Raw genomic sequence first — 55,592 nt, forward strand, 5'->3', positions numbered from 1 at the left:
GCAGAGAGGTCACACCCGTTCCCATACCGAACACGGAAGTTAAGCTCTCTAGCGCCGATGGTAGTTGGGACCTTGTCCCTGTGAGAGTAGGACGTCGCCAAGCAACTAAAACACGAGTCAAATGACTCGTGTTTTTTCGTGTTTTATTTTATAATCCATAGTAATAAAAAATGTGTTTAAAGTATTTATATTTTGATTAAATACAGGGGAATGTGGCTAGGATAGTGAATAAGCAAAAGAGTTGCAAATTTTATTAATACGTATATAATTAAAGTCAAAGATAGTCAAAGTCAATAAAGGTGGCGGATAAATGAGAAATATATCTGATATCATTGAGCAATATCTAAAGCAAGTTATTGACTTAAGTAATAATAATGTGATTGAAATCAAGAGAAATGAGATTGCGGATCGATTCGAGTGCGTACCATCTCAAATCAATTATGTAATCAATACCCGTTTTACGTTAGAAAGAGGATTTGTAGTAGAAAGTAAACGTGGTGGAGGAGGTTACATTCGCATTATAAAAGTCAAGCTGCATGATGATATAGACATTATTGATCAAATGCTTCATATGATTGATCATAGCGTTGCGCAAGGGAATGCAGAAAGTATGATTATACGTTTAATAGAAGAGGGAATCATAACAAATCGTGAAGCGAAACTGATGTTAAGTGTAATAGACCGTTCTGTATTATCAATGGATGTTCCTTCTCGAGATGAACTTAGGGCTCGAATATTATGCGCAATGTTAAGAACACTGAAATATAAATAAATATAACTTTTGTAAAAGATTGATAACTAAGATAAAGCAGTTAAATATTGTAGAAGTTTTGAAAAAGAACATGCACTTTTATTTAAACGGATTCAGGAAAGCGAACAATCTAGTAATGTATGAAAAGTACCATGAGATAGAGCGTTTCTGTTGTAAAGGTGGGGATAGTGATGACTTGTCAAAACTGTAACATAAGACCAGCAACTTTACATTATACAAAAGTAATTAACGAGAAGAAGGCGGAAGTTCATCTTTGTGAGCAATGTGCAGAGCAAAGTGGCTATACGTCTTTCTTTCAATCATCGCAGTCTAACTTTTCATTTCATGATTTATTTGCTGGTTTATTACACGGTGAATCAACAATGTTTGAAGAAGGAAAAAATGGATTTTCAAATGCAGATATAGTAAGGTGTCCAGATTGTAAGATGACATATGAACAATTTACAAAAGTTGGACGTTTTGGCTGTTCTTCTTGTTACGATACATTTAAGGAGCATTTAAAGCCATTATTAAAACGCCTTCACGGTGGGCATACAGATCATTGTGGAAAAATTCCGGAGCGTATAGAAGGAAATATCCACTTAAAGAAAGAATTAGATGAACTAAAACTCATTCTGAAACAATACGTACAGAAAGAGGAATTTGAGAAAGCTGCAGAGGTAAGAGATAAGATTCGAGGTCTTGAAATACAGCTTAGTGAGCATAGAGAGGGGGAATAGTTCTATGTCACTGGACAAAATTATGAACGAAGCAATTAGTCCATGGATGAAGGGGGATGGCCCTGATTCTGATATTGTTTTAAGTAGTCGAATTCGTTTGGCTCGTAATTTTAAACAATATCAATTTTCCACTATGCAAAACGAAGAAGAAGCTAAACAGATTCATGAATTATTTAAAAAGAAATTTATAAATAAAGCAGTAGGATCCTTTGGGGAGTTTGGACTATTAAAGATGAATGAATTAACCCCTCTTCAAAGGAGAGTTTTAGTCGAAAAGCATTTAATTAGTCCAAATCTTGCAGGGACAGAATATGGAGCATGTCTACTATCAGAAAGTGAGCATATTAGTGTTATGCTTAATGAAGAAGACCATATTCGGATTCAGTGCCTATTTTCAGGATTACAGTTATCGGAGGCGCTTAAAAGTGCCAATCAAATAGATAATTGGATTGAGAAAGAAGTTGAATACGCTTTTGATGAATCACTTGGATATATTACGAGTTGTCCTACTAATGTTGGCACAGGGTTGAGAGCTTCTGTGATGATTCATTTACCGGGACTGGTTTTAACAAAAAGAATTAGCCGTATTATACAAGTAATTCAAAAATTAGGGTTAGTAGTAAGAGGAATATACGGTGAAGGTAGCGAAGCGTTAGGTAATATATTTCAAGTTTCAAATCAAATGACGCTAGGAAAGTCTGAAGAAGATATTATTGCAGATTTAAAGAGTGTCATTCAACAGATTATACAGCAAGAAAAAATGGCTAGAGAATTAATTGTACAAAATTCAAGTATTGAACTTGAAGATAAGGTTTATCGTTCTTACGGCATACTAGCAAACAGTCGTTTAATTCAATCTGCAGAAGCAGCTAATTGCTTATCGGATGTACGACTTGGTATTGATCTAGGATATATAAAAGGTATATCGAGAAATATTTTGACGGAGCTAATGGTTCTTACGCAACCAGGTATTTTACAACAATACGCAGGTGGACCTTTAGGGCCAGAAGAAAGAGATTATCGAAGAGCAACCTTAATCCGTGAGCGATTACGTATTGAAAAAAACTAAGCGCAAGTAGGAGGCGATTTCTATGATGTTTGGAAGATTTACAGAAAGAGCACAGAAAGTATTAGCTTTATCTCAAGAGGAAGCAATTCGTATTGGGCATAATAATATTGGAACAGAACATATTTTACTTGGGCTTGTACGCGAAGGTGAAGGAATTGCAGCAAAAGCATTAATTGCTCTTGGATTAAGTCCAGAGAAAGTTCAAAAAGAAGTAGAAGCGTTAATTGGGCGTGGAACAGAAGCTTCTCAAACTGTACATTATACACCTCGTGCTAAAAAGGTTATTGAATTATCTATGGATGAAGCGCGTAAGCTAGGCCATTCTTACGTTGGAACAGAACACATTTTACTCGGTTTAATCCGTGAAGGTGAAGGTGTAGCCGCACGTGTTTTAAATAATTTAGGTGTAAGTCTAAATAAAGCAAGACAGCAAGTTTTACAACTTCTTGGAAGTAATGAAGCTAGTTCAGGTCATCAAGGTGGTTCAGCAGCAAATGCAAATACACCGACACTTGACAGTTTAGCAAGGGACTTAACAGTTGTTGCGCGTGAAAATCGCTTAGACCCTGTTATTGGACGTGGTAAAGAAATTCAACGTGTAATTGAGGTATTAAGCCGTAGAACGAAAAACAACCCAGTATTAATTGGTGAGCCTGGTGTAGGTAAAACGGCAATTGCAGAAGGATTAGCACAGCAAATTGTAAATAATGAAGTTCCTGAAACTTTAAGAGATAAGCGTGTTATGACACTAGATATGGGTACAGTGGTAGCTGGAACGAAATATCGCGGTGAATTTGAAGATCGTTTAAAGAAAGTGATGGATGAAATTCGCCAAGCAGGTAATATTATTCTATTTATTGATGAGCTTCATACATTAATTGGTGCAGGTGGAGCAGAAGGTGCAATCGATGCATCGAATATTTTAAAACCATCTTTAGCACGAGGAGAGTTACAATGTATTGGGGCAACAACTTTAGATGAGTATCGTAAATATATTGAAAAAGACGCGGCTTTAGAAAGACGTTTTCAACCAATTCATGTTGATGAGCCAAGTTTAGAAGAATCGATTCAAATCTTGAAAGGTTTACGTGATCGTTATGAGGCGCATCACCGTGTATCTATTACAGATGACGCTATTGATGCAGCTGTAAAACTTTCAGATCGTTATATTACAGATCGCTTTTTACCGGATAAAGCAATTGATTTAATTGATGAAGCTGCTTCAAAAGTTCGCTTACGTTCTTATACAACACCACCAAACTTAAAAGAGCTTGAAGTGAAGCTTGAGGAGATTCGAAAAGAAAAAGATGCAGCTGTACAAAGTCAAGAATTTGAAAAGGCTGCATCCTTACGTGATATGGAGCAACGCTTACGTGAGAAGTTAGAAGATACAAAACGTCAATGGAAAGAGCAACAAGGAAAAGAAAATTCAGAGGTTACGGTAGAAGATATTGCAAATGTCGTTTCTACATGGACGCGTATCCCAGTTTCTAAACTTGCACAAACAGAGACTGATAAATTATTAAATTTAGAATCCATTCTTCATGATCGTTTGATTGGTCAAGATGAAGCAGTAGTAGCTGTAGCAAAAGCTGTTCGTCGTGCAAGAGCAGGATTAAAAGATCCGAAGCGCCCAATTGGTTCATTTATATTCTTAGGGCCAACAGGTGTAGGTAAAACAGAACTTGCAAGAGCACTGGCAGAATCTATGTTCGGTGATGAAGATGCAATGATTCGCATCGATATGTCAGAGTACATGGAGAAGCATTCTACTTCCCGTTTAGTTGGTTCTCCTCCAGGATACGTTGGATATGAAGAAGGTGGACAATTAACAGAGAAAGTTCGTCGCAAGCCATATTCAGTTGTCTTATTAGATGAGGTAGAGAAAGCTCATCCGGATGTGTTTAATATTTTACTACAAGTATTAGAAGATGGTCGTTTAACAGATTCTAAAGGACGTACAGTTGATTTCCGTAATACGATTGTTATTATGACGTCTAACGTTGGTGCCGAGGCGTTAAAACGTAACAAACATCTTGGATTTAATGTACAAGATGAAAGCCGTGATTATTCGGATATGAAAGGTAAAGTAATGGATGAGCTGAAAAAGGCATTTCGTCCAGAATTCTTAAACCGTATTGATGAAATTATCGTATTCCATATGCTTGAGAAAAAACATATTCAAGAGATTGTAACTCTTATGGTAAATCAGTTAGTGAATCGCTTAAAAGAACAAGAAATCGAGTTGCACTTAACAGAAGGGGCAATTTCAGCTATTGCTGATAAAGGATTTGATCGTGAGTACGGTGCTCGTCCGCTTCGTAGAGCAATTCAGAAACATGTAGAAGATAGACTATCAGAAGAACTTTTAAAAGGTGCTATTGAGAAAGGACAAAAAGTTATCTTTGATGTAGAAGGAGAATCATTTGTCATTCATAGTGCAGAAAAGGTAAAATAAGTATAGACAAACAAAGAGGGCTACGCGATAGCCCTCTTTCTTGTACGAGAAGGATAAACGTTTATAGACGAAAGTGAAGTGAACTATAAAAAGGTATGGCTAAAAAGAAAACGAAATTTATATGTCAAGAATGTGGTTATCAGTCACCAAAATATATGGGTAAATGTCCTGGATGTGGTCAATGGAATACACTTGTTGAAGAAATGGAGCCAGTTGTATCATCCAGGCGCCTTAATTACGCGAATGCAATTCAAACGGAAGTAACAAAACCAAGACGTCTTACCGAAGTAGAAACAAAGTCTGAGGCACGTATTGAAACGGAATTTCAAGAGTTTAACCGTGTGCTTGGTGGCGGAATTGTAGATGGGTCCTTAGTACTTATTGGTGGAGACCCTGGGATTGGAAAATCAACATTACTATTACAGATTTCATCGCAATTAGCAGATTCTTCATATGATGTATTATACATATCGGGTGAGGAGTCCGCAAAGCAGATTAAACTTCGTGCAGATCGTTTGCATGTAAAGGGTAGCAATCTATTTGTTGTAGCAGAGACAGACCTGCAGCGTATTGCAGCACATATTGAAGAGATGAATCCAGCTTTTGTTGTTATTGATTCTATTCAAACGATACATTTACCTGAAGTGACGTCGGCCCCAGGAAGTGTGGCACAAGTACGTGAATGCACAGCAGAATTAATGAAACTTGCAAAAACAAAAGGAATCCCTATTTTCATTGTTGGGCATGTGACAAAAGAAGGAGCAATTGCAGGACCTCGTATGTTAGAACATATGGTCGATGCAGTTCTTTATTTTGAAGGAGACCGACACCATACGTATCGTATTTTACGAGCTGTGAAGAACCGTTTTGGTTCCACGAATGAAATGGGTATCTTTGAAATGAAAGAGCTTGGTCTTGCGGAAGTTTTAAATCCTTCTGAAATCTTCCTTGAGGAAAGGCCGGTTGGTGTTGCAGGATCAACAGTAGTTGCTTCAATGGAAGGAACAAGACCGGTTTTAGTAGAAATACAAGCATTAATCTCCCCTACTAGTTTTGGAAATCCTCGAAGAATGGCGACAGGAATTGATCATAACCGTGTTTCGCTTATTATGGCAGTATTAGAAAAAAGAACAGGTTTACTATTGCAAAATCAAGATGCATATTTAAAAGTAGCTGGTGGTTTGAAATTAGACGAACCGGCAATTGATTTAGCGGTGGCTTTAAGTATAGCCTCAAGTTTTAGGGATAAATCTACGGCACCAGCTGATGCAGTAATAGGAGAAGTAGGATTAACTGGAGAAATAAGAAGAGTATCAAGAATTGAACAACGTGTACAAGAAGCAGCTAAATTAGGATTTCAACGTGTAATTATTCCTAGAAAAAACTTAGGAGGATGGACAATTCCGGATGGGATTGAGGTTGTAGGTGTTTCTAATTTAGGGGAAGCGCTTCGTTTGACATTAGGAGGCTAGGCTATGGAAGAAAATAAGCAACGTGTCAAAAGTATGATTAATATTTTACAGCTCGTGGCCCCAGGAACACCATTGCGCGAAGGGATAGATAATGTACTTCGCGCGCAAACAGGGGGACTAATTGTTCTTGGATATAATGAGCAGATTAAAAGTATTGTTGATGGTGGTTTTCACATTAATTGTGCATTCTCTCCTGCTAGTTTATATGAATTAGCAAAAATGGACGGGGCACTTATTTTAAATGAAACGGGAAGTAAAATTTTAATAGCGAATGCACAGTTAGTTCCAGAGGCATCTATTGATTCTATTGAAACAGGTATGCGTCACCGAACAGCAGAACGTGTAGCGAAGCAGACTGGAAGCCTTGTTGTGGCCATTTCACAAAGACGTAACGTAATTACGCTATATCAAGGGAACTTACGTTATACACTAAAAGATATAGGTGTTATTTTAACAAAGGCAAATCAAGCTATTCAAACGTTAGAAAAATATAAGGCTGTATGGAATGATGGTATTACGAATTTGGGCATTCTAGAATTTGAAGAGGTCGTTACAATGTCCGAGGTAGTTCACGTTTTACATAGTGTTGAAATGGTACTGCGTATTAAAAATGAAATATTGAGCTATATTCATGAGCTAGGAACAGAAGGTAGGTTAATCCGTTTACAACTTACAGAATTACTAGCTGATTTAGAGGCAGAGGCAGCATTGTTAATTAAAGATTACCATCAGGAGAAAACACAAGACCATCATCAAATTTTGAAAAGGTTACAGGACCTTGCAAATACACAACTTTTAGAGGATAGTGATTTAGTTAAATTACTTGGCTACCCAGGGCAAACCAGTTTAGAAGAAAGTGTGACGCCAAGGGGATATCGAATTACAAGCAAAATCTCTCGTGTTCCGCCACTTATTATTGAAAATTTAATTAATCGATTCAAAACGTTGCAAGGAGTTTGTCGTGCGACTATTCATGAATTGGATGATGTGGAAGGAATTGGAGAAGTAAGGGCGAAGAAAATACGAGAAGGCCTAAAAAGAATTCAAGAGCATCTCTATATGAGTAGACACAATTAAGAATATTACATTGATTCTATAATATAACGACACTAGAACATTTTTGGTATATGATATGATATATTGGTAAATAAAACTATTTATAAAAAAACACGTCCGCTTTTGCATTCGGCGTTTTGATTAGCGAAACAATGGTTAATAATGAGTAGGAGGTGGTTGGATGTTAAAACGGATCGTACAGCTCTTCTTTCTAGTAATCGGGGGAGCGTTAGGGATTTACTTAATCCCAAAAGTTATTAATGTATTAGACATCGGTGCGGTTCCTTTATTGGAAGGATCGTATGTTCGTGCAATTATTGGTGCAATTATTTTATTTTTAACAACATTTTGGCTTGTAGATTATATTGTTCAACTTATTAAGCATATTGAAGAGGCTCTTGTAAAGGCGCCTGTAGCAGATGTTTTATTTGGTACATTAGGGTTGATCTCTGGTCTTATTGTTGCATATTTAATTTTAATACCAATTCGTGAATTTACAATTCCAGTTATTAGCACGGTGTTGCAAGTGTTCTTTACTCTTTTACTTGGATATTTAGGATTCCAAGTAGGATTTAAAAAGAGGAATGAATTGCTAGGATTATTTACATTACCCCAACGTGGAGGTAAGAAGAAAAACAATAGTGAGAACGAAGAGATAGAGGTAGAAAAATCTACGGCTCATTGGAAAATTCTCGATACGAGTGTAATTATTGATGGACGTATTGCTGATATTTGCCAAACGAAGTTTTTAGAAGGAACAATTGTGATTCCACAATTCGTATTAGAAGAGCTTCAGCATATTGCCGATTCTTCCGATGCTTTAAAGCGTAATCGTGGTCGCAGAGGGCTAGATATTTTAAATCGTATTCAAAAAGAGATGCCGATTCCGGTAGAAATTTATGAAGGCGATTTCGAGGATATCCAAGAGGTGGATAGCAAACTTGTAAAGTTAGCAAAAATCACCGGTGGAACTGTAGTAACGAATGATTTCAACTTAAATAAAGTTTCTGAATTACAAGGAGTAACGGTGTTAAACATTAATGATTTAGCTAATGCAATTAAACCAGTTGTACTCCCTGGCGAAGAATTAAATGTTTATGTTGTGAAAGATGGTAAAGAGCAAAACCAAGGTGTTGCGTACTTAGATGATGGTACGATGATTGTAGTAGAAGATGGTAGAGAGTATGTAGGTTCGCAACTTAATGTGCTGGTTACTAGCGTATTACAAACATCGGCTGGTCGTATGATTTTCGCGAAACGTAAATTATTAGAAAAAGCATTATAGGTAGAGGATTATTAATATGTATACATTAATTATTCCGGCAGCCGGCCAAGGAAAGCGGATGGGTGCTGGCAAAAATAAGTTGTTCTTACTTATAAATGAAGTACCGATTATCGTGCATACATTACGTGCTTTTGAAGGAGATAAAGCGTGCAAAAGTATTGTTATGGCAATTAACGAAGAGGAACGCCCGTATTTTGAAGAATTAATGCAGAAGTATCCAATTGAAAAACAGGTACAATTTATTCAGGGTGGAGCCGAAAGACAAGATAGTGTATATAATGCGATTCAGCATGCGAGTGATGTTGAATATGTTCTTGTGCATGACGGAGCGCGCCCATTCGTAACGGATAAAGTGATTCAAAATGTATTAACAGCAGCAGAAAAATATGGAGCTTCCATTTGTGCAGTGCCAGTAAAGGATACAGTTAAGAAAGTAGAGCAAGGTGTTGTTGTCGAAACGGTAGAACGATCTCAGCTTAAGGCTGTACAAACACCGCAAGGGTTCTCTGTTTCTCTTTTGTTAGAAGCTCATAGAAGTGCAAAACAGAGCTGTTTTCTTGGTACAGATGATGCAAGTCTCGTGGAACGCATTGGTAAGCAAGTAGGTGTGGTAGAGGGGAGTTACTATAATATTAAAGTGACGACTCCAGAGGATTTACTAATTGCTGAAAGTTTCCTTCATGTTCAGAAAAAATAGCCGTGATGGTGTATAACAAAGGAAAGCTCGGCAATGGCCGGGCTTTTCTTTGTAAGGATATCAATATAATATAGAGTCATAAAGCTCAGTGGTTTAGCTCAAGGAGGATGTAAAGAATGTTTCGAATTGGACAAGGTTTTGATGTGCATGAATTTGCGGAAGGTAGACCGTTAATTATTGGCGGAATTACAATTCCACACGAGAAAGGATTAATCGGTCATTCAGATGCAGATGTATTGTTACATACGATTGCTGATGCATGTTTAGGTGCTATTGCAGCAGGAGATATCGGAAAGCATTTTCCAGATACAGACCCAGCTTTTAAAGATGCAGATTCAGCTGTATTGTTACAAAAAGTTTGGGCATTTGTGCGTGAACAAGGTTACGAGTTAGGGAATTTAGATTGTACAATTATTGCTCAAAAGCCGAAAATGGCACCGCATATTGAAAGTATGCGTAAACGTATTAGTGAACTGTTAGAAACGTCTATAGATAACATTAATGTAAAGGCAACAACAACAGAAAAATTAGGATTTACAGGTAGGGAAGAAGGAATTGCTTCTCAAGCAGTGGTATTATTACAGAAAAAATAATGGTTTTTAATTCGTAAGATGGATAATCACATTTTTTTGTTGTACAATTATAGAATGTGTAGACATTAAGAATGGAAGGTGTACCAATTATGGAAAAGCAAGTGAGAGTGCGCTATGCGCCAAGTCCAACAGGACACTTACATATCGGAAATGCGCGTACGGCATTATTTAATTATTTATTTGCTCGTCATTTAGATGGCAAGTTTATTATTCGTATTGAAGATACTGATGTGAAACGTAACGTGGCTGGTGGAGAAGAAAGCCAATTAAAATACTTGAAATGGCTCGGTATGGACTGGGATGAAGGTGTTGATGTTGGTGGTGAATTTGGACCATATCGTCAAACAGAGCGTTTAGATATTTATAAAAAATTATATCTAGATTTATTAGAGCGTGGTTTAGCTTACAAATGTTATATGACAGAAGAAGAGCTAGAAGCAGAGCGTGAAGGTCAAATTTCGCGTGGTGAAACACCTCGTTATGCAGGTAACCACCGTGATTTAACTGAAGAACAAATGAAAGAATTTGAAGCTGAGGGACGTATTCCGAGTATTCGTTTCCGTGTACCAGCTGATCGTGATTACACATTCAAAGACATCGTAAAAGACGAAGTTGCATTCCATTCAAATGATTTTGGTGATTTTGTTATCGTGAAAAAAGATGGAATCCCAACTTATAACTTTGCGGTAGCAGTAGATGATCACTTAATGGAGATTACACATGTACTTCGTGGTGATGATCATATTTCAAACACGCCCAAACAAATGATGATTTATGAAGCTTTCGGTTGGGATATCCCACAATTCGGTCATATGACTTTAATTGTAAATGAAAGTCGCAAAAAATTAAGCAAGCGTGATGAATCTATTATTCAATTTATTGAGCAATATAAAGAGCTTGGATATCTTCCAGAAGCAATCTTTAACTTTATTGCGCTATTAGGTTGGTCACCAGTAGGTGAAGAAGAAATCTTCTCTCAAGATGAGTTTATCAAAATGTTTGATGCAGCTCGTTTATCAAAATCACCTGCATTATTTGATTCCCAAAAACTAAAATGGATGAACAACCAGTATATGAAAAAGCAAGATTTAGATACGGTTGTAGAGTTAAGTTTACCGCATTTAGTGAAAGCTGGACGTGTGGGAGAAACTTTAAGTGAACAAGACCAAGCTTGGATCCGTGGTGTGATTGCTTTATACCATGAACAAATGAGTTTTGGGGCTGAAATTGTAGAGCTTTCTGAAATGTTCTTTAAAGATCATGTTGATTATGAAGAAGAAGGACAAGAAGTATTAAATGGTGAACAAGTACCTGAAGTACTTCGTGCATTTGCTGGTCAAATAGAAGCTTTAGAAGAAATGGAGCCAGCGGCAATTAAGGCGGCAATTAAAGCAGTTCAAAAGGAAACAGGACATAAAGGTAAAAATTTATTTATGCCAATCCGTGTTGCAACTACAGGACAAACGCATGGTCCAGAGCTTCCGAATGCTATTGCACTTCTTGGAAAAGAAAAAGTTTTAAATCGTCTTCAAAAAGTAATTGGTTAACATTTTCTAGGTTTAGAAATATAATAAGTATACCTAAAACCTAATAAGGAAAAGCGACGAGAAGGAGAAGTAGAAAATCAGGCTTTTTACAGAGAGAACCACCTTTAGGCTGGGAGTGGTTTATAAGCAGATTTTTGAAATGCCCCTTCGAGTCTTCTGCTGAACAGCGAATTGTTTCGTGGGACGTCTTAGGATGCAAAGTAAGCAGAAGCGGTGTACACCGTTATCATGGATGAGTTTGAGGCTTTTTTAAGCCTAAACAGAGTGGAACCGCGCTTAAAAGGCGTCTCTGTCAATATGACAGAGGCGCCTTTTTTTTATACCGTGTAAATAGGTATGAATATAGAATTTATCTCCCTATATAAGGAATTAGGGGATAAGTGATGAGTTAGGGGAGTTAGTTCGCTCGACAAAAAGCAGCCCATAAAGGGGAGGGAACACCGATGTTTAAGAGGCTTCGGGAAGATATTGAAGTCGTTTTTGAACAGGATCCAGCGGCAAGAGGTTATTTCGAAGTCATTTTAACTTACTCTGGATTACATGCAGTTTGGGCTCATCGAATTGCACATGCTTTTTATAAAAGAGATTTTTTCTTTCTTGCACGTTTTGTTTCACAAGTTAGTCGCTTTTTTACTGGCATTGAGATTCATCCAGGCGCAACTATTGGTCGACGCTTTTTCATAGACCATGGAATGGGAGTTGTAATTGGAGAAACTTGTGAAATTGGTGATAATGTAACAATTTATCAAGGGGTTACATTAGGTGGTACAGGAAAAGAAAAAGGAAAGAGGCATCCGACAATTCAGGATAATGTATTAATTGCGACGGGTGCTAAAGTCCTTGGTTCTATTACTGTGGGAGAGAATTCTAAAATCGGGGCAGGGTCTGTCGTATTAAAAGAAGTTCCTGCACATTCTACAGTTGTAGGTATACCTGGCAGAGTCGTTATTCAAAATGGAGTAAAGATTGGTCAAGAATTAAATCACTCTGACCTTCCGGATCCAATTTTTGATAAATTAAAGGCTATGGAAGTAGAACTTGATAAATTGAAGAAACAACTGGAAGTAAAGGTAGAAAGGAAGGATAAAAATGACTATTCACATTTATAATACGTTAACACGCCAAAAAGAAGAGTTTGTTCCATTAGAAGAAAATAAGGTAAAGATGTATGTATGCGGACCTACAGTTTATAACTACATTCATATTGGGAATGCAAGACCTCCTATGGTATTCGATACAGTACGTCGTTATTTAGAATATAAAGGATACGATGTGCAATACGTATCTAACTTTACGGACGTAGATGATAAATTAATTAAAGCGGCAAATGAATTAGGTGAAGATGTACCGACAATTGCTGATCGTTTTGTTGAAGCGTACTTTGAAGATGTAACAGCGCTAGGTTGCAAACACGCAACAGTTCATCCTCGTGTAACAGAAAATATGGACATCATTATTGAATTTATTCAAGAGCTTGTGAATAAAGGGTATGCATATGAATCAGAGGGTGATGTGTACTTTAAAACGAAGGAATTCGAAGGTTACGGTAAATTATCACATCAACCAATCGCTGATTTACGTCACGGTGCTCGTATTGAGGTAGGAGAAAAGAAACAAGATCCTCTTGATTTTGCTTTATGGAAAGCTGCGAAAGAAGGAGAAATCTTCTGGGAAAGCCCTTGGGGGAAAGGACGTCCAGGGTGGCATATTGAATGCTCAGCTATGGCACGTAAGTACTTAGGGGATACAATTGACATTCATGCTGGTGGTCAAGACTTGGCGTTCCCGCATCATGAAAATGAAATTGCGCAGTCGGAGGCATTGACTGGAAAAACGTTTGCACGTTACTGGATGCATAATGGATATATTAATATTAACAATGAGAAGATGTCTAAATCGCTTGGTAACTTTATTTTAGTTCACGATATTATTAAGCAATACGACCCGCAGTTAATTAGATTCTTTATGTTATCAGTACACTATCGTCATCCGATTAACTTTAGTGAAGAGTTATTACAAAGTACGAATAATGGACTGGAAAGAATTAAAACAGCTTATGGAAACTTAAAGCATCGTATGGAAAGCAGTACGGATTTAACAGACCATAATGAGAAATGGTTAGCTGAAATAGAGAAATTCCAGACTGCATTTGAAGAGGCGATGAATGATGATTTTAACACCGCGAATGCAATTACCGAATTATACAATGTAGCCAATCATGCAAATCAATATTTACTTGAAGAGCATACATCTAAAGTTGTGATCGAAGCATACGTAAAACAACTGGAAACGTTATTTGGTATTTTAGGATTAGAATTAACACAAGAAGGATTGCTGGATGAAGAAATTGAAGAACTTATCCAAAAGCGCATTGAGGCGCGTAAAAATCGCGATTTCGCATTGTCTGATCAAATTCGCGACGATTTAAAAGAACGTAATATTATTTTAGAAGATACCGCTCAAGGTACAAGATGGAAAAGAGGATAAGAATGATTGATGCAAAGCAATTAAACAGCTTGGCGTTAGCGTATATGGGTGATGCGGTATATGAACAATATATCCGCTATCACCTCCTTCAAAAAGGAAAGGTTCGCCCTAATCAATTACATCGCTTAGGGACGAGCTTTGTTTCAGCAAAAGCACAGGCAAAAGTTGTTTATCATTTATTAGAGACGGCATTTTTGACAGAGGAAGAAGAGGCGGTATTAAGAAGAGGGCGTAATGCAAATTCGGGTACAGTGCCGAAAAATACGGATGTACAAACATATCGACATAGTACAGCCTTTGAAGCGCTAATTGGTTATCATCATTTATTAAATAACCGTGAAAGATTAGACGAAATTGTATATAAGGCAATTGCAGTTTTAGAAGAAAAGGAAGGGGGCACATCATCATGAGCAGTGAATATATTATCGGACGTAACCCTGTAATTGAAGCGTTACGATCAGGGAGAGATATTAATAAAATTTGGATCGCAGAAGGTGCTGCCAAAGGACAGGTACAGATTGTACTAGCGTTAGCGAAAGAAAATAAGGTTATTTTACAACACGCACCAAAGAAAAAGTTAGATCAATTAGTTGAGGGGAATCATCAAGGTGTAATTGCTCAAGTAGCTGCATATCAGTATGCGGAGTTAGAAGATTTATTCAAAGTGGCAGAAAAACGTAATGAAGATCCATTCTTCTTAATTTTAGATGAGATTGAAGATCCGCATAACCTAGGTTCTATTATGCGTACTGCTGATGCGACAGGAGCTCATGGAATTATTATTCCAAAGAGAAGGGCTGTGGGGCTTACAGCGTCAGTTGCGAAAGCATCAACAGGAGCAATTGAATACATTCCTGTTGCGCGCGTAACGAATTTATCCCGTACAATTGATGAATTAAAAGAACGTGGACTTTGGATTGCTGGTACAGATGCCAAAGGGAAAACGGATTACCGTAATTTAGATGGTAAAATGCCAATTGGGTTAGTAATTGGTAGTGAAGGAAAAGGTATGAGTCGTATTATTGGTGAAAAGTGTGATTTCCTAATCACTCTACCGATGGTTGGTAAAGTTACATCCTTAAATGCTTCCGTAGCCGCAAGTTTGTTAATGTATGAGGTATATCGTAAACGTCACGAAATTGGTAAATAAAAGATGAACGATATTTTAATCGTTGACGGTTACAACATTATCGGAGCTTGGGGAGATTTGAAGAAACTGCGGGATGTAGATTTACAATCATCAAGAGATGCGCTTATTGATAAGATGGCGGATTATCAAGGTTATACAGGCACAAAAGTGATGATAGTCTTTGATGCCTATACAGTACATGGTATTGAAAAAAAGATGAAACAATCTCGTGTGGAAGTAATATTCACACGAAAGAATCAAACTGCAGACGAAAAGATAGAGCAACTTGCGATAGAGCTTAGAAATATAAATACACGAATATATGTTGCGACTTCTGATTACACGGAACAATGGGTTATATTTGCGCAAGGTGCCCTTCGGAAATCTGCGCGTGAATTAGAGTTGGAAGTACAGGCAATGGAGCAACAAGTAAGAAGGCGTACAAAAGACACGAAAGAACAGCAACCCGCCATGCGAAAGATATTTAGTAAAGATATTACAGAAAAATTAGAAAAATTAAGAAGAGGAGAGCGTTGAAGCATTGACGCTCTTTGTCTTTTTACTGTATAATATTGCTAAATAAATAGCGGTCGGAGGGATCAAGGTGGAAGCAGGCTTCGTAAGTGTAGGCGACGTTACATTTCGTGATTTAGAAGATGAGGCAATCGTTGAGTTAGTTCGAAAAGGTAATACTGACGCTCTAGAATATTTAATTCACAAATATAAGAACTTTGTTCGCGCGAAATCAAGATCTTACTTTTTAGTGGGTGCCGATCGAGAAGACATTGTTCAAGAAGGTATGATAGGGTTGTTTAAAGCAATTCGTGATTATAAAGAGGACAAGCTGTCTTCATTCAAAGCATTTGCTGAACTGTGTATCACTCGACAAATTATTACCGCTATTAAAACGGCGACAAGACAAAAACATATTCCCTTAAATTCGTATGTGTCTTTAGATAAGCCGATTTACGATGAGGAATCTGATCGAACATTATTGGATGTTATTTCTGAAGCGAAGGTAACTGATCCTGAAGAAATGATTATTAGCCAAGAAGAATATACAGACATAGAATCAAAAATATCTGAATTATTAAGCGATTTAGAAAGAAAAGTACTTTCTTTATATCTAGATGGGCGTTCTTATCAAGAGATTTCAGAACAGTTAAACAGACATGTGAAATCTATTGATAACGCTTTACAGCGGGTGAAGAGGAAATTGGAGCGATATATGGAAATGCGAGAAAGTACAAGTTTAAATTCATAACAAATAACAAGTGCAACAGGTGTAAAATAAATCACCTGTTTTCTTTTGTAGAGAGTACAAAATGCATGTCATTGACATTGTCTTTTATTGTATGATACATTTTTAGGGACATAATGTTACAAGGTTGGTGTAACTAATGAGGAAAAAAGTTGTACTCTCATGTGAAGAGTGTAAAAATCGAAACTACTCTACTATGAAAGATACGAGCTCAATAGAGCGACTTGAAATAAAAAAGTTTTGTAAAACATGCAATCAGCATACAGTTCACAAGGAAACAAAATAAATAATTGAAATAATACACTGGAGGTCCCGCAGATGCGTTTAACGAACTTTTTCGGCGATGTAGGTCGCGAAATGAAAAAAGTAAGTTGGCCTAAAAAAGATGAATTACTCCGCTCAACAGCGACTGTTGTTGCTACAGTTGTGTTCTTTGCGATTTTCTTCGCAGTAGTTGATATGGGCATTTCTTCTTTAATTCGGTTAATTCTTGGTTAATTCTTGAATAAGAAGCACTTATCCATGATATAATGTTATTTATAAGAACTGTGTAAAAGCCCGGTGAACGGGTTTTTTCATTTGCGCAAAAAAATGTACGTCAGGGAGGGAAGGACGCTCGTCCTAAATGAATGGAAAAAAGTTGGTATGTTGTCCATACTTATTCTGGATATGAAAATAAAGTAAAAGCAAACCTAGAGAAGCGTGTAGAATCAATGGGTATGCAAGATAAAATTTTCCGTGTTGTTGTCCCGGAAGAAGTAGAAGTAGAAATGAAAAACGGAAAAGAAAAATTAATGAAAAGAAAAGTGTTCCCAGGTTATGTATTAGTAGAATTAATCATGACTGATGATTCTTGGTATGTTGTACGTAACACGCCGGGTGTAACTGGGTTCGTTGGTTCTTCTGGTTCTGGATCTAAACCATCACCTCTATTAGAAGAGGAAGTTGTTACCATTATGAAACATATGGGAATGGACAACGAAGTGGTTGATTTCGACTTTGAACTTCATGAGACAGTACGTGTAAATGAGGGGCCATTCGCAGATTATACAGGTGCTATTGAAGAAATTGATGTGGAGAAGAAAAAGGTTAGCGTACTTGTGGACATGTTTGGTCGCGAGACTCCAGTTGAACTTGACTTCCATCAAATTGAAAAATTATAAAATGAAACTTGAAATGAATTGTAAAAAGTGATAATATCTTTTAAGTCAGTACGTCTTCGTTATCGGAGACGTTTTTTGAAAGATTTTATCCTTACAGATAAAATATGACGTGGGAGGGCAAATCACTGTCCAATTGACCACATCACGGACTTAAGGAGGTGTGTCTCGTGGCTAAAAAGGTAATTAAAATGGTAAAGCTTCAAATTCCTGCAGGTAAAGCTAACCCAGCTCCACCAGTTGGTCCAGCATTAGGACAAGCAGGTGTTAACATCATGGGCTTCTGTAAAGAGTTTAACGCTCGTACAGCAGATCAAGCTGGTCTTATCATCCCTGTTGAAATTACGGTATTTGAGGACCGTTCATTCACTTTCATTACTAAAACTCCTCCTGCTGCTGTTCTTCTTAAGAAAGTAGCTGGTATTGAGTCTGGTTCTGGTGAACCAAACCGTAATAAAGTGGCAACTGTTAAGCGTGATAAAGTACGCGAAATCGCTGAAACTAAAATGCCTGACCTAAACGCTGCTAGCGTAGAAGCTGCAATGCGTATGGTTGAAGGTACTGCACGCAGTATGGGCATCGTTATCGAAGACTAATTCGATTTGTTTTTAAAAAAGGTTGCGGGTCTGGAATTCCAATTCGCAACCTTTATTATCGTAAATGATTATTGTTTTTAAATAAATGGATGGCGCTCATCCTCAGGTTATACCTGAAAACAGGCGTAAACGTGGGAGGTTATTCCGCTAAAACCACATTCGAGGAGGAAATAAAAATGGCTAAAAGAGGTAAAAAGTACGTAGAAGCTGCAAAGCTTGTTGATCGTGCATCTGCTTACTCTGCAACAGAAGCAGTAGAATTAGTAAAGAAAACAAACACAGCTAAATTTGATGCAACTGTAGAAGCTGCATTCCGTTTAGGTGTTGACCCTAAGAAAGCTGACCAACAAATCCGTGGTGCAGTTGTTCTTCCACACGGTACTGGTAAAGTACAACGTGTATTAGTGTTCGCTAAAGGTGAAAAAGCTAAAGAAGCTGAAGCTGCTGGAGCTGACTTCGTAGGCGATACTGATTACATCGGTAAAATCCAACAAGGTTGGTTCGATTTCGATGTAGTAGTAGCAACTCCTGACATGATGGGTGAAGTTGGTAAACTTGGTCGCGTATTAGGACCTAAAGGTTTAATGCCAAACCCTAAAACTGGAACAGTTACTTTCGATGTAACTAAAGCTGTTAACGAAATCAAAGCTGGTAAAGTTGAATACCGCGTTGATAAAGCTGGTAACATCCACGTTCCAATCGGTAAAGTATCTTTCGAAGATGCTAAATTAGTAGAAAACTTCAAAACAATCGCTGACACTTTATTAAAAGTTAAGCCATCTGCTGCAAAAGGTACTTACATGAAGAACGTAACAGTTGCTTCTACAATGGGACCTGGCGTACGTGTAGACGTTTCTACATTAGCGTAAAAATTGGAAGTTGACTTCATAAAGAAGATTTAATATAATCATTTATGTTGTGAATTTAAATAGTGTACCGTAGACAGTAGGTGTCAATAGACTTAATTTCCTACCTAGGTGTTAATATACGAAACGGAATTTTTTTCTGTGACTATATGCCTCCATGTCTACAAGTTGGGCATGGAGGTTTTTAGTGCACTTTCGGTACATCTTCTATATAATCTACAGGAGGTGTAATAACATGAGCAAAGTAATCGAAACTAAACAACAAGTTGTAACTGAAATCGCGGACAAACTTCGTGCTAGTAAATCTACAATCGTTGTTGACTACCGTGGTTTAACAGTTTCTGAAGCAACAGAATTACGTAAGCAATTACGTGAAGCTGGCGTTGAGTTCAAAGTTTACAAAAACTCTCTAACTCGTCGTGCTGCAGAATCTGCTGAAATGGCTGAGTTAAACGAATTCTTAACAGGACCAAACGCAATCGCGTTCAGTAACGAGGATGTAGTTGCTCCTGCGAAAGTATTAAACGACTTCGCTACAAAACATGAAGCTTTAGAAATTAAAGCGGGCGTAATCGAAGGTAAACTTGTAACACTTGATGAGGTTAAAGCAATCGCTACTCTTCCATCACGTGAAGGCTTACTTTCTATGCTTCTTAGCGTTCTTCAAGCTCCAATCCGTAACCTTGCACTTGCTACTAAAGCAGTTGCAGAACAAAAGGAAGAGCAAGGCGCTTAATTTTTTAAAAGATAATTACTTGTTATCTATAAAACAATACAAACCTATTTAAGGGAGGATATTTACAATGACTAAAGAACAAATCATTGAAGCAGTTAAATCTATGACTGTATTAGAACTTAACGACTTAGTAAAAGCTATCGAGGAAGAATTCGGCGTAACTGCTGCTGCTCCTGTAGCTGTAGCTGGTGGCGCTGGTGAAGCTGCTGCTGAAAAAACTGAGTTTGACGTAGTACTTGCAAGTGCTGGCGCTCAAAAAATCAAAGTTATCAAAGCTGTACGTGAAATCACTGGTCTTGGCTTAAAAGAAGCTAAAGAATTAGTTGACAACACTCCAAAAGCAATCAAAGAAGGCGTTTCTAAAGAGGAAGCTGAAGAAATGAAAGCTAAACTTGAAGAAGTTGGCGCTGCTGTAGAAGTTAAGTAATTAACTTTTGATGCTTTAAAAAAAAGCTCGCTCTCATGCGAGCTTTTTTTTTAACTGTAAAGAAAAGAGGTGGCCATATGGCAGACCATTATTTTTCTAACGACCCTTCTAGTAAAAGTGATCGTAAACGATGGGAATTTCCACTTCGTGGATCTCAATTTACTTTTTTATCTGACCATGGGGTGTTTTCGAAAAACGAGGTGGACTTTGGTTCCCGTCTTTTAATTGAAGCGTTTCAAATGCCGGATATTAAAGGTGATATATTAGACGTAGGTTGTGGATACGGTCCTATTGGTTTGTCGTTAGCGAAAGAGTTTCAAGGTTGTGAAGTTCACATGGTGGATGTGAATGAAAGGGCGCTTGGGCTTGCGAAAGAAAATGCCGCTAATAACAGAATCGAGAATATACGTATTTTTCAAAGTAGCGTCTATGAAAATGTAGATGGCAAGTATGCTGCTATTCTATCTAACCCTCCAATTCGTGCGGGTAAAGATATCGTACATGAGATTTTAGAAAAAGCTGTGGAGTATTTAGTTCCAGGTGGAGAACTTTGGATTGTTATTCAAAAGAAGCAAGGTGCACCATCTGCGCTGAAAAAACTAGAAGAAGTATTTTCTGAAGTTGAGGTTGTAGAAAAGAAAAAAGGATATTATATCATAAAATCAAAAAAACGTTGACGGTTATTTTTGGCTATGTTAACATTATACAATGCCAATATATGATTTTCTGCGTTGAGAAAGATGTATATTTTTGTTTCTCTTGGAAAAGATAGTAAAATCAGCAGATTATGAAACAGAATGATGGTTTTCTTATAGAAGCCATTTTTCTTTTTTGAGCAGGTAGAAAGACTCAACGTATTTATCTTTAAGAGAAAAAGACTACGCTAATAGCAGTAGTTGTATTTATTTGTGATTTTGCACAAATTTTTTTGTGCATTTATAATACTCATGATTTGAGGGGTGAAGCAGTTGACAGGTCAACTAGTTCAATACGGACGCCACCGCCAACGAAGAAGTTATGCCCGTATTAGTGAAGTATTAGAGTTACCAAATCTTATCGAAATTCAAACCTCTTCTTATCAGTGGTTTCTTGATGAGGGTTTGCGAGAAATGTTCCAAGACATTTCTCCGATTGAAGACTTTACGGGAAATCTATCGCTTGAATTTATCGACTACAGCTTAGGTGAACCTAAATACTCTGTAGACGAATGCAAAGAGCGTGATGTGACGTATGCAGCACCACTTCGTGTAAAAGTGCGTCTAATCAACAAGGAAACTGGTGAAGTAAAAGAACAAGATGTGTTCATGGGAGATTTCCCACTCATGACAGAGACTGGAACATTCGTAATTAACGGTGCAGAACGTGTTATCGTTTCCCAGTTAGTTCGCTCTCCAAGCGTATACTATAGTGGCAAAGTGGATAAAAACGGAAAACGTGGTTTTACTGCTACTGTAATTCCAAACCGCGGAGCTTGGTTAGAGTATGAGACAGATGCTAAGGATGTTGTATATGTGCGTATTGACCGTACGCGTAAACTTCCTGTAACTGTTTTGTTACGCGCATTAGGGTTTGGCTCTGATCAAGAAATCACCGAGCTTTTAGGTGATAACGAATACTTAAGCAACACATTAGAAAAAGACAACACAGATAGCACAGAAAAAGCATTGCTTGAAATTTATGAGCGTCTACGTCCTGGTGAACCACCAACAGTAGAAAATGCTAAGAGCTTACTTGTGTCTCGTTTCTTCGATCCAAAGCGCTACGATTTAGCAAATGTAGGTCGCTATAAGATCAACAAGAAGTTACACATTAAAAACAGATTGTTTAATCAACGTTTAGCTGAAACGTTAGTGGATCCAGAAACTGGTGAAATTTTAGCGACAGAAGGAACAATCTTAGATCGTCGTACACTTGATCGCATTTTACCTTACTTAGAGAAAAACATTGGATTCAAAACAGCGAAACCAATGGGTGGAGTGGTAGAAGGCGATGTTGAGCTGCAATCTATTAAGATTTATGCTCCTGAGTCGGAAGGCGAACGCGTAATTAATGTAATTGGTAATGCAAATATTACTCGTGATGTGAAACACATCACACCAGGTGATATCCTTGCTTCTATCAGTTACTTCTTCAACCTACTATACAAAGTAGGGGATACAGATGATATTGACCATTTAGGAAACCGTCGTCTGCGTTCTGTTGGAGAACTATTACAAAATCAATTCCGTATCGGTCTTTCTCGTATGGAACGTGTTGTTCGTGAGAGAATGTCGATCCAAGATACGAATGCAATTACACCACAGGCACTAATTAATATTCGTCCTGTTATTGCATCTATTAAAGAGTTCTTCGGAAGTTCTCAGTTATCTCAGTTCATGGACCAAACAAATCCATTAGCAGAGTTAACTCACAAACGAAGACTATCTGCATTAGGACCTGGTGGTTTAACGCGTGAGCGCGCAGGCTTTGAAGTACGTGACGTTCATTACTCCCACTACGGTCGTATGTGTCCGATTGAAACACCAGAGGGACCAAACATCGGTTTAATTAACTCATTATCTTCGTTCGCGAAAGTAAATGAGTTTGGTTTCATTGAAACACCATACCGTCGTGTTGACCCAGAAACTGGTCTTGTAACAGGGCATGTTGATTATTTAACAGCAGATGAAGAAGATAACTATGTTGTAGCCCAAGCGAATATGAAATTATCTGATGAAGGTGAATTCCTAAGTGAAGATATCGTAGCTCGTTTCCGTGGTGAAAATATTGTAACAAATAGAGAACGCATCGACTACATGGATGTATCTCCAAAACAAGTAGTGTCGGCAGCGACAGCTTGTATTCCGTTCTTAGAAAACGATGACTCTAACCGCGCACTTATGGGAGCGAACATGCAACGTCAGGCGGTTCCGTTAATGAATCCGGAATCTCCGATTGTAGGTACAGGTATGGAGTACGTATCAGCAAAAGACTCAGGTGCTGCAGTAATCTGTAAACATCCTGGTGTTGTTGAGCGCGTAGAAGCACGTGAAGTTTGGGTACGCCGCTATGTAGAGGTTGACGGTCAAACAGTAAAAGGCGACTTAGATCGCTACAAAATGCAAAAATTCATTCGTTCTAACCAAGGAACTTGTTACAACCAACGTCCAATCGTAAGTGTTGGAAATGAAGTTGTAAAAGGTGAAATCCTTGCGGATGGTCCTTCTATGGAATTAGGTGAACTAGCACTTGGACGTAACGTGCTTGTTGGCTTCATGACTTGGGACGGTTATAACTACGAGGATGCGATCATCATGAGTGAGCGCCTTGTAAAAGATGATGTGTACACTTCTATTCATATTGAAGAATATGAATCAGAAGCTCGTGATACGAAGCTTGGACCAGAAGAAATTACACGTGACATTCCAAACGTTGGGGAAGACGCATTACGTAACCTTGACGAGCGCGGTATCATTCGCGTTGGTGCTGAAGTAAAAGATGGAGATTTACTTGTTGGTAAAGTAACACCTAAAGGTGTAACAGAATTAACAGCTGAAGAACGTCTATTACATGCTATCTTTGGAGAAAAAGCGCGTGAAGTACGTGATACATCACTACGTGTACCACACGGTGGTGGCGGTATTATCTTGGACGTAAAAGTATTCAATCGTGAAGATGGCGATGAATTGCCACCAGGCGTGAATCAACTTGTACGTGCATATATCGTTCAAAAACGTAAAATTTCTGAAGGTGACAAGATGGCCGGACGTCACGGTAACAAAGGTGTTATCTCTCGTATTTTACCAGAAGAAGATATGCCTTACTTACCAGACGGTACGCCAATCGATATCATGTTAAACCCATTAGGGGTACCATCTCGTATGAATATCGGTCAGGTATTAGAGCTTCATCTTGGTATGGCAGCAAGATACCTTGGCATTCACATTGCAACACCAGTATTCGATGGTGCTCGTGAGGAAGATGTTTGGGGCACAATTGAAGAAGCTGGTATGGCAAATGATGCGAAAACAATCCTGTATGACGGACGTACTGGTGAACCATTCGATAACCGCGTATCTGTTGGTGTCATGTATATGATTAAACTTGCGCACATGGTTGACGATAAACTTCATGCTCGTTCTACTGGACCATACTCACTTGTAACGCAGCAACCTCTGGGAGGTAAAGCTCAGTTCGGTGGACAGCGTTTCGGTGAGATGGAGGTTTGGGCACTTGAAGCTTACGGTGCTGCTTATACTCTTCAAGAAATCTTAACAGTGAAGTCTGATGATGTTGTTGGACGTGTTAAGACGTATGAAGCAATTGTTAAAGGTGAAAATGTTCCAGAACCAGGCGTTCCTGAATCATTCAAAGTATTGATTAAAGAACTGCAAAGTTTAGGTATGGACGTTAAAATGATGTCAATCAACGACACAGAAATTGAAATGCGTGATACAGAAGATGACGATGATCATCAATCAGCAGATAAATTGAATGTTGAAGTTGAGACAACTAAGGAATAATTGGGATAACCTGTAGACTAAAAGGGAGGTAGGCCCCTTGATAGATGTAAATAACTTTGAATATATGAAGATTGGACTTGCTTCACCTGACAAGATTCGTTCTTGGTCATACGGTGAAGTTAAGAAACCAGAAACAATTAACTATCGTACGTTAAAGCCTGAAAAAGATGGCTTGTTCTGTGAGCGTATTTTCGGACCACAAAAGGACTGGGAATGTCATTGCGGAAAATACAAACGTGTACGTTATAAAGGTGTAGTTTGTGATCGATGTGGCGTTGAAGTAACGCGTGCAAAAGTACGTCGTGAACGTATGGGTCATATCGAATTAGCTGCTCCTGTATCTCATATTTGGTATTTCAAAGGTATCCCGAGCCGCATGGGACTTGTCTTAGACATGTCCCCTCGCGCGCTTGAAGAAGTAATTTATTTCGCTTCTTATGTTGTAACAGAAAGTGGAGATACACCACTTGATAAGAAGCAATTACTTTCTGAAAAAGAATACCGTGCATATCGTGATCGATATGGTAGCACATTCCAAGCTGCTATGGGTGCAGAAGCGATTAAAAAGCTACTACAAGACATTGATTTAGATAAAGAAGTAGACTTCTTAAAAGAAGAATTAAAAACAGCACAAGGACAACGCCGTACTCGTGCTATTAAACGTCTAGAAGTATTAGAAGCATTCCGTAACTCTGGAAATGAACCATCTTGGATGATCTTAGATGTTCTACCAGTTATCCCACCAGAACTACGCCCAATGGTACAGTTAGATGGTGGACGTTTTGCTACTTCTGACTTAAACGACTTATATCGTCGTGTAATTAACCGTAACAACCGTTTAAAACGTCTATTGGACCTAGGTGCTCCAAGCATCATCGTTCAAAACGAAAAACGTATGTTACAAGAAGCTGTAGACGCATTAATTGATAATGGTCGTCGTGGCCGTCCGGTTACTGGACCAGGTAACCGTCCATTAAAATCACTATCTCACATGCTTAAAGGTAAACAAGGACGTTTCCGTCAAAACTTATTAGGTAAACGTGTTGACTACTCTGGCCGTTCTGTAATCGTTGTAGGACCGAACTTAAAGATGTACCAATGTGGATTGCCGAAAGAAATGGCGCTTGAACTGTTCAAACCTTTCGTTATGAAAGAGTTAGTTGGAAAAGGTTTAGCACACAACATTAAGAGTGCTAAACGTAAAATTGAGCGTGTACACCCTGAAGTTTGGGACGTTTTAGAATCTGTGATTAAAGAGCATCCAGTACTTCTAAACCGCGCACCAACACTTCACCGTCTTGGTATCCAGGCGTTTGAACCTACATTAGTAGAAGGTCGCGCAATTCGTCTTCACCCACTTGTATGTACTGCATACAATGCGGACTTTGACGGTGACCAAATGGCGGTTCACGTTCCGTTATCATCAGAGGCACAAGCAGAAGCTCGTATTCTTATGTTAGCGGCACAAAACATCTTGAATCCAAAAGACGGAAAACCAGTTGTTACTCCATCTCAGGATATGGTATTAGGTAACTACTACTTAACACTTGAGCGTGAAGGCGCAATCGGTGAAGGTATGGTCTTCAAAGATGCAAACGAAGCAATACTTGCATACCAAAATGGATATGTACATCTGCACACACGTGTTGCAGTTGCTGCAAGTTCAGTAAATAACGTAACATTTACTGAAGAGCAAAAAGGTAAGCTTCTATTAACAACAGTTGGTAAATTAATATTTAACGAAATCTTACCAGAGTCGTTCCCTTATATTAATGAACCGACAAACTCAAACCTTGAAAAAGAAACACCAGCGGAATATTTCGTTGAAAAAGGTGCGAACATTAAAGAAATTATTGCTAGTCGCGAAGAAGTGGCGCCATTTAGCAAGAAGATCCTTGGTAACATCATTGCGGAAGTATTCAAGCGTTTCCAAATTACGGAAACATCTCGCATGCTTGACCGTATGAAAAACTTAGGATTTAAGTACTCTACAAAAGCTGGTATTACAGTTGGGGTATCTGACATTCTTGTATTAGGTGAAAAAGATGAAATTCTCCATGAAGCACAAGCAAAAGTAGATAATGTAATTAAACAATTCCGTCGTGGTTTAATCACGGAAGAAGAACGTTACGATCGCGTTATCTCTATTTGGAGTAATGCAAAAGATGTTATCCAAGGAAAACTGATGAAATCCTTGAATAAACGCAACCCAATCTTCATGATGAGTGATTCCGGTGCCCGTGGTAACGCATCGAACTTTACTCAGCTTGCTGGTATGCGTGGTCTGATGGCCAATCCATCTGGTCGTATTATCGAACTTCCAATTAAATCAAGTTTCCGTGAAGGTTTAACAGTACTTGAGTACTTCATCTCTACGCATGGTGCGCGTAAAGGTCTTGCCGATACAGCACTTAAAACTGCCGATTCTGGTTACTTAACACGTCGTCTTGTAGACGTTGCACAAGATGTAATTGTCCGTGAAGATGATTGTGGAACAGATCGTGGTCTATTAATTGGTGCGATTAAAGAGGGTAATGAAGTAATTGAGTCATTATATGATCGTCTTGTTGGACGTTTTGCAAGAAAAACTGTAAAACATCCTGAAACAGGTGAAGTATTAGTTAGTGAAAACCAATTAATTACTGAAGATATCGCTCATATCGTTGAGAATTCGGGTGTTGAAACTGTAAACATTCGTTCAGCGTTCACGTGTAACACTCGCCATGGTGTATGTAAGAAGTGTTACGGCCGTAACTTAGCAACTGGTACAGACGTAGAAGTAGGAGAAGCGGTAGGTATTATCGCAGCTCAGTCTATCGGTGAGCCAGGTACACAGTTAACGATGCGTACGTTCCATACAGGTGGGGTTGCCGGAGATGATATTACTCAAGGTTTACCTCGTATCCAAGAGATCTTCGAAGCTCGTAATCCGAAAGGTCAGGCAGTTATCAGTGAAATCGACGGTGTTATCGCAGCGATCAACGATGTTAAAGATCGCCAAGAAGTAGTTGTACAGGGTGAAGTTGAAGCTCGTACGTATGCTATTCCTTACGGTGCTCGTCTGAAAGTAACGTTAGGACAGCCAATTAGCCACGGTAAAGAGTTAACAGAAGGTTCTATTGATCCGAAAGAATTACTAAAAGTAACGGACATTACAGCAGTGCAAGAATACTTATTACGTGAAGTTCAAAAAGTATACCGTATGCAAGGGGTAGAAATTGGTGACAAACACGTAGAGGTAATGGTACGTCAAATGCTACGTAAAGTTCGTGTAAGTGATGCAGGTGAAACAGACGTATTACCAGGAACATTACTAGATATCCATCAGTTTACTGATGCGAATGCGAAGGTGTTACTGAAAGGTAAACAACCAGCGACAGCTAGACCTGTTCTACTTGGTATTACAAAAGCTTCACTTGAAACTGATTCATTCTTATCTGCAGCATCATTCCAAGAAACAACTCGTGTCTTAACTGATGCAGCAATTAAAGGTAAACGTGATGAGCTTCTAGGATTGAAAGAGAACGTTATTATCGGTAAACTTGTTCCTGCTGGAACAGGTATGAATCGTTATCGCAAAGTGGATCTTGTAAAAACAACACAAGATAACATGAATGTAGAAAACGATGAAGTTTATGTGGAACAGTAAAATTTTCCGTCGTAAATTTTGTATAAAAACAGCTAATCCTAGTTGACATTGTATGAGTCAAAATGTTACTATAATCAAGGTTGCTCCTGAACGATGCTTTGGAGGATATTTATATGTCTTATCAAAAAGTGTCAAATGCTGAAAATGTAGTCGTTGGTCATAAACGCACATTGGAAGCAATCAAAAATGGTATAGTTAAAGAAGTTGTTATTGCAGAAGATGCTGATGTGCGGTTAACCCATGTTATCATTCGCACTGCTTTGCAACATAACATACCCATAACAAAAGTTGAATCAGTTCGTAAGCTTGGAAAAGTTTCGGGGATTCAAGTGGGAGCTTCAGCAATAGGAATAATAAGTTAAAACTGTTTTTGTGAGGAGAGAGCATTTGCTCTTCCTTGCAAAAACTTTGTTTTCAACTAATAATGAACCACCTGGATATGTGGTCATACAAACATGCGAAGGGAGGATAATCAAATGCCTACTATTAACCAATTAGTGAGAAATGGTCGTACTGATAAAGTATGGAAATCTAAATCACCTGCGTTAAACAAAGGTTTTAACTCTTTAAAGAAAAAATCAACTGATATCTCTGCACCTCAAAAACGTGGTGTATGTACTCGTGTTGGTACAATGACTCCAAAGAAACCTAACTCAGCGTTACGTAAATACGCTCGTGTACGTTTAACAAACGGTATTGAAGTTACAGCTTACATCCCAGGTATCGGTCATAACCTACAAGAGCATAGCGTAGTATTAATTCGCGGTGGTCGAGTAAAGGATTTACCAGGGGTACGTTACCACATCGTTCGTGGAGCGCTTGATACAGCTGGTGTTGACAAACGTATGCAAGGACGTTCTAAATATGGTACTAAGCGACCAAAACCTGCTAAAAAATAATAAACTTATAATGAAAGGAGGAACTCAATATGCCTCGTAAAGGACCTGTTGCGAAACGTGACGTGTTACCAGATCCAATGTACAATTCTAAGCTAGTAACACGCCTTATCAACAAAATGATGGTTGACGGTAAAAAAGGTAAATCTCAAACAATTCTTTATAACGCTTTCGATATCGTTCGTGAACGTTCAGATAAAGAACCAATGGAAGTATTCGAGCAAGCTCTTAAGAACATCATGCCTGTTCTTGAAGTACGCGCTCGTCGTGTTGGTGGTGCTAACTACCAAGTTCCAGTTGAGGTTCGTCCAGAACGCCGTACAACTTTAGGTCTTCGCTGGTTAGTAAACTATGCTCGTCTTCGTGGTGAAAAAACTATGGAAGAGCGTCTAGCTTACGAAATCTTAGATGCAGCTAACAACGCTGGTGCATCTGTTAAGAAACGTGAAGACACTCATAAAATGGCAGAAGCTAACAAAGCATTTGCTCATTACCGTTGGTAGGATTCAACGCAAAATAAATGTAAGCATAAACCGCTTTATTTGTCGCTTATGGAAGTGTGGAGAGGGAGAATGCCTCTCCCTTTCGTTGGGCGCTCGTTTTACATAATGAGGGTACTGGACACTGGCATATGTAACAATATAAAGTGGCTTTTTTGCTACTTAAAATAAAAATCCAATCCATATATGGAAGGAGCAAGACACCAAATGACAAGAGAGTTCTCTTTAGAAAACACTCGTAATATTGGTATCATGGCTCACATCGATGCTGGTAAAACAACAGCAACTGAGCGTATTCTGTATTACACAGGACGTATTCATAAAATCGGTGAAACTCATGAAGGTGCATCTCAGATGGACTGGATGGAGCAAGAGCAAGAGCGTGGTATCACAATTACTTCTGCTGCAACTACAGCTCAATGGAAAGGTCACCGTGTAAACATCATTGATACTCCAGGACACGTAGACTTCACAGTAGAAGTAGAACGTTCTTTACGCGTACTTGATGGTGCGGTAGCAGTACTTGATGCACAATCTGGTGTAGAACCACAAACAGAAACTGTTTGGCGTCAGGCTACTACTTACGGTGTACCTCGTATCGTATTCGTTAACAAAATGGATAAGATCGGTGCAGATTTCTTATACTCTGTAGGAACAATCCACGATCGTTTACAAGCAAACGCACATCCAATTCAGTTACCAATCGGTGCTGAAGACGAGTTCAATGGTATCATTGACCTTGTTGAAGAGTGTGCTTACATGTACGGTAACGATTTAGGAACAGACATCGAGCGTGTCGAAATTCCTGAAGAGCACAAAGAACTAGCTGAAGAATACCGTGGAAAGCTTATTGAAGCGGTAGCTGAGCTTGATGAAGAAATGATGATGAAGTACCTAGAAGGTGAAGAAATCACTGTAGAAGAGCTTAAAGCTGGTATCCGTAAGGCTACAACTTCTGTAGAATTCTTCCCAGTAATCTGTGGTTCTGCATTCAAAAACAAAGGTGTTCAAATTCTGTTAGACGCAGTTATCGACTACCTACCATCTCCATTAGATGTACCTGCTATTAAAGGTACTCTTCCGGATACAGATGAAGAAATCGAACGTAAGTCTAGCGATGAAGAACCATTCGCAGCTTTAGCATTCAAAATCATGACTGACCCTTATGTTGGTAAGTTAACGTTCTTCCGTGTGTACTCTGGTGTGTTAAACTCTGGATCATACGTGAAAAACTCAACTAAAGGTAAGCGTGAGCGTGTAGGACGTATCCTACAAATGCACGCTAACAGCCGTGAAGAGATTTCAACAGTTTACGCTGGTGATATCGCTGCTGCTGTAGGTTTAAAAGATACTACTACTGGTGATACTCTTTGTGACGAGAAGAGCCTTGTTATCCTTGAGTCTATGGAATTCCCAGAGCCAGTTATCTCTGTAGCTATCGAACCAAAATCTAAAGCTGACCAAGATAAAATGGGTACAGCATTATCTAAGCTTTCTGAAGAAGATCCAACATTCCGTGCTCACACTGACCAAGAAACTGGCCAAACTATCATCGCTGGTATGGGTGAACTTCACCTTGATATCATCGTTGACCGTATGCGCCGTGAATTCAAAGTTGAGGCAAACGTTGGTGCTCCTCAGGTAGCATACCGTGAAACTTTCCGCGCTGCTGCGAAAGTTGAAGGTAAGTTTGCTCGTCAATCTGGTGGACGTGGACAATTCGGTCACGTTTGGATTGAGTTTGCACCTAACGAAGAAGGTAAAGGATTTGAATTCGAAAACAAAATCGTCGGCGGTGTAGTTCCACGTGAATACATCCCAGCTGTTGGAGCGGGTCTTGAAGACTCACTTAAAAATGGTGTACTAGCTGGTTACCCACTAGTTGACATTAAAGCAGCATTAGTTGACGGTTCTTACCATGATGTCGATTCATCTGAGATGGCGTTCAAAATCGCTGCATCTATGGCACTTAAAGCTGCGGTTTCTAAATGTAACCCAGTAATTCTTGAGCCAATGATGAAAGTTGAAGTTGTAATTCCTGAAGAGTACATGGGAGACATCATGGGTGACGTAACATCTCGTCGTGGACGTGTAGAAGGTATGGAAGCTCGCGGTAACGCACAAGTTGTTCGCGCTATGGTTCCACTTTCTGAAATGTTCGGTTATGCGACAGCATTACGTTCTAACACTCAAGGCCGCGGAACATTCTCAATGACATTTGATCATTATGAAGAAGTACCGAAGTCTGTTTCAGAAGAAATTATTAAAAAAAATAAAGGCGAATAATTGATTTTTATCAATTGTTCGAGTATAACTACTTATGTAAGCTTAGAAAGTGGGACGTAAGTTTCGCTTTCTAGTCTAAATATAAAATAACCTATATAAACTAAGGAGGAATTTAGAATGGCTAAAGCTAAATTCGAACGTTCTAAACCCCATGTTAACATCGGTACAATCGGCCACGTTGACCATGGTAAAACTACATTAACTGCTGCGATCACTACAGTTCTTGCAAAAGCTGGTGGTGCTGAAGCACGCGGATACGATCAAATCGACGCTGCTCCAGAAGAAAGAGAGCGCGGAATCACAATCTCAACTGCACACGTTGAGTACGAAACTGAAACTCGTCACTATGCACACGTTGACTGCCCAGGTCACGCTGACTATGTTAAAAACATGATCACTGGTGCTGCTCAAATGGACGGCGGTATCTTAGTAGTATCTGCTGCTGATGGTCCAATGCCTCAAACACGTGAGCACATCCTTCTTTCTCGTCAAGTAGGTGTTCCTTACATCGTTGTATTCTTAAACAAATGCGACATGGTAGACGACGAAGAATTATTAGAATTAGTAGAAATGGAAGTTCGTGACCTATTATCTGAATACGGATTCCCAGGCGACGACATTCCTGTAATCAAAGGTTCTGCTCTTAAAGCTCTTCAAGGAGAAGCTGATTGGGAAGCAAAAATCATTGAATTAATGACTGAAGTTGATGCTTACATCCCAACTCCAGAACGTGAAACTGACAAACCATTCTTAATGCCTATCGAGGATGTATTCTCTATCACAGGTCGTGGTACAGTTGCAACTGGTCGTGTAGAGCGCGGAATCGTTAAAGTTGGTGACGTAGTAGAAATCATCGGTCTTGCTGAAGAGAATGCTTCTACAACTGTAACTGGTGTAGAAATGTTCCGTAAACTTCTTGACCAAGCTCAAGCTGGAGACAACATCGGTGCTCTTCTTCGTGGGGTTGCTCGTGAAGACATCCAACGTGGACAAGTTCTTGCTAAAACTGGCTCTGTAAAAGCACACGCTAAATTCAAAGCTGAAGTTTTCGTATTATCTAAAGAAGAAGGTGGACGTCACACTCCATTCTTCGCTAACTACCGTCCTCAGTTCTACTTCCGTACAACTGACGTAACTGGTATCATCCAATTACCAGAAGGTACTGAAATGGTAATGCCTGGTGACAACATCGAAATGACTATCGAACTTATCGCTCCAATCGCTATCGAAGAGGGAACTAAATTCTCTATTCGTGAAGGTGGACGTACAGTAGGTTACGGTGTAGTTGCTACTATCGTTGAGTAATCTTAACTGATATAAAACCCCCCCAAAGGATTTTTCCTTGGGGGGGTTTCTTTGTGTTCGTATAATGAATAAGAGGATATCTTTATGTTTTGACGAGTTTCTTCTATAGTATATAAAAACATTAAAACAAAACCCAAAAACTGTAAAACGAATTCTAGTAGATGAAAACTTGAAATTCTTTAAAGTGCCATGTATAATAGCAAAAGTAGAGAAAAGCAGATGCAAACAAAAAGATGCTTGCATCTAGACGAATAACATTGTATAATAGACAATGTTGGTCTTTGACTGCGATGAAGTGGAAGGTTGCTGACACACCCGGCCGCTTTGCCATGGCATGGTGTGGGGAAATTTCCATGGAGAAGGTCTATTTTAGAAATAGGCGAACGAAGGAGGGAAAATAATGGCAAAAGAAAAAATTCGTATCCGTTTAAAAGCTTATGATCACCGTATTCTTGATCAATCAGCTGAGAAAATTGTAGAAACAGCTAAGCGTTCTGGGGCAACAGTTTCTGGTCCGATCCCATTACCAACTGAGAAGACTATTTACACAATTCTTCGTGCTGTTCATAAGTACAAAGATTCTCGTGAGCAATTCGAAATGCGCACACACAAACGTTTAATCGATATCGTGAGTCCTACTCCACAAACAGTAGATTCATTAATGCGTTTAGACTTACCGTCTGGTGTAGATATCGAAATCAAACTATAAATTATATAACTTAAAAATGTAGGAGGTGTAACTCATGACCAAAGGAATCTTAGGAAGAAAGATCGGTATGACTCAAGTATTTGCTGAGAACGGTGAGTTAATCCCAGTAACAGTTATCGCTGCTAATCCAAACGTTGTTCTTCAAAAGAAAACAACTGAAACTGATGGCTACAATGCAATCCAGTTAGGATTTGAAGATAAACGTGAAAAGTTAACTAACAAACCTGAACAAGGCCACACTGCTAAAGCATCTACAACTCCTAAGCGCTTCATTCGCGAAATCCGCGATGCAGACGTGGACGGATTAGAGGTTGGTCAAGAGGTAAAAGTTGAAGTTTTCGCTGCAGGTGAAATCGTTGACGTAACAGGAATTTCTAAAGGTAAAGGTTTCCAAGGTGTTATTAAACGCCACGGACAATCTCGCGGACCTATGTCTCATGGTTCTCGCTATCACCGTCGTCCAGGTTCAATGGGCCCAGTTGCTCCGAACCGTGTATTCAAAGGCAAAAAACTTGCTGGACGTATGGGTGGAGACCAAGTTACTATCCAAAACTTAGAAATCGTTCAAGTTGACACTGAGCGCAACTTATTACTAGTAAAAGGTAACGTTCCAGGTGCTAAGAAATCTCTTGTAGTTGTTCAAGGCGCTGTGAAGGTTAGCAAATAATTCACAATAGGAAGGAGGAATTCCAATGCCAAAAGTTACTGTATATAACCAAACTGGTTCACAGGTTGGTGAAATCGAATTAGCTGAAGCTATTTTCGGTATCGAACCAAATGAAGCTGTACTTTTCGAAGCTGTAATGATGCAACGTGCATCTTTACGTCAAGGTACACACAAAGTAAAAACTCGTTCTGAAGTTCGTGGTGGTGGTCGTAAACCATGGCGTCAAAAAGGAACTGGACGTGCTCGTCAAGGGTCTATCCGCTCTCCTCAATGGCGTGGTGGTGGTACGGTATTCGGACCTACACCAAGAAGCTATGCGTACAAACTTCCTAAGAAGGTTCGTCGTTTAGCAATCAAATCTGCATTAGCTACTAAAGTAGTTGAGAACAACATTGTAGTTCTTGAAGACCTAGTGTTAAATGCACCAAAAACAAAAGACATGCTAGCAGTACTTAAAGGATTAACTGTTGAGAAGAAAGCTCTTATCGTAACTGCTGATGCAAACGAATCTGTAGAGTTATCTGCTCGCAATATCCCTGGAGTAACAGTAATCACTGCTGAAGGCGTAAACGTTTTAGACGTGCTTCATCATGATAAGCTAATCATGACAAAAGCGGCAGTGGAAAAAGTAGAGGAGGTGCTTGCATAATGAGAGATCCTCGTGATATCATTAAGCGCCCAGTTATCACTGAACGTTCTATGGAAATGATGGCTGAAAAAAAATATACGTTCGACGTGGACGTTAAATCTAATAAAACAGAGGTTAAAGACGCTATCGAAGCGATCTTTGGTGTTAATGTAGACAAAGTAAACATCATGAACTACAAGCCGAAAGCAAAACGTGTTGGTCGTCACGCTGGTTTTACTAGCCGTCGTCGTAAAGCAATCGTTAAGCTAACTGCTGACAGCAAAGAAATCGAAATCTTCCAAGGCGTTTAATTCTTACTAAAGAAGGAGGGAAATTGAGATGGGAATTAAAAAGTATAATCCAACTACTAACGGTCGTCGTAACATGACTACGAATGATTTCGCTGAAATCACGACTGACAGACCGGAAAAGTCTTTACTTGCTCCTTTAAGCAAAAAGGCTGGTCGTAATAACCAAGGTAAAATTACTGTACGTCATCAAGGTGGCGGACATAAGCGTCAATACCGTATCATCGACTTTAAACGTAACAAAGATGGAATTCCAGGACGCGTTGCTACGATTGAATATGATCCAAACCGCTCTGCGAATATCGCATTAATTAACTACGTTGACGGTGAAAAACGTTACATTCTTGCTCCTAAATCTTTAGAAGTAGGTATGGAAGTTATGTCTGGCCCAGAAGCTGACATCAAAATCGGTAACGCATTACCATTAATCAACATTCCAGTAGGTACTGTTGTTCATAACATCGAGCTTAAGCCTGGTCGTGGCGGACAATTAGTTCGTTCTGCTGGTACATCTGCTCAAGTACTTGGTAAAGAAGGTAAATACGTACTTGTACGTTTAACTTCTGGTGAAGTACGTCTTGTATTATCTGCTTGTCGCGCTTCAATCGGTCAAGTAGGTAACGAACAACATGAACTTATCAAAATCGGTAAAGCAGGTCGCTCTCGCTGGTTAGGTAAACGCCCAACAGTTCGTGGTTCTGTAATGAACCCGGTTGATCACCCACACGGTGGTGGTGAAGGTCGTTCTCCAATCGGACGTAAGTCTCCAATGTCTCCATGGGGTAAACCAACTCTTGGATTCAAGACTCGTAAGAAAAACAAAGCGTCTGACAAATTTATCGTTCGTCGTCGTAAAAAATAATGGGATTGTAGTACGGTTCATTTCTAGAACCGTACGCCAATCACGAAGGGAGGCACCAAAATGGCTCGTAGCTTAAAAAAAGGACCATTTGTCGATGATCACTTAATGAGCAAAATGGAAAAATTAGTTGCATCTGAGCAAAAACAAGTTGTTAAAACTTGGTCTCGCCGTTCAACAATCTTCCCTCAGTTCATCGGACACACAATCGCTGTATATGATGGTCGTAAACACGTACCTGTGTACATCACTGAGGATATGGTTGGCCATAAGTTAGGTGAATTCGCACCAACTCGTACGTATAAAGGTCACCTTGCTGACGATAAGAAAACTAGAAGATAATGAGAGGAGGCACTTCAATGCAAGCTAAAGCAGTAGCGAGAACAGTTCGTATTGCTCCTCGTAAAGTTCGTTTAGTAGTAGACTTAATCCGAGGTAAGCAAGTGGGTGAAGCGATTGCTATCCTTAACCACACACCAAAAACTGCTTCTCCAGTTGTAGAAAAAGTTTTAAAATCTGCAATCGCAAATGCAGAGCACAATTATGAGATGGACATTAACAACCTAGTTGTAGAAAAAGTTTTCGTTGACGAAGGTCCAACGTTGAAACGTTTCCGTCCACGTGCAATGGGTCGTGCAAGCCAAATTAACAAACGCACAAGCCACATCACAGTTGTGGTATCAGAAAAGAAGGAGGGATAATCGATGGGTCAAAAGGTTAATCCAATTGGTCTTCGTGTCGGTGTTATCCGTGACTGGGAATCTCGTTGGTTCGCTGAGAAAGATTACGCTACATTATTACATGAAGACATCAAAATCCGTGAGTACATTAATGTACGCTTAAAAGATTCTGCTGTTGCTAAAGTAGAAATCGAACGTGCAGCAAATCGTGTAAATGTTACAATTCACACAGCAAAACCTGGTATGGTAATTGGTAAAGGTGGTACTGAAGTTGAAGCACTTCGTAAAGCTCTTAACCAATTAACAGGCAAGCGTGTACACATCAACATTTTAGAAGTTAAGAGAGCTGATCTTAACGCTAAATTAGTAGGCGAAAACATCGCTCGTCAATTAGAAAACCGTGTATCATTCCGTCGTGCACAAAAGCAAGTTATTCAACGTGCTATGCGTGCAGGTGCTAAAGGTATTAAAACACAGGTTTCTGGTCGTCTTGGCGGAGCTGATATCGCTCGTGCAGAATCTTACAGTGAAGGAACTGTTCCACTTCATACACTTCGCGCTGATATTGACTATGCAGCAGTTGAAGCTGATACAACATACGGTAAATTAGGCGTAAAAGTATGGATCTACCGTGGAGAAGTCCTTCCTACAAAAAAGAAAGCTTCTGAGGAAGGAGGAAAATAATATGTTAATGCCAAAACGCGTAAAATATCGTAGAGAGCATCGTGGTAAAATGCGTGGTCGTGCTAAAGGTGGAACTGAAATTGCTTTCGGTGAATTCGGTTTACAAGCACAAGCTGCTTCATGGATTACAAACCGTCAAATCGAAGCTGCTCGTCGTGCAATGACTCGTTACATGAAACGTGGCGGTAAAGTATGGATTAAAATTTTCCCTTCTAAACCTTACACTGCAAAACCTCTAGAAGTACGTATGGGTTCCGGTAAAGGGGCACCAGAAGGCTGGGTAGCAGTAGTAAAACCTGGGAAAATTATGTTCGAAATCGCGGGTGTATCTGAAGAGGTAGCACGCGAAGCATTACGTCTTGCAGCTCACAAGTTACCTGTGAAATGTAAATTCGTAAAACGTGAAGAAAATGGTGGTGAATCTAATGAAAACTAATGATATTCGTGAATTAACCACTGCCGAAATCGAAACAAAAGTTAAAGCTTTAAAGGAAGAGTTGTTTAATCTTCGCTTCCAACTTGCTACAGGACAATTAGAGAATCCAACTCGCATTCGTGAAGTGCGTAAAGCAATTGCTCGTATGAAAACTGTAGTTCGTGAAAGAGAGATCGGAATTAATCGATAAATTGAGGGGAGGTTTGCATAGTGAGCGAACGTAACCAACGCAAAGTTTATACTGGTCGTGTAGTGTCTGACAAAATGGACAAAACGATTACAGTTTTAGTTGAAACTTACAAAACTCATTCCTTGTACGGAAAACGTGTTAAGTATTCTAAGAAGTACAAAGCCCATGATGAGCAAAACCAAGCGAAACTTGGCGATATCGTTAAAATCATGGAAACTCGCCCGCTTTCTGCTACTAAGCGTTTCCGTTTAGTTGAAATCGTTGAAGAAGCGGTTATTATCTAAATAGACGAATCGGAATTTTTAGTCCGAAGGGAGGTTTCATAACATGATCCAACAAGAATCTCGTTTGAAAGTTGCTGACAACTCTGGTGCACGTGAACTTTTAACAATTAAAGTATTAGGCGGCTCTGGTCGTAAATATGCTAACATTGGTGACATTATCGTTGCTACGGTAAAACAAGCAACACCAGGTGGCGTTGTTAAAAAAGGTGACGTTGTTAAAGCAGTAGTAGTACGTACGAAGAGCGGAGCTCGTCGTCCGGACGGTTCTTACATCAAATTTGATGAAAACGCAGCGGTTATCATTAAAGACGATAAGAGCCCACGTGGTACTCGTATCTTCGGACCAGTAGCTCGTGAATTACGTGATAGCAACTTCATGAAGATCGTTTCTTTAGCTCCAGAAGTTCTATAATTTAAGGTATTGCCTTGCTAAGGAGGTGCAGAATTAAGATGCATGTAAAAAAAGGTGATAAAGTACAGGTAATCACTGGTAAAGACAAAGGAAAACAAGGCGTTATCCTTGTGGCTTTCCCAAAGCAAAACCGTGTTATCGTTGAGGGTGTTAATATCGTTAAGAAGCACTCTAAGCCATCTCAATTAAATCCACAAGGTGGAATTATTACTAAAGAAGCACCTATTCACGTTTCTAACGTTATGATTTTAGATCCGAAAACAGGTGAACCTACTCGTGTAGGCTTCAAAGTAGAAGATGGTAAAAAAGTTCGTATTGCAAAAAAATCTGGTGAATTATTAGATAAATAATTTTCTTAAGAAAGGAGGTCACTTCATTGAATCGCCTTAAAGAGAAGTTCCAAAAGGAAATTACTCCTGCTCTAGTGAGCAAGTTTAACTATAAATCTGTGATGGAAGTACCGAAAATCGAAAAGATCGTAATCAACACTGGTGTTGGTGACGCGGTATCTAACTCAAAAGCTTTAGACAATGCAGTAGAAGAATTAACACAAATCGCAGGTCAAAAACCTGTTGTAACTCGTGCTAAAAAATCAATCGCTGGTTTCCGTCTTCGTGAAGGTATGCCAATCGGTGCGAAAGTAACTTTACGCGGCGAGCAAATGTATGAGTTCTTCGACAAATTAGTATCGGTTTCTTTACCACGTGTACGTGATTTCCGTGGTGTTTCTAAGAAATCATTCGATGGTCGTGGGAACTACACATTAGGTGTTAAAGAGCAACTTATCTTCCCTGAGATTGATTATGATAAAGTAAGCAAAGTCCGCGGTATGGACATCGTAATCGTTACTACAGCGAAAACTGATGAAGAAGCTCGTGAACTTTTAACACAATTCGGTATGCCATTCCAAAAATAATGGAAGCCAACGCTAAGTAGAGGAGGCGAAAACGTGGCTAAAAAATCTATGATAGCGAAACAAAAGCGTACTCCTAAGTTTAAAGTACAAGAGTATACACGTTGCGAACGCTGCGGTCGTCCGCATTCTGTATACCGCAAATTTAAACTTTGCCGTATTTGTTTCCGTGAACTTGCATATAAAGGTCAAATTCCTGGTGTTAAAAAAGCTAGTTGGTAAAACCCACAAATGGGAAGGAGGTAAAACACATGGTGATGACAGATCCAATTGCAGACATGCTTACTCGCATCCGTAATGCGAACATGGTACGTCATGAGAAATTAGAGGTTCCTGCTTCTAAAATCAAAAAAGAGATCGCTGAACTTTTAAAACGTGAAGGTTTCATTCGTGATGTAGAATACATCGAGGATAACAAACAAGGTATCCTTCGTATTTTCCTGAAATATGGTGCAAACAATGAACGTGTAATCACTGGATTAAAACGTATCAGTAAACCTGGCTTACGCGTTTACGCTAAAGCTGACGAAGTACCACGTGTACTTAACGGATTAGGTATCGCTCTTGTTTCTACATCTAAGGGAGTAATGACAGACAAAGACGCTCGTCAATTACAAACTGGTGGAGAAGTAGTAGCATACGTTTGGTAATATATATTTAAAACGAACGGAGGTGTGACCACATGTCTCGTATTGGTAAAAAGATTCTTGAAATCCCTGCAGGTGTTACTATTACAATTGCAGAAGACAATACTGTAACAGTAAAAGGCCCTAAAGGTGAATTAACTCGTAAATTCAATGCTGATATGTCTATCAAAATTGAAGAAAATACACTAACAGTTGAGCGTCCATCTGAACAGAAGGAACACCGTGCATTACACGGTACAACTCGTGCTTTAATCGGAAACATGGTTGAAGGTGTAACTGCAGGTTTCGCACGCGGACTTGAATTAGTCGGTGTTGGTTACCGTGCTCAAAAACAAGGAGATAAACTTGTTTTAAGCGTAGGTTATTCTCATCCAGTAGAAATGACTCCGGAAGCAGGTCTTGAAGTTGAAGTACCTGCACCAACTAAAATCGTAATTAAAGGTATCGACAAGCAACGTGTTGGCGAATTTGCTGCTAACATCCGTGCTGTACGTGCTCCTGAGCCTTATAAAGGTAAAGGTATTCGTTACGAAGGCGAAGTTGTTCGTCGTAAAGAAGGTAAAACTGCTAAGTAAACCCGTTAGGTGAGAGAAAGGAGTGACAAGAATGATCACTAAAGCTGATAAAAATGCGACTCGTAAGAAAAGACATGCACGTGTACGTGCTAAACTTACTGGTACTGCAGAGCGTCCACGTTTAAACGTGTTCCGTTCTAACCAACATATTTACGCTCAAGTTATTGATGATGTGAATGGTGTAACGTTAGTAAGTGCATCTACTCTTGATAAAGACCTTGCTCTTAACGGTACTAGCAATACTGAAGCTGCTACGAAAGTTGGAGAATCAGTTGCTAAGCGTGCTGTAGAGAAAGGCGTTAAAGAAGTAGTATTTGATCGCGGTGGTTACTTATACCATGGCCGTGTTAAAGCTCTAGCTGAAGCTGCTCGTGAGGCTGGATTACAATTTTAATGGTCAAAGGAGGGAAAATTGATGCATCGCATTGACCCAAGTAAATTAGAACTTGAAGAACGTGTAGTTACGATAAATCGTGTCGCGAAAGTTGTTAAGGGTGGTCGTCGTTTCCGCTTTGCTGCACTAGTTGTAGTTGGCGATAAAAACGGTCATGTTGGATTCGGTACTGGTAAAGCACAAGAGGTACCAGACGCAATCCGCAAAGCTATCGAAGACGCTAAGAAAAACTTAATCGCTGTACCATTAGTTGGTACAACAATTCCACACACAATCAACGGTCACTTTGGAGCTGGTGAAGTATTCTTAAAACCTGCTGCTGAAGGTACTGGTGTTATTGCTGGTGGACCTGTTCGTGCGGTACTTGAATTAGCTGGTGTACAAGATATTCTTTCGAAATCTCTTGGTTCTAACACACCAATCAACATGATTCGCGCTACTGTGAACGGATTAAGCGAACTTAAGCGCGCTGAAGATGTTGCAAAATTACGCGGTAAATCTGTAGAAGAGCTACTAGGTTAAGGAGGGAAAACAAATGGCGAAAAAGTTAGAAATTACCCTCACTCGTAGTGTAATTGGTCGTCCACAAGATCAACGTGCGACGGTAGAAGCTTTAGGTCTTAAAAAGTTGAATTCAACTGTAGTTAAGGAAGAAACTCCTGCTATTCTTGGTATGATCAACAAAGTTTCTCACCTTTTAACTGTAAAAGAAGCTTAAGGATAACTCATTAATATAAGGAGGTGCCTGGGAATGAAACTTCATGAATTAAAACCTGCAGAAGGTTCTCGTAAAGTACGTAACCGTGTCGGTCGTGGTATCGGTTCTGGTAACGGTAAAACTGCTGGTAAAGGTCATAAAGGACAAAACGCACGTTCTGGTGGCGGTGTTCGTCTTGGCTTCGAAGGTGGTCAAACTCCATTATTCCGTCGTTTACCAAAACGCGGCTTCACAAACATTAACCGTAAAGAGTTTACTATTGTAAACTTATCAACGTTAAATCGTTTTGAAGATGGTACAGAAGTAACACCTGAATTATTGCTGGAAACTGGCGTTATCAGCAAGTTAAACGACGGTGTTAAAATTCTTGCAAGCGGAGCAGTAGAGAAAAAACTAACTGTTAAAGCGCACAAGTTCTCTTCAAGTGCTAAAGAAGCAATTGAAGCAGCTGGCGGATCAGTTGAGGTGATCTAATGTTTCGTACAATCTCCAACTTTATGCGCGTTGCTGAGATAAGACGTAAAATATTATTCACTTTAGCGATGTTAATCGTATTCAGGATTGGCACGTTTATCCCAGTGCCATTTACAAATGGAGACGTACTGAAAGCACAAGACCAATTAAATGCTTTAGGTATTCTAAATACATTTGGCGGTGGCGCCTTGAAAAACTTCTCCATCTTTGCGATGGGAATCATGCCGTATATTACAGCATCCATCATCGTGCAATTATTGCAGATGGATGTTGTTCCTAAATTTTCGGAATGGTCGAAGCAAGGTGAAATGGGCCGTCGTAAACTAACGCAATTCACGCGTTACTTTACAATTGTTCTTGCGTTTATTCAGGGGTTTGGTATGTCAATCGGTTTTAACGGTATGGTAGGTGGGCAATTAATTTTGAATCCTGGTTGGAGCACTTATTTATACATTGCTACGGTACTGACTGCTGGTACTGCATTTTTAATGTGGTTAGGTGAACAGATTACAGCTAAAGGTGTAGGTAATGGTATTTCCATCCTTATCTTTGGCGGTATTGCCGCAGCGATCCCAAGTGTTATATCTCAAGTGTATCAACAACAGTTTCAAAATATCGGAGATCAATTGTTCATGAGTATCGTTAAAGTTGCATTGATTTTACTAGCTGTGCTAGCAGTTATTGTTGGTGTTATTTTCATTCAACAAGCTGTTAGAAAGATCCCAATTCAATACGCGAAGCGTGTAACAGGAGGGAATGGGAATCATGCTGGAGCACAAAACACACATTTACCGCTTAAGGTAAATAGTGCGGGTGTTATTCCAGTCATTTTTGCTGTTTCATTCTTAATTACGCCTCCAACTATTGCACAGTTCTTCCCGAAACATGATGTATCGCAGTGGATTATTGCAAACTTTAACTATTCTCACCCAGTGGGAATGATCATATATGTTGCGCTCATTGTAGCCTTCACATATTTCTATGCATTTGTTCAGGTTAATCCAGAGCAAATGTCAGAGAATTTAAACAAGCAAGGTGGATATGTTCCAGGTATTCGTCCGGGTAAGAATACGGAACAATATCTAACAAAAATCTTGTATCGTTTGACCTTTGTAGGATCAATTTTCCTAGCAGCGATTGCAATCTTACCAGTTATCTTTACGAAATTGGGAAATCTTCCTCCATCTGCACAGATTGGTGGAACGAGTATGTTAATCGTTGTCGGCGTTGCTTTAGAAACAATGAAGCAGCTAGAAAGCCAACTGGTAAAACGCCATTACAAAGGGTTTATCAAGCAGTGAGTAAGTGGGAAGAACTATCTTCCCTACATGCTCATGTACTGAGGGGGAACAAGGATGAACTTAATTTTAATGGGGCTTCCTGGTGCTGGTAAAGGTACACAAGCCGAACAGATTGTAGCCAAGTATAACATCCCTCACATTTCAACAGGAGATATGTTCCGTGCAGCTATGAAGGCTGAAACTGAAATGGGTCTACAAGCAAAATCTTTTATTGATAAAGGTGCACTTGTTCCAGATGAAGTTACAATCGGAATTGTTCGTGAACGTTTAAGTCAAGAAGACTGCGTAAGAGGTTTCTTGCTAGACGGTTTCCCACGAACTGTTGCACAAGCATCAGCTCTTGAAGAGATTATGAAAGATCTTGGCAAAAAAATCGACTATGTTTTAAACATTAATGTGGATTCAGGGTTGTTATTAAAACGCCTTACAGGCCGTCGCATTTGTAAAGAGTGCGGTGCGACTTACCACTTAGAATTCAATCCACCAGCAAAAGCTGATGTGTGCGATAAATGTGGTGGCGAATTATACCAACGCTCTGATGACAATGAAGAAACTGTAGCAAATCGTTTAGATGTAAATATTAAGCAAACAAAACCTTTGCTTGATTTCTACGATGAGCTTGGTTACTTGCAAAGCATTAATGGTGAGCAAGATATCAATAAAGTATTTGCTGATATCGATGTTCTCATCGGAGACTTAGCGTAATGATCATCTGCAAAACTCCTCGCGAGATAGAAATCATGCGAGAAGCTGGCAGAATCGTTGCTTTAACTCATCAAGAGTTGAAACAGCACATTACTCCAGGAATTACAACGAAAGAGCTCGATCAAATAGCGGAAAAGACGATTCAAAAATATGGTGCTACGCCATCTTTTAAAGGATACAACGGATTTCCGGGGAGCATATGTGCTTCTGTAAATGAAGAGCTTGTACACGGAATTCCAGGGAAGCGTAAGCTCAAAGAGGGCGATATCATCAGTATCGATATTGGTGCGAAATACAATGGGTACCATGGAGATTCTGCATGGACGTATCCAGTTGGAAACATTTCTGAATCTGTTCAAAAGCTACTTGATGTCACAGAAAAATCGTTGTATCTTGGTCTAGAACAAGTAAAACCAGGCGAAAGATTATCAAATATCTCACATGCGGTTCAAACCCATGCTGAAGAGAATGGGTTATCGATCGTTAGGGAGTATGTTGGTCACGGAATCGGGCAAGACTTACATGAGGACCCTCAAATCCCGCACTATGGTCCACCAAATAGAGGCCCTAGATTAAAGCCGGGAATGGTCATCTGTGTTGAGCCGATGGTGAATCAAGGAAGACGATATGTAAAAACACTATCTGATGACTGGACAGTGGTAACGGTAGATGGTAAATGGTGTGCCCATTTTGAGCACACGATTGCTCTTACAGAAGCAGGATACGAAATCCTTACCACTTTATAAGTAGCTGGCTCTCCGGGATTTCAGAGCAGTGTAAAATGTTACTGATTTGAAGAAGGGAGAACTATTGAATGGCTAAAGATGATGTAATTGAAGTCGAAGGTACCGTTCTTGAAACGTTGCCAAATGCTATGTTCAAAGTAGAATTAGAGAATGGGCATGTCGTATTGGCTCACGTTTCTGGTAAAATCCGTATGAACTTCATTCGTATTTTACCAGGAGACAAAGTTACGGTAGAATTATCTCCGTACGATTTAAATCGTGGTCGTATTACGTACCGTTTTAAATAATATAGCACTCCGTAATCTTTAAGGAGGTTCGAGACATGAAAGTAAGACCGTCAGTTAAACCAATCTGCGAAAAATGTAAAGTTATTCGTAGACGTGGAAAAGTAATGGTTATTTGTGAAAACCCTAAACATAAACAAAAACAAGGTTAATCAGAAGGAGGTGCATTCAGAATGGCACGTATCGCAGGTGTAGATATTCCTCGAGACAAACGCGTTGTTATTTCTTTAACTTACGTATTCGGCATTGGTCGCACAACTGCTGAAAAAATTCTTACTGAAGCTGGTATTTCTTCAGAAACACGAGTTCGTGATTTAACGGAAGACGAATTAGGACGTATCCGTGATGTTATCGATCGTATTAAAGTTGAGGGAGACCTTCGTCGTGAAGTATCTCTTAACATTAAACGTCTAATGGAGATCGGTTCTTACCGTGGTCTTCGTCACCGTCGTGGTTTACCAGTTCGTGGTCAAAATTCTAAAAACAATGCTCGTACACGTAAAGGTCCACGTCGTACAGTAGCAAATAAAAAGAAATAATAAGTAAAGGAGGTTGAACTAACAATGGCACGTAAAACAAACACTCGTAAAAAACGTGTGAAAAAGAATATCGAAGCTGGTATAGCTCATATTCGTTCTACTTTCAACAACACAATCGTAACACTTACAGATACTCACGGTAACGCACTTTCTTGGTCTAGTGCTGGTGCACTTGGTTTCCGTGGATCTCGTAAATCTACTCCATTCGCTGCGCAAATGGCTGCTGAAGCTGCTGCTAAAGTTGCAATGGAGCACGGTTTAAAAACTTTAGAGGTTACTGTTAAAGGTCCTGGTGCTGGTCGTGAAGCTGCAATTCGTGCTCTTCAAGCTGCAGGTCTAGAAGTAACAGCAATTAGAGATGTTACTCCAGTTCCTCATAATGGATGTCGTCCGCCAAAACGTCGTCGTGTGTAATTTTTCTGTATAGAATTTTCCCTTTTGTCTATAATGGATATGATGCATTATCGAGAAATTTCGTACAGAAACATCGCTTGTTGTGCACAATCGGGAACTGCCTAAGGGGGACTTTCGGTTAGACAGGGGTTATACCTTTGTTTAACCGGGGTTTCGACGTTTTGAAGGAGGGTTTAGTTAATGATTGAAATCGAAAAGCCGAAAATCGAAACGGTTGAACTTAACGAAGATGCTAAATATGGTAAATTCGTAATTGAACCGCTTGAGCGTGGATATGGTACTACTTTGGGTAACTCCTTACGTCGTATTCTTTTATCCTCACTCCCTGGTGCCGCTGTTACTGCTATCCAAATCGATGGCGTATTGCATGAATTTTCAACAGTTGAGGGCGTAGTAGAAGACGTTACGACGATCATCTTAAACTTGAAAAAGTTAGCTCTTAAAATCTACTCTGAAGAAGAGAAGACGTTGGAAATTGATGTACAGGGCGAAGGTATTGTCACAGCTGCTGATATTACTCACGATAGTGATGTAGAAATCTTAAATCCAGATTTACACATTGCAACGTTAGCAAAAAATGCGCATTTCCGCATGCGTTTAACTGCAAAGCGTGGCCGTGGGTATACGCCAGCTGATGCAAATAAAAGCGAAGATCAACCAATAGGAGTAATTCCTATTGATTCTATTTATACTCCAGTATCACGTGTAACTTACCAAGTGGAAAAGACACGTGTCGGACAAGTGGCTAATTATGATAAGCTTACGCTTGATGTATGGACGGATGGAAGCATCGGGCCAAAAGAAGCTATCTCTTTAGGTGCCAAAATCTTAACTGAGCATTTAAATATCTTTGTTGGTTTAACTGATGAAGCACAAAATGCTGAGATTATGGTCGAGAAGGAAGAAGATCAAAAAGAGAAAGTTCTTGAGATGACTATCGAAGAACTAGATCTTTCTGTTCGTTCTTATAATTGCCTAAAACGTGCAGGAATTAATACTGTACAAGAGCTTGCGAACAAAACAGAAGAAGATATGATGAAAGTTCGTAACTTAGGACGTAAATCCTTAGAAGAAGTTAAACATAAACTTGAGGAATTAGGTTTAGGTTTACGTAAAGACGACTGAGGATTTAAACCCATCAACAAAGGAGGGAACTACGAATGGCATACAGAAAATTAGGCCGTACAAGTGCGCAACGTAAAGCTATGTTACGTGATTTAGCTACTGATTTAATTATCAACGAGCGCATCCAAACGACAGAAACTCGTGCAAAAGAACTTCGTTCTGTAGTGGAAAAAATGATCACTTTAGGTAAACGCGGAGATCTTCATGCTCGTCGTCAAGCAGCAGCTTTCATTCGCAATGAAGTTGCTAACGCTGAGACTGGTCAAGATGCACTTCAAAAATTATTCGCTGATGTAGCTCCACGCTATGCTGAGCGCCAAGGCGGATACACTCGTATTGCAAAAATTGGTCCACGTCGCGGAGACGCAGCACCAATGGTAATTATCGAGTTAGTATAATGCTGATTAAAAGGGCAGGACAGTTCTTTTCAAGTAACTGGTCATGGCCCTTTTTTTTTAAATATAAAAAAATAGGCTAACTTGGCGAAGGAAAGGGTGCCTTCTATTGAAAAAAGAGAAACTTCGGATAGAAAATATATCATTTCAATATCCTGGGGCAGCCACGTATGCATTAAAAGATGTTTCATTTTCCTTATATGAGGGAGAGTGGGTATCTATTATTGGACAAAACGGTTCAGGAAAGTCTACACTTGCAAAATTATTGAATGGTTTGTTTTTGCCGGAAGCAGGGACTATTACAGTAAATGATACAATGGTTTTATCAGAGGAAACGGTATGGGATGTTCGAAAACAAATTGGAATGGTATTTCAAAATCCGGATAATCAATTTGTTGGAACAACAGTGCAAGATGATGTTGTATTTGGCTTAGAGAATATCGGAATGCCAAGAGAACAAATGATTGAAAGATTAGAACAGGCCTTACGACTTGTCCGTATGGAAGATTTTCTTAATGATGAGCCTCATTCCTTATCTGGTGGGCAAAAGCAGCGAGTGGCAATAGCAGGCGTTTTAGCACTTCAGCCATCTATTTTAATATTAGATGAAGCAACGTCAATGTTAGATCCTCAAGGAAGACGTGAAGTAGTAGAAACGGTTAGACAACTTGTTAATCAAAAAGGTATTACCGTGTTATCAATTACGCACGATTTAGAAGAAGCGGCACAGTCAGATCGTGTCATTATTTTAAATAAGGGAGAAATATTAGAGGAAGGGACTCCAGAGAAAATTTTCAAGTCCTCTCATATGCTCCAAGAAATTGGCTTAGATGTACCGTTTTCGGTGAAAATAGCAGAATTATTAAAAAGAAATGAAATTCTCTTGCAAAATACGCATCTTACAATGGAAAGCTTGGTGAACGAACTTTGGAGATTACATTCCAAAAAGTAGAACATCGTTATCAATATAAAACTCCATTTGAAAGACGCGCACTTTATGATGTAGACGTGTCGTTTCCAAGTGGGGGCTATTATGCCATTATCGGTCATACTGGTTCAGGTAAGTCGACGATGATTCAACATTTAAATGGTTTATTGCAGCCGACAAATGGTACAGTTCAAATTGGTGAACATTTGATTTCGGCAGGAAAGAAAGAAAAAAAGCTAAAGCCACTACGTAAAAAAGTAGGGGTTGTCTTTCAATTCCCAGAACATCAGTTATTTGAAGAGACTGTGGAGAAAGATATTTGTTTCGGACCTACTAATTTTGGGGTATCTGGAGACGAAGCGAAGCAAAAGGCTAGAGAGGCAATAGAACTTGTAGGGCTAGAACCGGAACTGTTAACACGTTCTCCTTTTGAATTAAGTGGTGGACAAATGAGACGTGTTGCTATAGCGGGTGTACTGGCGATGGAACCTGAAGTACTTGTATTAGATGAACCTACAGCAGGACTAGATCCAAAAGGGCAGAACGAACTTATGCAGATGTTTTATAAGTTGCATAAGGAGAAGGGGCTTACAGTTATCCTTGTAACGCATAATATGGAGGATGCTGCTCAGTATGCGGAGCAGATTGTAGTTATGCATAAAGGAACGGTCTTTTTGCAAGGAAGTGCAGAGGAAGTATTTTCACATGCTGATGCACTAGAGAAAATTGGTGTGGATCTTCCTATGTCATTAAAGTATAAACGTGCAATTGAAGAGAAGTTTGGTATTTCAATTCCAAAGGCTACCTTATCTTTAGAGGATCTTACTCATGAAGTTGTGCAGGTGTTACGAAAAGGTGGTCATGAATCATGCAGCAGTTGATTATTGGGAGATATATCCCGGGGAATTCACTTATTCATCAACTTGATCCACGTACGAAGCTGCTGATTGTCTTTTTATATGTATTTGTTGTTTTCTTAGCAAATAATGCGATTTCATATGGATTTTTATTTTTATATGCACTCATTGCTTTATTTTTTGCAAAAGTGCCGATTCGTTATGTACTTTCGGGCTTAAAACCAATTTTATGGATTTTTCTTTTTACATTTTTCCTGCATATTTTTACAAATAAAGAGGGGGATGTACTACTCCAGCTTGGTTGGTTTTCGATACATGAAAAAGGATTAGAGCAAGGGATATACATTTCTGTACGATTCTTCGTTATTATTTTAATGACGACATTATTAACGTTAACGACGACACCTATTGAAATTACAGATGGTTTGGAGACGTTATTAAAGCCGTTGAAGCGTATAAAGGTTCCTGTTCATGAAATCGCATTAATGATGTCAATTTCTCTTCGTTTTATTCCGACATTAATGGATGAAACGAGTAAAATAATGAAAGCACAAGCATCACGTGGTATTGATTTCGCCGGGGGACCGATAAAAGATAGAATGAAAGCTATTATCTCACTGCTCGTTCCTCTGTTTATCAGTGCTTTTAAGCGTGCAGAGGACTTAGCAATTGCGATGGAAGCTCGTGGATATCAAAGTGGTGAAGGACGTACTAAATTTAGGCAACTACGCTGGAAAACAAGCGATACAGTAACGATTGTAAGCTTATTTTGTTTAGCTTGTATTTTGGCATGGGTGCGATCGTAATGGAGAATAGAGAAATGGATAGAATAAAATGTACGGTTGCATATGATGGCATGCATTTTTGTGGTTATCAAATTCAGCCGAAGCATCGTACTGTTCAACAAGAGATAGAAAAAGCATTACAGAAATTGCATAAGGGAGAACTTGTTCGTGTTCAGGCATCTGGTAGAACAGATTCTACGGTTCATGCAAAAGGACAAGTCATACACTTTGATACTCCTTTGTCTCTTGAAGAGTGGCAATGGAGTAACGCTTTAAATACAATGTTGCCAGATGATATTGTTATTAGGCAAGTAGAGAAAAAAACAGAAGAATTTCATGCACGTTACGGTGTTGAGAAAAAAGAATATCGTTACCGTGTATTATTATCAAAGACTGCGGATGTATTCCGTAGAAATTACGTATATCAATATCCATATCCGCTCGAAATCAAAAAAATAAGAAAAGCAATTCCTTATTTTATTGGAACGCATGATTTCACTTCTTTTTGTTCGGCAAAAACTGACAAAAAAGATAAAGTGCGTACAATTTATGAAATCGAGTTAATTGAGCAAGACGATGAATTAATTTTTCGTTTTGTAGGTAATGGATTTTTATATAATATGGTCAGAATTATTGTTGGTACGTTACTTAACGTAGGGCAAGGAAAGCTTGATCCTGATAGCATTCCAGAGATTTTAGCGAAACAAAATCGTCAGTTTGCTGGAAAGATGGCTCCAGGTCATGGGCTTTACTTATGGGAGGTAAACTATAACAACTAATCCTGGTGTAACATTTGCTTGACATTAGAAACTCAAAAGTATATCATAACATATGGTATTGTTTCTAAAACCACGATTAGCCCCGGAAGGAAATCGTGTTTAAGATAAACAATAGATTTTTTCTATGGAAAAGATAACGAGGAGGGAAACACATGCGTACGACTTTTATGGCAAAAGCTAACGAAGTTGAGCGTAAATGGTATGTGGTTGATGCTGAAGGTCAAACTTTAGGTCGCCTATCTACGGAAGTAGCATCTATTTTACGCGGTAAAAACAAACCTACATTTACACCACACGTTGACACGGGTGATCATGTAATTATTATTAACGCTGAGAAAATTCATTTAACAGGTAATAAATTAAACGATAAAATTTACTACCGTCACACTAACCACCCAGGTGGACTTAAACAAAGAACAGCTCTAGAAATGCGTACAAACTACCCTGTACAAATGTTAGAGCTTGCAATTAAAGGCATGCTTCCAAAAGGACGCTTAGGCCGCCAAGTTTCTAAGAAACTTAACGTGTATGCTGGAGCAGAGCATCCACACCAAGCACAAAAACCAGAAGTTTACGAACTTCGCGGATAATTAATTAAAGGAGGGCTTACTTTGGCACAGGTTCAATACTATGGCACTGGACGTCGTAAGAGTTCAGTAGCGCGCGTACGCCTAGTTCCAGGCGAAGGACGCGTTATCATTAACGGTCGTGATTTTGAAAACTATATCCCATTTGCTGCATTACGTGAAGTAGTGAAACAACCTCTAGTTGCAACAGAAACTTTAGGTAACTACGATGTACTTGTAAACGTAAATGGTGGTGGATACACTGGTCAAGCTGGTGCTATTCGTCACGGTATTTCTCGCGCTTTATTAAAAGCTGATCCAGAATACCGTCTAACACTAAAACGTGCAGGTCTATTAACTCGTGACGCACGTATGAAAGAGCGTAAAAAATACGGTCTTAAAGGCGCACGTCGTGCACCTCAGTTCTCAAAACGTTAATTTTTGCGAACTAAAAACCCCAACCATTTTGGTTGGGGTTTTTTTATGTTTCATTCCTTTTTTGTGATTTTTATAGCTTGGAATATTTTAGTGCTACCGCCGTGCGTATGCTTCTTCTTTAGAAGTTTAGACTAATACGTATTAGGGAGGTTTATAAGTACTATGAATGTCATTGTCAGCTTACGAGAAAAACAAAAAGAAAAGCAGTTAAAATACGAGCGGAAGATGTTGCGGGAATTATCATTAAAAACATTGCGTTCAAATATTCGTGATGCCTTTCAAATGCAAGAGCTTCATCGTCAGTATGAAGATTACTGTATTGAATTAGGGATAGAATCTTATTTATTAGGAGCGAGATATAGTAAATTTGGCTATTATGGTGAATCGTTCTTTGATGTGAAATATAGAGCCTTAGAAGAAGAACAACAATTAACTGAAACGCTATTTCAATTTTTAACGAGTATGACTATGCGAGAAATAAAGTTGAAAGATGAGGAATTACTTTTTGAATCTTGTCAGCAGTTTATAGGATTGTGGTGGCAAGAAGGATATGAAAAAGGTGAAAGAAGATATCGATTAAAGCTTCATTAAGACAAGCATAAACTTTCCTCTTGTCCCATATAAGTAATTAGAGGGACTAGCTGGAGGAGGAAAGGTATGAAGAGAATTCGAATTATCTCTTTTGCACTCGCTGCGGTTGTATTGTTTTTTTTAGTCAAACAAGAATTTCAAATTACAAAATCGTGGCGAGCTTGGAATTTACCCTTATCAGGGAAAGTAATCGTATTAGATGCTGGGCATGGTGGACCAGATGGAGGGGCTGTTGGTGGAAAGGATATTATAGAAAAGGATATTACACTTGAAATTACAAAAAAGGTACAAGACTATTTACAAGAACAAGGTGCACTAGTTATTTTAACGCGTGAGGGAGATTATGATTTAGCTAACAAAGATACAAAGTCATATAGTAGACGTAAAGCAGAGGATTTAAAAAAACGTGTAGAAATCATCAATAAACCGGATATAGACTTTTTTGCAAGCATTCATTTAAATGCTTTAACTAGTAGTGGATCGAAAGGCGCACAAACATTCTACTATCGCTCTTCAATTGAAAATGAACGTGCTGCGAAATTTATACAGGCTGAATTGAGAACGAGTTTAGAAAATACGAATCGTTCTGCTAAAACGATCTCTCACGTATACTTATTGAAGTATGCGAAAACACCAGGTGCTTTAATTGAAGCCGGCTTTTTATCGAATGTGAACGAAAGGTATATGTTAAATTCGGAGAAATATCAACAGAAGGTAGCAGCTGCAATATACCGTGGTATATTGCGTTATTTCACGGAAAAAGGAAATCCTCCAGAATAAGGAGGATTTTTTTGAGTTTCTCTCGTTAACGAAGTTTTCGGAAAATATGTTATACTGGAAATGTAAACGCATTTATTTCAAGAATAAGCAAAGATAAATTCAATTAACATTACGTTATTTTTCATACAGGGGGCTGGGCTAATTATGGTAACGAAAGAACAAGTGGTTGAAGCGTTAGAAGGAGTTGTAGATCCGTTTTTACATAAAACATTAAAAGAAACAAGTGCAATTAAAGAGGTAACAGTCAAGCCTGAGAAGGAACATGTGAGTGTTAAAATTGCAATTGTAAAAACTGGTACAGCGGAACAAATGCAGTTGCAGTCTGGAATTGTAAAGTTAGTAAAAGAACTTGGGGCAGCAACAGTTGGACTTCGTTTTGCAGAATTTACAGAAGAGGAATTAGCTCAGTTTGTACCAGAACAAGAAGAAGAGCAAAGTGAATCTTTATTGTCACCAAATTCAAAAACGACATTCTTAGCAGTGGCAAGTGGAAAAGGTGGTGTGGGAAAATCAACCGTTTCCGTTAACCTTGCGGTTGCTTTAGCTCGTTTAGGAAAAAAAGTTGGTATTATTGATGCGGACATTTACGGTTTTAGTGTGCCAGACATGATGGGGATAGAAAAACGTCCTATCGTAAGAGGTGACAAGATAATTCCGGTGGAACGTTTAGGTGTAAAGGTAATTTCAATGGGCTTCTTTGTAGAGGATAATGCACCAGTTATTTGGAGAGGACCTATGCTTGGGAAAATGTTAAACCACTTCTTCACAGAAGTAGAATGGGGCGATTTAGATTATTTAGTATTAGATTTGCCACCAGGCACAGGTGATATTGCGTTAGATGTGCACTCAATGTTGCCATCTTGCAAAGAGATTATTGTAACGACGCCGCATCCAACAGCTGCGTTTGTAGCAGCGCGTGCTGGAGCGATGGCATTACGCACTGAACATAGTATTCTCGGTGTTGTTGAGAATATGGCATATTTTGAAAGTAAGGTAACTGGTGAGAAAGAATATGTATTTGGAAGAGGCGGGGGAGATAAGTTAGCTGCCGAATTGCAAACGAATGTTCTTGGCCGTATTCCGCTACAACAACCTGATTGGAATAAAGAAGACTTTGCTCCTTCAGTATATGAAGATACACATACAACCGGCATTATTTATAGTAAGATAGCTGAAACAGTAATTGATAAAACAGCTGTTACACAAAAATAAAGTGAAACTTTAATCAGTGGGGTTCATCTGTTGCTAGTACACCTTTCGCTTAACTAGAGGGGCCCATTTTGTCTGTTAATAGCAAGATAAAGTAATAACGA

70 protein-coding genes, 1 rRNA gene and 2 other annotated features are annotated in these 55,592 nt (G+C 39.1%); all 71 genes read left to right on the plus strand.

Annotated features, from left to right (window positions below):
• Nucleotides 1–103, plus strand: a 5S ribosomal RNA gene (gene rrf / locus MR170_RS13900); the annotation flags it as partial.
• A 207-nt stretch (nt 104–310) separates the two neighbouring features.
• Nucleotides 311–772: a transcriptional regulator CtsR gene (gene ctsR / locus MR170_RS13905; RefSeq protein ID WP_001244560.1), complete on the plus strand. Its 462-nt coding sequence runs from the start codon at nt 311–313 to the stop codon at nt 770–772.
• Nucleotides 773–942: 170 nt separating this feature from the next.
• Complete coding sequence (gene mcsA / locus MR170_RS13910; RefSeq protein ID WP_016084037.1) at nt 943–1,491, plus strand: protein-arginine kinase activator protein McsA; 549 nt, start codon at nt 943–945, stop codon at nt 1,489–1,491.
• A gap of 4 nt (nt 1,492–1,495) precedes the next feature.
• The gene (gene mcsB / locus MR170_RS13915; protein WP_242308475.1) at nt 1,496–2,560 is read left to right on the plus strand and encodes a protein-arginine kinase McsB; all 1,065 of its coding nucleotides are present in this window, start codon (nt 1,496–1,498) and stop codon (nt 2,558–2,560) included.
• 22 nt (nt 2,561–2,582) lie between these two features.
• A complete protein-coding gene (clpC, locus tag MR170_RS13920) occupies nt 2,583–5,018 on the plus strand; it encodes an ATP-dependent protease ATP-binding subunit ClpC (RefSeq protein WP_016084035.1) in 2,436 nt (811 codons plus the stop codon).
• 95 nt (nt 5,019–5,113) lie between these two features.
• Nucleotides 5,114–6,490, plus strand: a complete 1,377-nt coding sequence (radA, locus tag MR170_RS13925) for a DNA repair protein RadA (RefSeq protein WP_016084034.1) — start codon at nt 5,114–5,116, stop codon at nt 6,488–6,490.
• A 3-nt stretch (nt 6,491–6,493) separates the two neighbouring features.
• On the plus strand, nt 6,494–7,567 hold the full coding sequence (disA, locus tag MR170_RS13930) for a DNA integrity scanning diadenylate cyclase DisA (RefSeq protein WP_016084033.1): 1,074 nt from the start codon (nt 6,494–6,496) through the stop codon (nt 7,565–7,567).
• Between the two features lie 160 nt (nt 7,568–7,727).
• A complete protein-coding gene (locus MR170_RS13935) occupies nt 7,728–8,831 on the plus strand; it encodes a PIN/TRAM domain-containing protein (RefSeq protein WP_016084032.1) in 1,104 nt (367 codons plus the stop codon).
• Between the two features lie 16 nt (nt 8,832–8,847).
• Nucleotides 8,848–9,528: a 2-C-methyl-D-erythritol 4-phosphate cytidylyltransferase gene (gene ispD, locus MR170_RS13940; protein ID WP_016084031.1), complete on the plus strand. Its 681-nt coding sequence runs from the start codon at nt 8,848–8,850 to the stop codon at nt 9,526–9,528.
• Between the two features lie 116 nt (nt 9,529–9,644).
• A complete protein-coding gene (gene ispF, locus MR170_RS13945; protein ID WP_016084030.1) occupies nt 9,645–10,121 on the plus strand; it encodes a 2-C-methyl-D-erythritol 2,4-cyclodiphosphate synthase in 477 nt (158 codons plus the stop codon).
• 89 nt (nt 10,122–10,210) lie between these two features.
• The gene (gene gltX, locus MR170_RS13950) at nt 10,211–11,668 is read left to right on the plus strand and encodes a glutamate--tRNA ligase (protein ID WP_029441422.1); all 1,458 of its coding nucleotides are present in this window, start codon (nt 10,211–10,213) and stop codon (nt 11,666–11,668) included.
• Nucleotides 11,669–11,715: 47 nt separating this feature from the next.
• Nucleotides 11,716–11,962, plus strand: a binding site (T-box leader).
• Nucleotides 11,963–12,111: 149 nt separating this feature from the next.
• Complete coding sequence (cysE, locus tag MR170_RS13955; RefSeq protein WP_000476495.1) at nt 12,112–12,777, plus strand: serine O-acetyltransferase; 666 nt, start codon at nt 12,112–12,114, stop codon at nt 12,775–12,777.
• Nucleotides 12,758–14,155 carry a cysteine--tRNA ligase gene (gene cysS / locus MR170_RS13960; RefSeq protein ID WP_242308477.1) on the plus strand — a complete coding sequence of 466 codons (1,398 nt, stop codon included), beginning with the start codon at nt 12,758–12,760 and terminating at the stop codon, nt 14,153–14,155. The genes cysE and cysS overlap by 20 nt, the downstream gene beginning before the upstream one ends.
• Before the next feature lie 2 nt (nt 14,156–14,157).
• A complete protein-coding gene (locus tag MR170_RS13965; RefSeq protein ID WP_000564261.1) occupies nt 14,158–14,565 on the plus strand; it encodes a Mini-ribonuclease 3 in 408 nt (135 codons plus the stop codon).
• A complete protein-coding gene (rlmB, locus tag MR170_RS13970) occupies nt 14,562–15,305 on the plus strand; it encodes a 23S rRNA (guanosine(2251)-2'-O)-methyltransferase RlmB (protein ID WP_000093762.1) in 744 nt (247 codons plus the stop codon). Before MR170_RS13965 ends, rlmB begins: the two co-directional genes overlap by 4 nt.
• A gap of 3 nt (nt 15,306–15,308) precedes the next feature.
• Nucleotides 15,309–15,821 (plus strand): NYN domain-containing protein, encoded by a 513-nt coding sequence (locus MR170_RS13975; protein ID WP_000997887.1) that lies wholly within the window; start codon nt 15,309–15,311, stop codon nt 15,819–15,821.
• A 67-nt stretch (nt 15,822–15,888) separates the two neighbouring features.
• Complete coding sequence (locus MR170_RS13980) at nt 15,889–16,548, plus strand: RNA polymerase factor sigma-70 (RefSeq protein ID WP_016084027.1); 660 nt, start codon at nt 15,889–15,891, stop codon at nt 16,546–16,548.
• A 136-nt stretch (nt 16,549–16,684) separates the two neighbouring features.
• Entirely contained in the window at nt 16,685–16,831 is a 147-nt protein-coding gene (rpmG, locus tag MR170_RS13985) for a 50S ribosomal protein L33 (RefSeq protein WP_014481927.1), read from the plus strand.
• Nucleotides 16,832–16,863: 32 nt separating this feature from the next.
• A complete protein-coding gene (gene secE / locus MR170_RS13990; protein WP_001241323.1) occupies nt 16,864–17,043 on the plus strand; it encodes a preprotein translocase subunit SecE in 180 nt (59 codons plus the stop codon).
• 131 nt (nt 17,044–17,174) lie between these two features.
• Nucleotides 17,175–17,708: a transcription termination/antitermination protein NusG gene (gene nusG / locus MR170_RS13995; RefSeq protein WP_000415794.1), complete on the plus strand. Its 534-nt coding sequence runs from the start codon at nt 17,175–17,177 to the stop codon at nt 17,706–17,708.
• A 167-nt stretch (nt 17,709–17,875) separates the two neighbouring features.
• Entirely contained in the window at nt 17,876–18,301 is a 426-nt protein-coding gene (rplK, locus tag MR170_RS14000; RefSeq protein WP_001085872.1) for a 50S ribosomal protein L11, read from the plus strand.
• A gap of 176 nt (nt 18,302–18,477) precedes the next feature.
• Nucleotides 18,478–19,170 (plus strand): 50S ribosomal protein L1, encoded by a 693-nt coding sequence (rplA, locus tag MR170_RS14005; protein ID WP_002094239.1) that lies wholly within the window; start codon nt 18,478–18,480, stop codon nt 19,168–19,170.
• 49 nt (nt 19,171–19,219) lie between these two features.
• Nucleotides 19,220–19,363: a sequence feature (ribosomal protein L10 leader region), on the plus strand.
• A 39-nt stretch (nt 19,364–19,402) separates the two neighbouring features.
• On the plus strand, nt 19,403–19,903 hold the full coding sequence (gene rplJ / locus MR170_RS14010) for a 50S ribosomal protein L10 (protein ID WP_000048718.1): 501 nt from the start codon (nt 19,403–19,405) through the stop codon (nt 19,901–19,903).
• A gap of 67 nt (nt 19,904–19,970) precedes the next feature.
• Nucleotides 19,971–20,330, plus strand: coding sequence for a 50S ribosomal protein L7/L12 (gene rplL, locus MR170_RS14015; RefSeq protein ID WP_000159737.1), 360 nt, complete (start codon nt 19,971–19,973; stop codon nt 20,328–20,330).
• 77 nt (nt 20,331–20,407) lie between these two features.
• A complete protein-coding gene (locus tag MR170_RS14020) occupies nt 20,408–21,007 on the plus strand; it encodes a class I SAM-dependent methyltransferase (RefSeq protein ID WP_016084026.1) in 600 nt (199 codons plus the stop codon).
• A 291-nt stretch (nt 21,008–21,298) separates the two neighbouring features.
• Nucleotides 21,299–24,832 (plus strand): DNA-directed RNA polymerase subunit beta, encoded by a 3,534-nt coding sequence (rpoB, locus tag MR170_RS14025; protein WP_016084025.1) that lies wholly within the window; start codon nt 21,299–21,301, stop codon nt 24,830–24,832.
• Between the two features lie 37 nt (nt 24,833–24,869).
• Nucleotides 24,870–28,481: a DNA-directed RNA polymerase subunit beta' gene (gene rpoC, locus MR170_RS14030; protein ID WP_016084024.1), complete on the plus strand. Its 3,612-nt coding sequence runs from the start codon at nt 24,870–24,872 to the stop codon at nt 28,479–28,481.
• A gap of 113 nt (nt 28,482–28,594) precedes the next feature.
• Nucleotides 28,595–28,843 carry a 50S ribosomal protein L7ae-like protein gene (locus MR170_RS14035; protein WP_000121833.1) on the plus strand — a complete coding sequence of 83 codons (249 nt, stop codon included), beginning with the start codon at nt 28,595–28,597 and terminating at the stop codon, nt 28,841–28,843.
• Nucleotides 28,844–28,957: 114 nt separating this feature from the next.
• Entirely contained in the window at nt 28,958–29,380 is a 423-nt protein-coding gene (gene rpsL / locus MR170_RS14040; protein ID WP_001142341.1) for a 30S ribosomal protein S12, read from the plus strand.
• A gap of 29 nt (nt 29,381–29,409) precedes the next feature.
• Complete coding sequence (gene rpsG / locus MR170_RS14045; protein ID WP_001137492.1) at nt 29,410–29,880, plus strand: 30S ribosomal protein S7; 471 nt, start codon at nt 29,410–29,412, stop codon at nt 29,878–29,880.
• Between the two features lie 204 nt (nt 29,881–30,084).
• Nucleotides 30,085–32,163: an elongation factor G gene (fusA, locus tag MR170_RS14050; protein ID WP_000196383.1), complete on the plus strand. Its 2,079-nt coding sequence runs from the start codon at nt 30,085–30,087 to the stop codon at nt 32,161–32,163.
• A gap of 117 nt (nt 32,164–32,280) precedes the next feature.
• Nucleotides 32,281–33,468, plus strand: a complete 1,188-nt coding sequence (gene tuf, locus MR170_RS14055) for an elongation factor Tu (protein ID WP_001029617.1) — start codon at nt 32,281–32,283, stop codon at nt 33,466–33,468.
• Nucleotides 33,469–33,868: 400 nt separating this feature from the next.
• Nucleotides 33,869–34,177: a 30S ribosomal protein S10 gene (rpsJ, locus tag MR170_RS14060; RefSeq protein WP_001040595.1), complete on the plus strand. Its 309-nt coding sequence runs from the start codon at nt 33,869–33,871 to the stop codon at nt 34,175–34,177.
• Between the two features lie 34 nt (nt 34,178–34,211).
• A complete protein-coding gene (rplC, locus tag MR170_RS14065) occupies nt 34,212–34,844 on the plus strand; it encodes a 50S ribosomal protein L3 (protein ID WP_000160209.1) in 633 nt (210 codons plus the stop codon).
• A 25-nt stretch (nt 34,845–34,869) separates the two neighbouring features.
• Nucleotides 34,870–35,493 (plus strand): 50S ribosomal protein L4, encoded by a 624-nt coding sequence (gene rplD, locus MR170_RS14070; RefSeq protein WP_016084023.1) that lies wholly within the window; start codon nt 34,870–34,872, stop codon nt 35,491–35,493.
• A complete protein-coding gene (gene rplW, locus MR170_RS14075; protein WP_001205557.1) occupies nt 35,493–35,783 on the plus strand; it encodes a 50S ribosomal protein L23 in 291 nt (96 codons plus the stop codon). The genes rplD and rplW overlap by 1 nt, the downstream gene beginning before the upstream one ends.
• 28 nt (nt 35,784–35,811) lie before the next feature.
• A complete protein-coding gene (gene rplB / locus MR170_RS14080) occupies nt 35,812–36,642 on the plus strand; it encodes a 50S ribosomal protein L2 (RefSeq protein WP_000511583.1) in 831 nt (276 codons plus the stop codon).
• 60 nt (nt 36,643–36,702) lie between these two features.
• Nucleotides 36,703–36,981: a 30S ribosomal protein S19 gene (gene rpsS, locus MR170_RS14085; RefSeq protein WP_000124454.1), complete on the plus strand. Its 279-nt coding sequence runs from the start codon at nt 36,703–36,705 to the stop codon at nt 36,979–36,981.
• 17 nt (nt 36,982–36,998) lie between these two features.
• Nucleotides 36,999–37,340: a 50S ribosomal protein L22 gene (rplV, locus tag MR170_RS14090; RefSeq protein WP_001148024.1), complete on the plus strand. Its 342-nt coding sequence runs from the start codon at nt 36,999–37,001 to the stop codon at nt 37,338–37,340.
• Nucleotides 37,341–37,343: 3 nt separating this feature from the next.
• Nucleotides 37,344–38,003 (plus strand): 30S ribosomal protein S3, encoded by a 660-nt coding sequence (rpsC, locus tag MR170_RS14095; protein ID WP_000529956.1) that lies wholly within the window; start codon nt 37,344–37,346, stop codon nt 38,001–38,003.
• Nucleotide 38,004: 1 nt separating this feature from the next.
• Entirely contained in the window at nt 38,005–38,439 is a 435-nt protein-coding gene (gene rplP, locus MR170_RS14100; RefSeq protein WP_000928969.1) for a 50S ribosomal protein L16, read from the plus strand.
• Nucleotides 38,429–38,629, plus strand: coding sequence for a 50S ribosomal protein L29 (rpmC, locus tag MR170_RS14105; RefSeq protein ID WP_000855718.1), 201 nt, complete (start codon nt 38,429–38,431; stop codon nt 38,627–38,629). Before rplP ends, rpmC begins: the two co-directional genes overlap by 11 nt.
• Before the next feature lie 20 nt (nt 38,630–38,649).
• Nucleotides 38,650–38,913 carry a 30S ribosomal protein S17 gene (gene rpsQ / locus MR170_RS14110; RefSeq protein WP_000004106.1) on the plus strand — a complete coding sequence of 88 codons (264 nt, stop codon included), beginning with the start codon at nt 38,650–38,652 and terminating at the stop codon, nt 38,911–38,913.
• Nucleotides 38,914–38,956: 43 nt separating this feature from the next.
• On the plus strand, nt 38,957–39,325 hold the full coding sequence (gene rplN / locus MR170_RS14115; RefSeq protein WP_000615912.1) for a 50S ribosomal protein L14: 369 nt from the start codon (nt 38,957–38,959) through the stop codon (nt 39,323–39,325).
• Between the two features lie 38 nt (nt 39,326–39,363).
• Nucleotides 39,364–39,675: a 50S ribosomal protein L24 gene (gene rplX / locus MR170_RS14120; RefSeq protein WP_000558200.1), complete on the plus strand. Its 312-nt coding sequence runs from the start codon at nt 39,364–39,366 to the stop codon at nt 39,673–39,675.
• Nucleotides 39,676–39,701: 26 nt separating this feature from the next.
• Nucleotides 39,702–40,241 carry a 50S ribosomal protein L5 gene (gene rplE, locus MR170_RS14125; RefSeq protein ID WP_001080829.1) on the plus strand — a complete coding sequence of 180 codons (540 nt, stop codon included), beginning with the start codon at nt 39,702–39,704 and terminating at the stop codon, nt 40,239–40,241.
• A 33-nt stretch (nt 40,242–40,274) separates the two neighbouring features.
• On the plus strand, nt 40,275–40,460 hold the full coding sequence (gene rpsN, locus MR170_RS14130; RefSeq protein ID WP_001085700.1) for a 30S ribosomal protein S14: 186 nt from the start codon (nt 40,275–40,277) through the stop codon (nt 40,458–40,460).
• Nucleotides 40,461–40,489: 29 nt separating this feature from the next.
• Nucleotides 40,490–40,888 (plus strand): 30S ribosomal protein S8, encoded by a 399-nt coding sequence (rpsH, locus tag MR170_RS14135; RefSeq protein ID WP_000245511.1) that lies wholly within the window; start codon nt 40,490–40,492, stop codon nt 40,886–40,888.
• Between the two features lie 32 nt (nt 40,889–40,920).
• Entirely contained in the window at nt 40,921–41,460 is a 540-nt protein-coding gene (gene rplF / locus MR170_RS14140; RefSeq protein WP_000086551.1) for a 50S ribosomal protein L6, read from the plus strand.
• Between the two features lie 31 nt (nt 41,461–41,491).
• On the plus strand, nt 41,492–41,854 hold the full coding sequence (gene rplR, locus MR170_RS14145) for a 50S ribosomal protein L18 (protein WP_000628818.1): 363 nt from the start codon (nt 41,492–41,494) through the stop codon (nt 41,852–41,854).
• 21 nt (nt 41,855–41,875) lie between these two features.
• A complete protein-coding gene (gene rpsE, locus MR170_RS14150) occupies nt 41,876–42,376 on the plus strand; it encodes a 30S ribosomal protein S5 (protein WP_000554646.1) in 501 nt (166 codons plus the stop codon).
• 13 nt (nt 42,377–42,389) lie between these two features.
• Nucleotides 42,390–42,572 (plus strand): 50S ribosomal protein L30, encoded by a 183-nt coding sequence (gene rpmD / locus MR170_RS14155; protein WP_001085233.1) that lies wholly within the window; start codon nt 42,390–42,392, stop codon nt 42,570–42,572.
• A gap of 33 nt (nt 42,573–42,605) precedes the next feature.
• Nucleotides 42,606–43,046 (plus strand): 50S ribosomal protein L15, encoded by a 441-nt coding sequence (gene rplO / locus MR170_RS14160; protein ID WP_000766083.1) that lies wholly within the window; start codon nt 42,606–42,608, stop codon nt 43,044–43,046.
• Complete coding sequence (gene secY / locus MR170_RS14165; protein ID WP_000490118.1) at nt 43,046–44,347, plus strand: preprotein translocase subunit SecY; 1,302 nt, start codon at nt 43,046–43,048, stop codon at nt 44,345–44,347. Before rplO ends, secY begins: the two co-directional genes overlap by 1 nt.
• A 54-nt stretch (nt 44,348–44,401) precedes the next feature.
• A complete protein-coding gene (locus MR170_RS14170) occupies nt 44,402–45,052 on the plus strand; it encodes an adenylate kinase (RefSeq protein WP_016084022.1) in 651 nt (216 codons plus the stop codon).
• Entirely contained in the window at nt 45,052–45,798 is a 747-nt protein-coding gene (gene map / locus MR170_RS14175) for a type I methionyl aminopeptidase (RefSeq protein WP_016084021.1), read from the plus strand. Before MR170_RS14170 ends, map begins: the two co-directional genes overlap by 1 nt.
• 68 nt (nt 45,799–45,866) lie before the next feature.
• On the plus strand, nt 45,867–46,085 hold the full coding sequence (infA, locus tag MR170_RS14180) for a translation initiation factor IF-1 (protein ID WP_001029884.1): 219 nt from the start codon (nt 45,867–45,869) through the stop codon (nt 46,083–46,085).
• Between the two features lie 35 nt (nt 46,086–46,120).
• Nucleotides 46,121–46,234: a 50S ribosomal protein L36 gene (gene rpmJ, locus MR170_RS14185; protein WP_000868344.1), complete on the plus strand. Its 114-nt coding sequence runs from the start codon at nt 46,121–46,123 to the stop codon at nt 46,232–46,234.
• Between the two features lie 21 nt (nt 46,235–46,255).
• Nucleotides 46,256–46,621: a 30S ribosomal protein S13 gene (gene rpsM / locus MR170_RS14190; RefSeq protein WP_000090792.1), complete on the plus strand. Its 366-nt coding sequence runs from the start codon at nt 46,256–46,258 to the stop codon at nt 46,619–46,621.
• A gap of 24 nt (nt 46,622–46,645) precedes the next feature.
• A complete protein-coding gene (gene rpsK / locus MR170_RS14195; RefSeq protein WP_000101797.1) occupies nt 46,646–47,035 on the plus strand; it encodes a 30S ribosomal protein S11 in 390 nt (129 codons plus the stop codon).
• A 180-nt stretch (nt 47,036–47,215) separates the two neighbouring features.
• A complete protein-coding gene (locus MR170_RS14200; RefSeq protein ID WP_000569644.1) occupies nt 47,216–48,160 on the plus strand; it encodes a DNA-directed RNA polymerase subunit alpha in 945 nt (314 codons plus the stop codon).
• Between the two features lie 35 nt (nt 48,161–48,195).
• Entirely contained in the window at nt 48,196–48,558 is a 363-nt protein-coding gene (gene rplQ, locus MR170_RS14205; RefSeq protein WP_000331490.1) for a 50S ribosomal protein L17, read from the plus strand.
• A gap of 106 nt (nt 48,559–48,664) precedes the next feature.
• Nucleotides 48,665–49,507, plus strand: a complete 843-nt coding sequence (locus MR170_RS14210) for an energy-coupling factor ABC transporter ATP-binding protein (RefSeq protein WP_016084019.1) — start codon at nt 48,665–48,667, stop codon at nt 49,505–49,507.
• Nucleotides 49,483–50,364 (plus strand): energy-coupling factor ABC transporter ATP-binding protein, encoded by an 882-nt coding sequence (locus MR170_RS14215; RefSeq protein WP_242308479.1) that lies wholly within the window; start codon nt 49,483–49,485, stop codon nt 50,362–50,364. The genes MR170_RS14210 and MR170_RS14215 overlap by 25 nt, the downstream gene beginning before the upstream one ends.
• Nucleotides 50,352–51,146: an energy-coupling factor transporter transmembrane component T family protein gene (locus tag MR170_RS14220; protein WP_001186530.1), complete on the plus strand. Its 795-nt coding sequence runs from the start codon at nt 50,352–50,354 to the stop codon at nt 51,144–51,146. Before MR170_RS14215 ends, MR170_RS14220 begins: the two co-directional genes overlap by 13 nt.
• Before the next feature lie 14 nt (nt 51,147–51,160).
• Nucleotides 51,161–51,904 carry a tRNA pseudouridine(38-40) synthase TruA gene (gene truA, locus MR170_RS14225; protein WP_002094238.1) on the plus strand — a complete coding sequence of 248 codons (744 nt, stop codon included), beginning with the start codon at nt 51,161–51,163 and terminating at the stop codon, nt 51,902–51,904.
• A 152-nt stretch (nt 51,905–52,056) separates the two neighbouring features.
• Complete coding sequence (rplM, locus tag MR170_RS14230; RefSeq protein WP_001260795.1) at nt 52,057–52,494, plus strand: 50S ribosomal protein L13; 438 nt, start codon at nt 52,057–52,059, stop codon at nt 52,492–52,494.
• 21 nt (nt 52,495–52,515) lie between these two features.
• Nucleotides 52,516–52,908: a 30S ribosomal protein S9 gene (gene rpsI, locus MR170_RS14235; protein WP_000079986.1), complete on the plus strand. Its 393-nt coding sequence runs from the start codon at nt 52,516–52,518 to the stop codon at nt 52,906–52,908.
• A gap of 162 nt (nt 52,909–53,070) precedes the next feature.
• A complete protein-coding gene (locus tag MR170_RS14240; protein WP_001101008.1) occupies nt 53,071–53,499 on the plus strand; it encodes a DUF2521 family protein in 429 nt (142 codons plus the stop codon).
• A gap of 66 nt (nt 53,500–53,565) precedes the next feature.
• A complete protein-coding gene (gene cwlD, locus MR170_RS14245; protein ID WP_000822437.1) occupies nt 53,566–54,279 on the plus strand; it encodes an N-acetylmuramoyl-L-alanine amidase CwlD in 714 nt (237 codons plus the stop codon).
• Nucleotides 54,280–54,423: 144 nt separating this feature from the next.
• Nucleotides 54,424–55,491, plus strand: a complete 1,068-nt coding sequence (locus MR170_RS14250; protein WP_016084017.1) for an Mrp/NBP35 family ATP-binding protein — start codon at nt 54,424–54,426, stop codon at nt 55,489–55,491.
• Nucleotides 55,492–55,592: the final 101 nt, after the last annotated feature.

Source organism: Bacillus cereus group sp. BfR-BA-01524, from assembly GCF_022662595.1.
Taxonomy (GTDB): domain Bacteria; phylum Bacillota; class Bacilli; order Bacillales; family Bacillaceae_G; genus Bacillus_A; species Bacillus_A thuringiensis_S.

Bases quoted from the DNA above. Each gene is read 5' to 3' on its own strand.
- MR170_RS14020 (WP_016084026.1), top strand. From the start codon at position 20,408: ATGGCAGACCATTATTTTTCTAACGACCCTTCTAGTAAAAGTGATCGT.
- MR170_RS14250 (WP_016084017.1), top strand. From the start codon at position 54,424: ATGGTAACGAAAGAACAAGTGGTTGAAGCGTTAGAAGGAGTTGTAGAT.
- rplN (WP_000615912.1), top strand. From the start codon at position 38,957: ATGATCCAACAAGAATCTCGTTTGAAAGTTGCTGACAACTCTGGTGCA.
- truA (WP_002094238.1), top strand. From the start codon at position 51,161: ATGGATAGAATAAAATGTACGGTTGCATATGATGGCATGCATTTTTGT.
- ispD (WP_016084031.1), top strand. From the start codon at position 8,848: ATGTATACATTAATTATTCCGGCAGCCGGCCAAGGAAAGCGGATGGGT.
- infA (WP_001029884.1), top strand. From the start codon at position 45,867: ATGGCTAAAGATGATGTAATTGAAGTCGAAGGTACCGTTCTTGAAACG.
- rplX (WP_000558200.1), top strand. From the start codon at position 39,364: ATGCATGTAAAAAAAGGTGATAAAGTACAGGTAATCACTGGTAAAGAC.
- mcsB (WP_242308475.1), top strand. From the start codon at position 1,496: ATGTCACTGGACAAAATTATGAACGAAGCAATTAGTCCATGGATGAAG.
- MR170_RS13975 (WP_000997887.1), top strand. From the start codon at position 15,309: ATGAACGATATTTTAATCGTTGACGGTTACAACATTATCGGAGCTTGG.
- gltX (WP_029441422.1), top strand. From the start codon at position 10,211: ATGGAAAAGCAAGTGAGAGTGCGCTATGCGCCAAGTCCAACAGGACAC.
- ctsR (WP_001244560.1), top strand. From the start codon at position 311: ATGAGAAATATATCTGATATCATTGAGCAATATCTAAAGCAAGTTATT.
- nusG (WP_000415794.1), top strand. From the start codon at position 17,175: ATGGAAAAAAGTTGGTATGTTGTCCATACTTATTCTGGATATGAAAAT.
- rplV (WP_001148024.1), top strand. From the start codon at position 36,999: ATGCAAGCTAAAGCAGTAGCGAGAACAGTTCGTATTGCTCCTCGTAAA.
- rplM (WP_001260795.1), top strand. From the start codon at position 52,057: ATGCGTACGACTTTTATGGCAAAAGCTAACGAAGTTGAGCGTAAATGG.
- fusA (WP_000196383.1), top strand. From the start codon at position 30,085: ATGACAAGAGAGTTCTCTTTAGAAAACACTCGTAATATTGGTATCATG.
- tuf (WP_001029617.1), top strand. From the start codon at position 32,281: ATGGCTAAAGCTAAATTCGAACGTTCTAAACCCCATGTTAACATCGGT.
- rpsH (WP_000245511.1), top strand. From the start codon at position 40,490: ATGGTGATGACAGATCCAATTGCAGACATGCTTACTCGCATCCGTAAT.
- MR170_RS14170 (WP_016084022.1), top strand. From the start codon at position 44,402: ATGAACTTAATTTTAATGGGGCTTCCTGGTGCTGGTAAAGGTACACAA.
- rpsC (WP_000529956.1), top strand. From the start codon at position 37,344: ATGGGTCAAAAGGTTAATCCAATTGGTCTTCGTGTCGGTGTTATCCGT.
- clpC (WP_016084035.1), top strand. From the start codon at position 2,583: ATGATGTTTGGAAGATTTACAGAAAGAGCACAGAAAGTATTAGCTTTA.
- rpsE (WP_000554646.1), top strand. From the start codon at position 41,876: ATGCATCGCATTGACCCAAGTAAATTAGAACTTGAAGAACGTGTAGTT.
- disA (WP_016084033.1), top strand. From the start codon at position 6,494: ATGGAAGAAAATAAGCAACGTGTCAAAAGTATGATTAATATTTTACAG.
- MR170_RS13965 (WP_000564261.1), top strand. From the start codon at position 14,158: ATGATTGATGCAAAGCAATTAAACAGCTTGGCGTTAGCGTATATGGGT.
- MR170_RS14035 (WP_000121833.1), top strand. From the start codon at position 28,595: ATGTCTTATCAAAAAGTGTCAAATGCTGAAAATGTAGTCGTTGGTCAT.
- rplC (WP_000160209.1), top strand. From the start codon at position 34,212: ATGACCAAAGGAATCTTAGGAAGAAAGATCGGTATGACTCAAGTATTT.
- rplF (WP_000086551.1), top strand. From the start codon at position 40,921: ATGTCTCGTATTGGTAAAAAGATTCTTGAAATCCCTGCAGGTGTTACT.
- rpsS (WP_000124454.1), top strand. From the start codon at position 36,703: ATGGCTCGTAGCTTAAAAAAAGGACCATTTGTCGATGATCACTTAATG.
- rplD (WP_016084023.1), top strand. From the start codon at position 34,870: ATGCCAAAAGTTACTGTATATAACCAAACTGGTTCACAGGTTGGTGAA.
- mcsA (WP_016084037.1), top strand. From the start codon at position 943: ATGACTTGTCAAAACTGTAACATAAGACCAGCAACTTTACATTATACA.
- MR170_RS13935 (WP_016084032.1), top strand. From the start codon at position 7,728: ATGTTAAAACGGATCGTACAGCTCTTCTTTCTAGTAATCGGGGGAGCG.
- rplQ (WP_000331490.1), top strand. From the start codon at position 48,196: ATGGCATACAGAAAATTAGGCCGTACAAGTGCGCAACGTAAAGCTATG.
- rpsM (WP_000090792.1), top strand. From the start codon at position 46,256: ATGGCACGTATCGCAGGTGTAGATATTCCTCGAGACAAACGCGTTGTT.
- MR170_RS14220 (WP_001186530.1), top strand. From the start codon at position 50,352: ATGCAGCAGTTGATTATTGGGAGATATATCCCGGGGAATTCACTTATT.
- rpmG (WP_014481927.1), top strand. From the start codon at position 16,685: ATGAGGAAAAAAGTTGTACTCTCATGTGAAGAGTGTAAAAATCGAAAC.
- cysS (WP_242308477.1), top strand. From the start codon at position 12,758: ATGACTATTCACATTTATAATACGTTAACACGCCAAAAAGAAGAGTTT.
- rplO (WP_000766083.1), top strand. From the start codon at position 42,606: ATGAAACTTCATGAATTAAAACCTGCAGAAGGTTCTCGTAAAGTACGT.
- rpsK (WP_000101797.1), top strand. From the start codon at position 46,646: ATGGCACGTAAAACAAACACTCGTAAAAAACGTGTGAAAAAGAATATC.
- cysE (WP_000476495.1), top strand. From the start codon at position 12,112: ATGTTTAAGAGGCTTCGGGAAGATATTGAAGTCGTTTTTGAACAGGAT.
- rplB (WP_000511583.1), top strand. From the start codon at position 35,812: ATGGGAATTAAAAAGTATAATCCAACTACTAACGGTCGTCGTAACATG.
- rpmD (WP_001085233.1), top strand. From the start codon at position 42,390: ATGGCGAAAAAGTTAGAAATTACCCTCACTCGTAGTGTAATTGGTCGT.
- rplR (WP_000628818.1), top strand. From the start codon at position 41,492: ATGATCACTAAAGCTGATAAAAATGCGACTCGTAAGAAAAGACATGCA.
- radA (WP_016084034.1), top strand. From the start codon at position 5,114: ATGGCTAAAAAGAAAACGAAATTTATATGTCAAGAATGTGGTTATCAG.
- rplJ (WP_000048718.1), top strand. From the start codon at position 19,403: ATGAGCAAAGTAATCGAAACTAAACAACAAGTTGTAACTGAAATCGCG.
- secE (WP_001241323.1), top strand. From the start codon at position 16,864: ATGCGTTTAACGAACTTTTTCGGCGATGTAGGTCGCGAAATGAAAAAA.
- rlmB (WP_000093762.1), top strand. From the start codon at position 14,562: ATGAGCAGTGAATATATTATCGGACGTAACCCTGTAATTGAAGCGTTA.
- MR170_RS14240 (WP_001101008.1), top strand. From the start codon at position 53,071: ATGAATGTCATTGTCAGCTTACGAGAAAAACAAAAAGAAAAGCAGTTA.
- rpsL (WP_001142341.1), top strand. From the start codon at position 28,958: ATGCCTACTATTAACCAATTAGTGAGAAATGGTCGTACTGATAAAGTA.
- map (WP_016084021.1), top strand. From the start codon at position 45,052: ATGATCATCTGCAAAACTCCTCGCGAGATAGAAATCATGCGAGAAGCT.
- rplP (WP_000928969.1), top strand. From the start codon at position 38,005: ATGTTAATGCCAAAACGCGTAAAATATCGTAGAGAGCATCGTGGTAAA.
- rpsG (WP_001137492.1), top strand. From the start codon at position 29,410: ATGCCTCGTAAAGGACCTGTTGCGAAACGTGACGTGTTACCAGATCCA.
- cwlD (WP_000822437.1), top strand. From the start codon at position 53,566: ATGAAGAGAATTCGAATTATCTCTTTTGCACTCGCTGCGGTTGTATTG.
- rplW (WP_001205557.1), top strand. From the start codon at position 35,493: ATGAGAGATCCTCGTGATATCATTAAGCGCCCAGTTATCACTGAACGT.
- secY (WP_000490118.1), top strand. From the start codon at position 43,046: ATGTTTCGTACAATCTCCAACTTTATGCGCGTTGCTGAGATAAGACGT.
- ispF (WP_016084030.1), top strand. From the start codon at position 9,645: ATGTTTCGAATTGGACAAGGTTTTGATGTGCATGAATTTGCGGAAGGT.
- MR170_RS14200 (WP_000569644.1), top strand. From the start codon at position 47,216: ATGATTGAAATCGAAAAGCCGAAAATCGAAACGGTTGAACTTAACGAA.
- rpmJ (WP_000868344.1), top strand. From the start codon at position 46,121: ATGAAAGTAAGACCGTCAGTTAAACCAATCTGCGAAAAATGTAAAGTT.
- rpsJ (WP_001040595.1), top strand. From the start codon at position 33,869: ATGGCAAAAGAAAAAATTCGTATCCGTTTAAAAGCTTATGATCACCGT.
- rplA (WP_002094239.1), top strand. From the start codon at position 18,478: ATGGCTAAAAGAGGTAAAAAGTACGTAGAAGCTGCAAAGCTTGTTGAT.
- rpmC (WP_000855718.1), top strand. From the start codon at position 38,429: ATGAAAACTAATGATATTCGTGAATTAACCACTGCCGAAATCGAAACA.
- rplL (WP_000159737.1), top strand. From the start codon at position 19,971: ATGACTAAAGAACAAATCATTGAAGCAGTTAAATCTATGACTGTATTA.